Here is a 54,889-nt window from a genome sequence, read left to right as displayed (position 1 = left end):
GCGACGGGCCGCCGCGGCGAGGGACTGGTGGGCCGACATGGATGCCTCCCGGGGATCCTGGGGCGAGCGGGCATAGTTAGGTAGACCTAACCGGCTCTCTCCCTCCATGTGACCACGCCCGGCACCGCCGGCGCAACATCTTGCCGACGGCTTGTCGGAAACTACGGAGGGCGGCCGAACGGGAAGCCCTGTCCCCCGGAAGGCGCGGCGGCCTCCTTTGCGCGGGCCCTGCCGGACGCCTCGGAGTGCCCCGCGGCCCGCTCCGCCGTGCCGCGCGGTCCCTCGAAGGTCCTCGCGGCCCCGCCAGGCGTTCCTCAGAGCTCCTGCCCTCAGGGCTCCTGCAGCGTGCTCAGGTCGCAGCCCGCCCAGCGCTCGCCGACGCCCGTGACCGTCACCTCGCGTACGTCGTCCTCGTCGTCCGCCGCGGCGTCCGCGCCCACCGCGCGGGCGATCGTGACGTGCAGCCGGTCCTCGGACAGCTCCTCGACCTTGCCCTCGCCCCACTCCACGACGATCACGGACTCCGGCAGCGAGACGTCCAGGTCCAGGTCCTCCATCTCCTCCAGGCCGCCGCCGAGCCGGTAGGCGTCGACGTGCACCAGGGGCGGGCCCGAGTGCAGCGAGGGATGGACCCGGGCGATGACGAAGGTCGGCGAGGTGACGGCGCCGCGTACGCCCAGGCCCTCGCCCAGGCCGCGGGTCAGCGTCGTCTTGCCCGCGCCGAGCTCCCCGCTCAGCAGCACCAGATCGCCCGGGCGCAGCAGGCCGGCGAGCCTGCGGCCCAACTCCTGCATCCGGTCCGGAGACTTGACGGTTACCTGCGTGATGGCGTCGGTGGTGCTCATGCCGCCGATGGTACGAGGCCGGGCACCCGGCGTGCGCCACGGCGGCAGCGCCCCCCTTTCGTGTGACCGGCCCCGCCCCGCGTGCACGGCCGCCCACCCCTGGGTAACCCCCGAGGTGGGGGGATGCGGAGCTGCACCAGTAGGCGCCGCGCACCCCGCCTCCCCGAAGGCCGCCCCCGACGCGGCCGAAGCCTCCCCCCGGCACGCGCCCGAAGCCCCGGCCCCGCACGCGGCGGAAGCCCCCGGGCCGGGTACACGGCCGAAGCCCTCGGGCCAACGGCCGGAGCCCTCGGGCACACCGCCGGAGCCCCCGAGGTCTCGTCGAAGGCCCCGCGCACGCGACGAAGCCCCCGGCACGCGCCGCAGCCCGCGCCGTGCGCCTTCGGCCGCCCCCGCGCGCACCACAAGCCCGCGTCGGCGGCCCGCCCCGTATTCGCAGCCCGCCTCGGCGGCCCGCCCTCACGCTCGGAGCCCGGCCGGCCCCTCGGCCCCCGTCTGCCCCTTAAGCCCGTGCCGGGCGCCAGGAGCGGGATTCCGTTGCCGCGCGTTCGACCAGTGACGTCAGGCGGTCGTTGACCAGGTCGGGGTGTTCCAGCATGACCAGGTGGCCGCCGTCCGGGACGCAGACCAGTTCGGCGGCCGGGAGCAGTTCGCCGATCGTGCGGCTGTGGTCCGGCGGGGTGATCAGGTCGCGGTCGCCGGCCAGGACCAGGGCCGGTACGCCGTCGTACGCGGCCAGCGCTGCCGTCTTGTCGTGGACGGCGAAGGCCGGGAAGAACTCCGCGACGACGTCGATGGGCGTCGACTCGATGAGGCGTTCGGCGAACCGCGCGACACCCGGGTCGACGTCCTTCGGCTCGCCGAAGGAGTACCGCTTGACCAGGCCGGCGAAGAGGTCGGCGGTCGCCCGCCGGCCCTTCTCGACCAGCTCGCTCTGCGCGCCCAGCGCCTTGAGGACCCCGGGTGCGAAGCGGTGGAAGGCCTTCACGCCCAGCGACGGCAGCCCGAAGGCGACCTCGCTCAGCCGCCCGGCCGACGTGCCGATCAGGCCGACGCCCACCACGCGCTCGGCGACGAAGTCCGGGAACTGGTCGGCGAGGGCCATCACCGTCATGCCGCCCATGGAGTGCCCCACCAGCACGATCGGCCCCTCGGGGACCGCCGCGTCCAGTACCGCCTTCAGGTCCCGGCCCAGCATGTCGATGGTGACCGGGTCGCTGCCGTCGATCTGCGCGTGGCCGCGGGCCGAGCGGCCGTGGCTGCGCTGGTCCCAGTGGACCGTGCGGACGCTGCCGCGCAGCGCGGCCCGCTGGAAGTGCCAGGCGTCCTGGTTGAGGCAGTAACCGTGGCAGAAGACGACCGTGGGGGCCGCGGAGCGTCGCCCCAGGGCCCCCGGAAGGCGCGGGCGGCGGGGCTTCTGTGCCTCGCCGCCGGGCCGCTCCTGCGGTTCGTCGATCTCGTAGTACAGCTCGGTGCCGTCGTCGGCGTACGCCGTGCCCGGTGTGCCGCGCAGCGTGCCGTACGGGCCCGCCGCGTCCAGCGCCATCCGCGCCCTGCGGCGCATGCCGCGGCCGACCGTCAGCCGCTCCAGCGCCACTCCGGCGGCGGCACCCGCGGCGACCACGCCGATCGCGGCGCCGGCGACGCTCGCGTGCCGGCCGGCGCGGGCCCAGCTGCCGACCGTCTCAGCGGCCCCGGCGGCCGCTCCGGCCGCGCCCGCCACGTCCGGCACGCCGTGTGTGACCTCACTCATGTCCCTTCCCCCGTTCCGTCGCGCTCCGGGACATTGCCGTGCTCGGAGACATAGACGCGTGGTACCCGGCTTCCGATCCTTGTGACGATCTCGTAGCCGATGGTTCCGGTGGCCTGCGCCCAGTCCTCGGCGGTCGGCTCGCCGCGGTCGCCGGGGCCGAAGAGCACCGCCTCGTCCCCCACGGAGGCGGATTCCCCGCCGAGGTCGACGACGAACTGGTCCATGGCGACCCGCCCGGCGATCGTCCGCCGCTTGCCGGCGATCAGTACCGGGCCGGTGCCCGAGGCATGCCGCGGGATGCCGTCGGCGTAGCCGAGCGGGACGAGCGCGAGGGTGGTGTCCCCGGGGGTCGTGTAGTGGTGGCCGTACGAGACGCCGTGGCCGCCGGGCACGTGCTTGACCGAGGCGAGGGAGGCGGAGAGCGTCATGACCGGGCGCAGCCCGAGGTCGGCGGGCGTGCCGATCTCGGGGCTCGGCGAGACGCCGTAGATGCCGATGCCGGCGCGTACCAGGTCGAAGTGGGCCTCGGGGAGGGTGAGCAGGCCCGGGGTGTTGCAGATGTGCCGGACCTCGGGCCGCAGGCCGGCGGCCTCGGCGGTGGCCAGCGCGTCGCGGAAGACGGCGATCTGGGCGGCGATGGAGGGGTGGCCTGGCTCGTCGGCGCAGGCGAAGTGCGACCAGACGCCGGTGACCTGTATCAGGCCCTCGGTCTCGGCGGCGCGGGCAGCGGCGGTCAGCTCCGCCCATTCGGCGGGCTGGCAGCCGTTGCGGCCGAGGCCGGTGTCGATCTTGAGCTGGACGCGTGCGGGGCGGCCGGCGGCGTGCGCCGCGTGGCTGACCTCGTGCAGCGCCCAGAGGCCGCTGACCGAGACGTCGATGTCGAGCGAGACGGCCTTGCGCCAGGGGCCGCCGGGCGTCCACAGCCAGGCCATGAGGCGGCCGGTGTCGCCCGCCTCGCGCAGTGCGAAGGCCTCCTCGGGGAGTGCCGTGCCCAGCCATTCGGCGCCGGCCTCGCGCGCCGCGGCGGCGCACTGGACGGCGCCGTGTCCGTAGGCGTCGGACTTGACCACGGCCATCAGGCGGGCGCCCGGAGCGTGCGCCTTCAGGGCACGCACGTTCGACCTCAGTGCGTCGAGGTCGATGGTGGCGCGGGCGCGCAATGCTCTCTCGTTCATCGTCATCAGTGTCTCAGGTGCGGTGCGCGTGGCCCGTCCGGCCGCCGTGACGGGCCCCGCACGGGCGCCTGACGGCAGGTCACTGGGCCGGTTTGCGGCCCCACACGAAGACGCTGTCGCCGTTGCGCAGGAGGTTCCACAGCTTGGCCGCGTGCGGCATCCGCATGTTCACGCAGCCGTACGAGCCGGGCGGGCTGTAGATGTTGCCGGAGATGCCGTGGAACGCCTGGCCGCCGTCGAAGAACTGCGAGTACGGCATCGGCGAGTGGTAGATCGTCGAGTAGTGGTGGCGGTTGCGCAGGTAGACCTTGTGCGTGCCGGGGCGGGTCGGGTAGCCGGCGCGGCCGCTGCGGATCGCCACGGGGCCGAAGATGACCTTGTCGTGGTTCTGCACCCACATGATCTGGCGCGGCAGGTCGACGCAGGCGACGCGGGGCGCCCAGTGCTCGCCCTTCTTGCGCATCCGGGGCACCGGGCAGCGCTTGGCCTTGTTGGGGTTGGCCTTGGCTTCCAGGAGGCGGATGGTGCCCCAGGTGGCCGGGCCGGCGAAGCCGTTGGCCGGGCTGATGTTCTCCCTCTTCTGCAGGGCGCTGATGGCCTTGCAGTCCTCGGGCGACTGCTTGCCGTCGACCGGCCGCTTCAGGTACCGCTCCACCTGCTTCTGGTAGGGGCCGGTGGCGGTGGTGCACTCCGGCGCCGCGGGCTTGCCCTGGGCGTTCTTCCGGGCGACCTCGGTACGCGGTACGTACTCCACGACCGGGGCGTTCTCGGCGCGGGAACCGCCGGGCTCGGCGGCCGCAGGCTTGCCGGGCCTGCCGGCCGCAGGCTTGCCGGGCTTGCCGGCCGTGGGCCTGCCGTTCTGCTTGCCGGGCTTGGCCGGGTGCCGGCCGGGTTTCTTGACGGGCTTCTTCCCGGCGGCCGTCGGCTTGGACTCGTACGTCTGGTCCGGCGTGTCCTTGGGCTGTGCGTCGTTGGGGACGCCGGGGACGAGCTCGGCCACGGTGTAGACGTGCGGCTTCTGTGGCCCGGGTTCGCCGGCGGCGGCCCCGGGCGCGACCGCGAGGCCCATCAGGGTGGCGGTGCCCGTGGCCGTGGCCAGCAGGGTGGAGAAGTAACGGTTCATGAGGGAGGTGTGCCGTGGCCGGGGCCGTACGCCCCGGAAAGCGGGACAGGTTCGCCCTGGCGGGCGGGAATTTCGGCCGGGCGGAGGCTCCCGCCGTGCGCGGCGGCGCCGGGCGGCTCCGGGGCCCGGCGGGTGAGACTGGGGGCATGAGGACTGCTTACAGCGTGGAGAAGGTGCGGTCGGCGGAGCGGGACCTGATGGCGCGGCTGCCGGCCGGGGCCCTGATGCAGCGGGCTGCGGCGGGCCTGGCGGTGGCCTGCGCGGACCTCCTGGGGCGGGTGTACGGGTCCCGGGTGGTGGTGCTGGTGGGCAGCGGCGACAACGGCGGTGACGCGCTGTACGCGGGCGCCCGGCTGGCCCGCCGGGGCGCCGGAGTACGCGCCGTACTGCTGTCGCCGGAGCGGGCGCACGGGGGCGGCCTGGCGGCCCTCCGGGCGGCGGGCGGCCGGGTGTCGTCCGATCCCCTGGCCGACATCGCCCGCGCCGACCTGGTCGTGGACGGCATCGTGGGCATCGGCGGCAAGGGCGGGCTGCGCCCGGAGGCGGCGGAGCTGGCCGAGGCGGCACGCGCCCGTACCGTCCTGGCGGTGGACCTGCCGAGCGGCGTGAACGCCGACACCGGAGAGGTCGACGGGACGGCCGTGCGGGCGGACGCGACGGTGACGTTCGGCGCGTACAAGCCGGGGCTGCTGATCGACCCGGCGCGCGAGTACGTGGGCGCGCTGCGGCTGGTGGACATCGGGCTGGAGCTGCCGGAGCCGGACGTCGAGGCGCTGCAGCACGCGGACGTGGCGGCGCTGCTGCCGGTGCCGGCGGCGGACAGCGACAAGTACCGGCGCGGGGTGGTCGGCGTCGTGGCGGGCTCGGCGCGCTATCCGGGCGCCGCGGTGCTGGCGGTGTCGGGCGCGCTGCGCGGCGGCGCGGGCGCGGTGCGGTACGTGGGCCCGGGCGCGGACGCGGTGATCGCGGCGCACCCGGAGACACTGGTGCACGCGGGGCCGCCGGCCAAGGCGGGGCGGGTGCAGGCGTGGGTGATCGGCCCGGGGCTGGGCGACAACGAGGAGGCCATGGCGGACGTCCTCGGCTCCGACGTGCCGGTGCTGGTGGACGCCGACGGACTGCACGGCCTGGACCCGGCGCGGCTGCGGGCCCGCCCGGCGCCGACGCTGCTCACGCCGCACGCGGGCGAGGCGGCCGCGCTGCTGGGCGCGGCTCGCGAGGAGGTGGAGTCGGCGCGGCTGCACGCGGTACGGGAGCTGGCCTCCCGGTACGGCGCGACGGTGCTGCTCAAGGGCTCCTCGACACTGATCGCCGCCCCCGAGGGCGGGGCCGTACGGGTCAATCCGACCGGTACCGGCTGGCTGGCCACGGCGGGCAGCGGCGATGTGCTCTCGGGGCTGACCGGTTCGCTGCTGGCCACCGGCCTGACGCCACTGGACGCGGCGTCGGCGGGCGCGTACCTGCATGGCCTGGCGGCCCGCCAGGCAGCGTCCACGGGCACGCCACTGACCGCGTGCGACGTGGCGGCGGCGCTGCCGGAGACATGGCTGTCCGTGGCCGACTAGGCGCGCCCCTCAGGGGCGCGGGGCGGTGTCGACATGCGGCTCCGCCGCGCGGGCGCGACCGGCCACGACGCGCCCGCGCGCGGCCACCGGGGCGCACCCTGCGGCGTCCCCTCAGCGGAGGGGTGGCTCACCCCTCCGCGATCACCACCGCCGACGCCACCCCCGCGTCGTGGCTGAGCGAGACGTGCCAGGACCGCACCCCGCGCTCCTGTGCGGCCGCCGCCACCGTGCCGGACACCCGGAGCCGGGGCTGTCCGCTGTCCTCGACGTACACCTCGGCGTCCGTCCAGTGCAGGCCGCGCGGCGCGCCCAGCGCCTTGGCCAGCGCCTCCTTCGCGGCGAACCGGGCCGCGAGGGAGGCGACGCCGCGCGGTTCGCCGCCGGGCAGGTAGCGCTCGCTGTCGACGAAGAGCCGGTCCAGCATCTGGGGCGTGCGCTCCAGCGCGGCGGCGAACCGGTCGATCTCGGCGACGTCGATGCCGACCCCGATGATCATTCGACGGTCACCGACTTGGCGAGGTTGCGGGGCTGGTCGACCTCGTTGCCGCGGGCCGTGGCCAGCTCGCAGGCGAAGACCTGGAGCGGGACGGTGGCCACCAGCGGCTGGAGCAGGGTCGGCGTCGCGGGGATGCGGACCAGGTGGTCGGCGTACGGCACGACCGCCTCGTCGCCCTCCTCGGCGATGACGATGGTGCGGGCGCCGCGGGCCCGGATCTCCTGGATGTTGGAGACGATCTTGTCGTGCAGGACGGAGCGCCCGCGCGGCGACGGCACGATCACCACCACCGGCAGGTCCTCCTCGATCAGCGCGATCGGGCCGTGCTTCAGCTCGCCGGCCGCGAAGCCCTCGGCGTGCATGTACGCCAGCTCCTTGAGCTTCAGCGCGCCCTCCAGGGCCACGGGGTGGCCCACGTGGCGGCCGAGGAAGAGCACGGTGTTCTTCTCCGCCAGGCCGCGGGCCAGCTCGCGCACCGGCTCCATCGTGCCGAGCACTTCCTCGACCTGGGTGCCGATCTCGGCCAGCTCCTTGACCACGGCCTGGATCTCGTCGCCCCACTTCGTGCCGCGCACCTGGGCCAGGTACAGCGCGACCAGGTAGCAGGCGACCAGCTGGGTGAGGAACGCCTTGGTGGAGGCGACGGCCACCTCGGGCCCCGCGTGCGTGTAGAGCACCGCGTCGGACTCGCGGGGGATGGTCGAGCCGTTGGTGTTGCAGATGGCGAGCACCTTCGCGCCCTGCTCGCGGGCGTGCCGCAGCGCCATCAGGGTGTCCATGGTCTCGCCGGACTGGGAGATCGCGACGACCAGCGTGCGGTGGTCCAGGATCGGGTCGCGGTAGCGGAACTCGCTGGCCAGCTCCACCTCGCACGGGATGCGCGTCCAGTGCTCGATGGCGTACTTGGCGATCAGGCCGGCGTGGAAGGCCGTGCCGCACGCCACGATCACGACCTTCTGCGCCTCCCGCAGCACCGCGTCCGGGATGCGCACCTCGTCCAGCGAGAGCCGCCCGTCCGCGCCGATCCGCCCGAGGAGGGTGTCCGCGACGGCCTTGGGCTGCTCGGCGATCTCCTTGAGCATGAAGTAGTCGTAGCCGCCCTTCTCGGCGGCCGAGGCGTCCCAGTCGACGTGGTACGGGCGCACCTCGGCCGGCCGGCCCTCGAAGTCGGTGACCTGGACGCCGTCCCTGCGCACCTCCACGACCTGGTCCTGGCCGAGCTCCACGGCCTCGCGGGTGTGCGCGATGAAGGCGGCCACGTCGGAGGCGAGGAACGCCTCGTCCTCGCCGAGGCCGACCACCAGCGGGGAGTTGCGGCGGGCGCCGACGACCACGTCCGGCGCGTCGGCGTGCACGGCCACGAGGGTGAAGGCGCCCTCCAGCCGGCGGCACACCTGCCGCATCGACTCGGCGAGGTCGCCGCACGAGGAGAAGGACTCGGCCAGCAGGTGGGCGACCACCTCGGTGTCCGTCTCGGAGGCCAGTTCGTGGCCGCGGTCGGTCAGTTCGGCGCGCAGCGCGGCGAAGTTCTCGATGATGCCGTTGTGCACCACCGAGACCCGCCCGGAGTTGTCCAGGTGGGGGTGGGCGTTGGCGTCGGTGGGGCCGCCGTGCGTGGCCCACCGGGTGTGGCCGATGCCCGTGCTGCCGGCCGGCAGCGGGCGCACGGCCAGCTCCTTCTCCAGGTTGGCGAGCTTGCCGGCCTTCTTCGCCGCCGCCAGGCCGCCGTCGGCCAGGACGGCCACGCCCGCCGAGTCGTAGCCGCGGTATTCCAGCCGCTTCAGTCCGGCCAGTACGACGTCAAGGGCCGACTGCCCGCCCACGTATCCCACGATTCCGCACATGGAGGCAGCCTACGGCGCGCGGAGATCATTCCGAGCGTGGCGTACGGGTCATTGACCGGGGCATGTACGGGTCATTGCCCGCTCTCGATCCGGTCGATGGCCTCCCGGACCAGTTCCAGGAATTCCACCTCCTCGCAGCGCGGCTTGCTGCCCATTTCGTAGAGGTCCAGACAGTCCGTCAGCTCCTCCCCCAGGTCCTCGTCGGGCAGTTCGGCGGCCAGTTCGCTCTGGACGAGGCCGGCGTGTCCGCCCTGCGCCGGGACCGTGAACCGGTCGGCACCGGCTCGTCTCTGCCGCTGCCGTACGTAATCGAGCAGGCGTGTCACCGTGCCCACCCCCCATTTCTCGCGACGGAAAAATTGGCGCGTTCCCCCGCTGTCGGACGCTACCGGGGAATACCTGATTGGTATAGACATGCGGTATACCGCCACCCCCCGGGATGAGCGGCGGCGCCTGGCTGCGGACAATGGGCGACGTGCCCATGACGACAGAGCAGCCGCAGCAAAGACGCCGCGCCGACGCCACGCCGTACGTCGACATGACCCGCGCGGAGTGGAGCGCCCTGCGCGAGAAGACCCCGCTCCCGCTGAGCGCCGAAGAGGTCGAGCGGCTGCGCGGCCTGGGCGACGTCATCGACCTGGACGAGGTCCGCGACGTCTACCTGCCGCTCTCCCGGCTCCTGAACCTCTACTTCGGGGCCACCAGCAACCTCCGCGGCGCCCTGAACACCTTCCTCGGGGACCGCGAGGGGCACGGGGCGCAGGAGGGCACGCCGTTCGTGATCGGCGTGGCCGGCAGCGTCGCGGTCGGCAAGTCCACCACGGCCCGCCTCCTCCAGGCGCTGCTCGCCCGCTGGCCCGACCACCCGCGGGTGGAGCTGGTCACCACCGACGGCTTCCTGCTGCCCAACGCCGAGCTGCACCGCCGCGGCCTGATGTCCCGGAAGGGCTTCCCCGAGTCCTACGACCGGCGCGCCCTGACCCGCTTCGTGGCGAACGTGAAGTCCGGCAAGGCCGAGGTCACCGCGCCGGTCTACTCGCACCTGATCTACGACATCGTCCCCGGCGAGCGGCTGACCGTGCACCGCCCCGACATCCTCATCGTCGAGGGCCTGAACGTGCTGCAGCCCGCGCTGCCCGGCAAGGACGGCCGCACCCGGCTCGGCCTCGCCGACTTCTTCGACTTCTCGGTGTACGTGGACGCCCGCACCGAGGACATCGAGCAGTGGTACTACAGCCGCTTCCGGAAGCTGCGGGAGACCGCCTTCCAGAACCCGTTCTCCTTCTTCCGCAAGTACGCCCAGGTGCCGGAGGAGGAGGCGATGGAGTACGCGCGGAAGAACTGGCGGAACATCAACCAGCCGAACCTGGAGCAGAATGTGGCCCCCACCCGCGGGCGCGCCAACCTCGTGCTCCGGAAGGGCCCCGACCACAAGGTGCAGCGGCTGTCGCTGCGCAAACTCTGACGACGCCGAGGACCGCCCCCGTGCTGCACCTGCGCCTGATCGTGCCCGCCGACCGTACGGAAGAGATCGCCGGCCTGCTCGGCCGCACGGTCGGCACCACGCACCTGGTGGTGCTGGCCGGCGCCGCCCGCGAACCGGCCGGTGACGTCATCACCTGCGACGTCGCCCGGGAGGCCGGGGACGGGCTGCTGCGCGAGCTGCGTGCCCTGGGCATCGACGACTGCGGGTCCATCGCGGTCGAGGACATCGGCCTGTCGCTGTCGAAGCGGGCCGTGCAGGCCGAGGAGGACGCGCCGGGCGAGGGCGCCGACGCGGTGCTGTGGGAGCAGCTCAGCGACGCCACGCACGAGGAATCGACGCTGTCCGTCACCTACCTCGCGTTCCTGACGCTGGCGACGATGATCGCGGCCTGCGGTGTGGTGCTCGACAACGCGATCCTCATCGTGGGCGCGATGGCGGTGGGCCCGGAGTTCGGACCGCTCGCGGGCATCTGCACGGCCCTGGTGCGGCGCGCCCCGCGGCTCGCCTGGCGCGCGCTGACGGCGCTGATCGTCGGCTTCGCCGTCGCGATGGTGCTGACCGTGGGGTTCAGCTACCTGATGGACGCGATGGACCTCTTCACCTACGACAAGTTCGAGGCGGACCGGCCCAACACGTCCTTCATCTGGCAGCCGGACCTGATGTCCTTCGTGGTGGCGCTTCTCGCCGGCATCGCGGGCACCCTGTCCCTGACCTCGGCCAAGTCCGGCGCCCTGGTCGGCGTCGCGATCTCCGTGACGACCGTTCCGGCCGCCTCCAACGCCGCCGTCGCCTTCCTTTACGGCGACTACTCGCAGACGGTGGGCTCCACCGGCCAGCTCCTGCTGAACCTGGCGGGCATCATCGTCGCCGGCACGCTCACGCTGGTCACCCAGAAGTACCTCTGGGCGCGCCATCGTGAGCGCGCCGCCGTGCGCAAGGGCTGATCAGCCCAGCGCGGACTTCACCACGTCGGCCAGCCGGCCGGCCACCGCGCGCGCCTGCTCCAGGTCAGCGGCCTCGACCATGACCCGCACCAGCGGCTCCGTACCGGAGGAGCGCAGCAGCACCCGCCCGGTCGCGCCCAGCTCCCGCTCCGCGTCGGTCACCGCGGCCGACAGCTCGGCCGAGGTCGTCACCCGGGACTTGTCCACGTCCGGGACGTTGATCAGCACCTGCGGCAGCCGCTCCATCACGCCCGCCAGCTCGGCCAGCGGACGGCCGGTAGCCGCGACCCGCGCGGCCAGCATCAGGCCGGTCAGCGTGCCGTCCCCGGTGGTGGCGTGGTCCAGCACGATGACGTGCCCGGACTGCTCGCCGCCCAGCGCGAAGCCGCGTGCCTTCATCTCCTCCAGGACGTACCGGTCGCCGACCGCGGTCTGCACCAGCTGGATGCCCTCGCGCTCCAGCGCCAGCTTGAAGCCGAGGTTGGACATGACCGTGGCGACCACGGTGTTCTGCCGCAGCGTGCCGGCGTCGCGCATGCCGAGCGCGAGGACGGCGAGGATCTGGTCGCCGTCGACCTCGTTGCCCTCGTGGTCCACGGCCAGGCAGCGGTCCGCGTCGCCGTCGTGCGCGACGCCCAGGTCGGCGCCGTGCTCCACGACAGCGGCCCGCAGCTTCTCCAGGTGGGTGGAGCCGCAGCCGTCGTTGATGTTCAGCCCGTCGGGGTCGGTGCCGATGGTCACGACCTCGGCGCCCGCCCGCGCGAACGCCTCCGGCGAGACCCGGGCCGCCGCGCCGTGCGCCCCGTCGATGACGATCTTCAGGCCGTCCAGCCGGTTCGGCAGCACGCCGACCAGGTGCGCGACGTAGTTGTCGAAGCCCTCGCCGTAGTCCCTGACCCGGCCCACGCCCGCGCCGGTCGGCCGGTCCCACGGCTCACCGGAGGCGTGGCCGCGGTACATGCTCTCGATCCGGTCCTCCAGCTCGTCGGCGAGCTTGTGCCCGCCGCGCGCGAAGAACTTGATGCCGTTGTCGGGCATCGGGTTGTGGCTGGCGGAGAGCATCACGCCCAGGTCGGCGCCGAGCGCGCCGGTGAGGTACGCCACCGCCGGGGTCGGCAGCACGCCCACCCGCAGCACGTCCACGCCCGCGCTGGCCAGACCCGCCACCACGGCGGACTCCAGGAACTCCCCCGACGCCCGCGGATCGCGCCCGACCACGGCCACCGGCCGGTGATCGTCAAAGGTGCCCGCTTCCGCGAGCACATGCGCCGCAGCGACCGACAGCCCGAGCGCCAGCTCCGCCGTCAGGTCCGCATTGGCGACACCGCGCACCCCGTCCGTGCCGAAGAGTCGTCCCACTGGTGTCCTCCGAGTCATGTCGCTTGGACCAGATCGTTATGGCCGTTCTGTACAGGTATACGCCTGTCTGGTCCGGGATAGCCGAACGCCCCGGCGGCACGAGAAGTGCCACCGGGGCGTTCCAAGCGGCTGCGCATCGCAGCAAGCGGCAATTAGCGCTTGCTGTACTGCGGCGCCTTGCGGGCCTTCTTGAGACCGGCCTTCTTGCGCTCGACCGCACGGTCGTCGCGCTTGAGGAAGCCGGCCTTCTTCAGCGGGCCGCGGTTGTTCTCGACGTCCGCCTCGTTCAGCGCACGGGCCACGCCCAGGCGCAGCGCGCCGGCCTGGCCGGAGATGCCGCCACCGGAGATGCGGGCGACGACGTCGTAGCGGTTGTCCAGCTCGAGCACCTTGAAGGGCTCGTTGACTTCCTGCTGGTGCACCTTGTTCGGGAAGTAACCCTCGAGGGTGCGGCCGTTGATCTTCCACTGGCCGGTGCCGGGGATGATCCGCACGCGCGCGATGGCGTTCTTGCGGCGGCCCAGGCCGGCGGCCGGCTGCGGGTCACCGAAACGGGAGGCGAGGGACTCGGAGGTGTACTCACCCTCCAGCGGCGCCTCGGACTCGGTGGTGTACTGCTCGACCTCGTCCAGCGGGGTCTCGGCGGTGGTCTCAGCCACGATGCTCCTCAGATTCTCTTCGTCTTAGGGGGTGGCCGGACTTACTGCGCGACCTGGGTGATCTCGAACGGGACCGGCTGCTGGGCAGCGTGCGGGTGCTCGGCGCCCGCGTAGACCTTCAGCTTCGAGAGCATCTGGCGGCCCAGGGTGTTCTTCGGGAGCATGCCCTTGACGGCCTTCTCGACGGCCTTCTCGGGGTTCTTGTCGAGCAGCTCGTCGTAACGGACGGAGCGCAGACCACCCGGGAAGCCGGAGTGGCGGTACGCCATCTTCTGCGAGCGCTTGTTGCCGGACAGGTGCACCTTGTCGGCGTTGATGATGATGACGAAGTCACCGGTGTCAACGTGAGGGGCGTAGACCGGCTTGTGCTTGCCCCGCAGGAGGGACGCGGCCTGAGATGCCAGACGGCCCAGGACAACGTCCTGCGCGTCAATGATGTGCCACTGGCGCTGGACGTCGCCGGGCTTGGGGCTGAACGTACGCACGTTTTAGCCTTCGCTTCTTCAGTCGTGGGTCGCCCCGGCCCCAGACGGGTCCGAGGAGACGGGTCCTTGTACAAGGCCACCACGGTCGACAGGCCGGCACTGACGCTTCACGGGTGACGCAACCCGGAGCACGCCGCCGGCCATCGGCCCGGTGGACCGGCGTAAGGGCCCCTCACGTGAGATAGAGCAGACCAATACGCATAACGAACTGGCAGAATACCGGGCCTCCCCCAGGCGGGTCAAAACGCCCCCGGCGCAGGTGACCGGTCCCCGGCCGCGGCGGACGAGCGGCGCAGGCAGGCGCAGCCGACCACCGCCGCCAGCGTCCACAGCATCACCGCGTCCTTGAAGGCCCGCCGCCGCACGTCCTCCAGGTACGGCCAGTCCAGCCCGGCGACCTGCGGCACGAGAGCGGCCCAGAACCACACCGTACGGGGCACCGAGCCGGGCACGACGACGGAGGCCAGCAGCGGCCCGAGCACGACCAGCAGGTAGTGGTCGAAGGACGGCCGGGACACCAGGAAGGCCGCGAGCAGCAGCATCGCCGCGGTCTCCACCAGGCGCAGCGGCCCGTCGTCGGCGCGCCGCCAGCGCAGGTACGCGCAGGCCACGCCGGTGGCGGCCGCCACCGCCGCCAGCCCGAAGGCGAGGACAGGGGGTACCCCGAGCCGGGCCAGCACCGCCCCCAGCGACGCGTCGTACGGCCGGGCGAAGGCGTCCTGGCCGCGGAGCAGGAACGGCAGGGTACGGGTGAGGAACATGCCGGGCCGCGGCATGAGCAGGGCCGCCGCAAGCGACCCGGCCAGCGGCACGGCGACCGCGACGGCCAGCGCCGCCCACCGGCGGGCGAAGACGAACAGCAGCAGCACCGGCAGCAGCATCGGCTTGACCGCCAGCGCGCAGCCGAGCACCGCGCCCGCCGCCACCCAGCGCGCGCTGCGGGCCAGCAGCAGCGCGAGCGGCAGCGCCACGACCGAGGCCAGCGTCCAGTTGCCCAGCGTGACGAGGTTGCGGAAGGGCTGGAAGAACGGCAGCGCGGCCACCGCCAGCGCCGCGAGCCGGCTGCCGGCCCGGATGCCGAAGATCCGCAGGCTGAGGTACCAGCCCAGCAGCACGAGGCCGACCCCGGCGGCCGGCACCAGCCAGGGCAGCCAGCGCGCGGGCAGCAGCGCCTCGGGCACCGCGGCGAGCACCGCGCCCGGCAGGTAGAGGAACCGCTTGTCGGCGTAGGGGGCGCCGCCGTCCAGCAGCGCCCTGGCCGCCTGCACCGCGAAGGCGTTGTCCATGCCGAGGTGGCCGCCGCGCCGCACGGTCGCCCAGACCACCACGGCCATCAGCCCGCAGGCGACGGCCCGCAGCGGCCAGGGGGCGGGCCGCAGCAGCCACGCCACCCGGAGTGACCGCACCTTTTGCCCCGCTGTGTCCGCTGCCATGCGGTCACCCTAGGAGCCCGCGGTCACCGCGCCCGCTCGACCCTCCGCTCGTCCCACACCGGCTCCGCCGTTTCCCGTACCCGGCCGTCCGAGCCGAAGACCAGGTACCGGTCGAAGGAGCGCGCGAACCAGCGGTCGTGCGTCACCGCCAGCACCGTCCCCTCATACGCCTCCAGCCCCTCCTGCAGCGCCTCCGCGCTCTCCAGGTCGAGGTTGTCCGTCGGCTCGTCCAGCAGCAGCGCCGTACTGCCCGCCAGCTCCAGCAGCAGGATCTGGAAGCGGGCCTGCTGGCCGCCGGAGAGCCGGTCGAAGGGCTGCTCGGCCTGGCGCTCCAGCTCGTACCGGCGCAGCGCGCTCATCGCCTTGCCGCGGTCCTTGGCGTGCTCGGTCCAGAGGATGTCGAGAAGGGTCCGGCCCTGCAGCTCCGGATGCGCGTGGGTCTGCGCGAAGTGGCCGGGGACGACGCGGGCGCCCAGCTTCCAGGTGCCGGTGTGCGCCACGTCGTCACCGGCGAGGAGCCGCAGGAAGTGCGACTTGCCCGAGCCGTTCGAGCCGAGGACCGCGACCCGCTCGCCGTAGAAGACCTCCAGCGAGAAGGGCTTCATGAGCCCGGTGAGCTCCAGGTTCTCGCAGGTCACGGCCCGGACGCCGGTACGGCCGCCGTGCAGCCGCATCGTGATGTCCTGCTCCCGCGGCGGCTCCGGCGGCGGCCCCGCCTCCTCGAACTTGCGCAGCCTGGTCTGGGCCGCGTGGTACCGCGAGGCCATCTCGTGGCTGTTCTCCGCGGCCTGCCGGAGGTTCCGCACCAGCTTCTTCAGCTGCTCGTGCTTCTCGTCCCAGCGCCGCCGCAGCTCCTCGAAGCGCGCGAACCGCTCCTTGCGCGCCTGGTGGTACGTGCCGAAGCCGCCGCCGTGCACCCACACGTCCGAGCCGGCCGGGCCCGGTTCCACGCTGACGATCTTCTCGGCGGAGCGGGCCAGCAGCTCCCGGTCGTGGCTGACGAACAGCACCGTCTTCTTGGTCTCGCGCAGCCGCTCCTCCAGCCAGCGCTTGCCGGGCACGTCCAGGTAGTTGTCCGGCTCGTCCAGCAGCAGCACCTCGTCCGGGCCGCGCAGCAGCGACTCCAGCACCAGCCGCTTCTGCTCACCGCCGGAGAGGGTGCGCACCTGCCGCCACTGCGCCTTCTCGTACGGGACGCCCAGCGCGGCCATGGTGCACATGTCCCAGACCGTCTCGGCCTCGTACCCGCGCGCCTCCGCCCAGTCGCTGAGCGCCTGCGCGTACGCCATCTGCGCGGCCTCGTCGTCGACCGTCATCACCGCGTACTCGGCGTCGTCCACGGCCTTCGCTGCGGTCCGCAGCCGCTGCGGGGCCACCGAGACCAGCAGGTCGCGCACGGTCCGCTCGTCCCGCACCGAGCCCACGAACTGCGGCATCACGCCCAGCCCGCCGCTGACCGTCACCGCGCCCCCGTGCGGCTTCAGCTCCCCAGCGATCAGCTTCAGCAGGGTGGTCTTGCCCGCGCCGTTCGCGCCGACCAGCGCGACCGTGGCGCCTTCCCCCACCCGGAAGGACACGTCGCCCAGCAGCACCCGCCCGTCCGGCAGGTAGTACTCCAGATGTCCGGCCTCCACATGTCCCATACGGGGAATTCTCGGCCGCGAGCACCGTGCGGAACAAACGGGTTTCCGCGGGCACCGCACGGCCCGGCGGCCGAAGTCCTTCTGTGACCTGTGCGCATTAGGATGCGCGCCATGAGCTTTGGGGAAGGGGGGCCGTTCGGCCCCGGGGGATCCGGTCCGTCGTCCACTCCGGACTGGGCGGCTCTGGCGGAACAGAGCGAGGCGCGGGGCAGGCGCAGGCGCTGGCTCCTGATCGGCGGCGGCGCGCTGGCCACCCTCGCGGTGGCCGGCATCGTCGCCACCGCCGTGATCACCAGCGACGGCGGCGGCAAGCCCTCCTCGCTCCCCTCGCCGCAGAAGCTGCCCGACGAGCCGGACGACCCCAAGCCCACCTTCTCCGACGTCTCGGTCCCGCCGCCGCCGGACCCGATGGACTACATCACCGACGCCAAGAAGGACACCGCGCCGCTCACCGCCGCCTCGCTCTTCCCCGACAAGCGGCTGACGGCCGGCGAGCGGGTCTACCCCAAGGCCACCACCAGCGCCACGGGAAGCTGCGCGAGCGTCGCCCAGGGCGGCCTCGGCCCGGTCCTGACCAAGCACGGCTGCGAGAAGCTGCTGCGCGCCACGTTCTCCCGGGACGGGGTGGCGGTGACCGTCGGCGTCGCCCGCTTCGACACCAAGGCGGCGGCCGCCGCGGTGAAGGACGAGTACAAGCCCAACCTGGCGGCCCTGTCCGGCGGCAAGGTCGCGCCGTTCTGCCAGGCCACCGCCTGCCGGACCTCGGTCAACGCGACCGGCCGGTACGCGTACTTCACGATCGCCGGCTACCTCAACGGCAAGCCCGTCACCACCAGCGAGAGCAAGGCCCTGCAGGCCAGCCGGGACGGCGCCGCTTACGCCTGGGGCCGGATCATGCAGCGCGGCCGCGACCAGGCCGACGCGGCGGCCAAGAAGCAGCTCAAGGACTGAGGCCGGCGGCGGGCGGGGCGCACGGCCCCGCCCCCGCGGCCCGGCCCGGCTCAGCAGCAGCCGGCGCCCGGCAGGGTCCGCTTGTTCCGCGCTTCCTTGTTGCGCGCCGCCAGCAGCTCGTCGGCCGGATAGCCGACCTCCTCCAGGGTCAGCCCGTGCGGCCGTACGACGTGCACCGCCGAGTCCCGCACCCCGGCCGCCAGCACCTTGCCCGGCCAGTCCACGGGCCGGTGCCCGTCCCCGACGAACAGCAGCGCGCCCACCAGCGAGCGCACCATGTTGTGGCAGAACGCGTCGGCGCGCACCGTCGCGGTGATGATCCCGTCGGCGCCCCGCTCCCAGCTCAGCTCCTGGAGCGTGCGGATGGTCGTCGCGCCCTCCCGCCGCTTGCAGTACGCGGCGAAGTCGTGCTCGCCCAGCAGCGGCTGCGACGCCTCGTTCATCGCCGCCACGTCCAGGTCCCAGTCGTGCCACAGCACGTGCCCGCGCAGCAGCGGGTCGACGCCGCCGGGGTGGTCGGTGACCCGGTACGCGTACCGGCGCCAGATCGCCGAGAAGCGCGCGTTGAACCCGGCGGGCGCCTCGCTCACGCGCCAGATCCGTACGTCCTTGGGGAGCCGCCCGGCCAGCCGCCGGCGCAGCTTGTCGCCGTGCTCGGCCCACAGCTCCTGCGGGAGGTCCACGTGGGCCACCTGGCCGCGCGCGTGCACGCCCGCGTCCGTCCGCCCCGCGACCGTCAGCTCGTACGTCTCGGAAGCGCGCATCACCGTGCGCAGGGCGTCCTCGATCTCCCCCTGGACCGTCCGCCGCTCCCGCTGCTTGGCCCAGCCGGAGAAGTCCTTCCCGTCGTAGGAGAGGTCCAGCCGCACCCGGACGTACCCGGGCTCCACTTCATCGCTCACGCGCTCATCCTCTCAAGCGGAACGGGCCCGCTCCCCGAGGGGAGCGGGCCCGTCCGACGGCCTTGATCAGGCTCAGGCGTCCTTGGACTCCTCGGCCGGGGCCTCGGCGGCCTCGTCCTTGGTGTCCTCCGCCTTGGCGGCCTCGTCGGCCTCCTTCACCGCGCGCTTCGTCGCGGCCTCGGCCTCGGCAACGGTGGCCTTCTTGGCGATCTCGCCCTCGACCAGCTCGATGACCGCCATCGGGGCGTTGTCGCCACGACGGTTGCCGATCTTGGTGATGCGGGTGTAGCCACCCGGACGCTCCGCGAAGCGCGGGGCGATCTCGGTGAAGAGCGTGTGGACGACGCTCTTGTCCCGGATGGTCTGGAGCACCAGACGGCGGTTGTGAAGGTCGCCCTTCTTCGCCTTGGTGACCAGCTTCTCCGCGACCGGGCGCAGGCGGCGGGCCTTGGCCTCGGTCGTGGTGATGCGGCCGTGCTCGAAGAGCGCGGTCGCGAGGTTCGCCAGCATCAGACGCTCGTGCGAAGCGCTGCCGCCCAGACGGGCTCCCTTGGCGGGACGCGGCATGGTGTTTCTCCTTCTGTCTGCACCGGCCGTGTCAGGTACCGGTGTCAGTTACCGACGAGCGGTCGCCCGCCGGAAGTCTTCGGCCGCCGGGGCGGGCTCGATTCAGGTCAGCCAAATCAAGCCCGTCCTGGGGGCACCTCCCAGCGGTAGCTGGGGGAGATTGAGGACAAAGCCTCGGCCCCGACGGCGGGGCGGCCGACCGCGTGGTCGGCAACCACCGCCGTACGGCGGCTCAGTACTGCTCGGTCTCCACGAAACCCGCGTCCGCGTCGTCGTCGGCGCCGAAGGCGTCAGCCGCGGCGGTCGGGTCGAAGCCGGGGGGCGAGTCCTTCAGGGCCAGGCCCATGCCGGCCAGCTTCGCCTTGACCTCGTCGATCGACTTCGCACCGAAGTTGCGGATGTCGAGCAGGTCGGCCTCGGAGCGGGCGACGAGCTCACCCACGGAGTGGATGCCCTCGCGCTTGAGGCAGTTGTAGGAGCGGACCGTGAGCTCCAGCTCCTCGATCGGCAGCGCCAGGTCGGCGGCCAGGGCGGCGTCCGTGGGGGACGGGCCCATGTCGATGCCCTCGGCGTCGATGTTGAGCTCGCGCGCCAGACCGAACAGCTCGACCAGGGTCTTGCCGGCCGACGCCATGGCGTCGCGCGGGCGCATGGCCTGCTTGGTCTCGACGTCGACGATCAGCTTGTCGAAGTCGGTGCGCTGCTCGACTCGGGTCGCCTCGACCTTGTAGGTGACCTTGAGCACGGGGCTGTAGATGGAGTCGACCGGGATACGGCCGATCTCCTGGCCCACCTGCTTGTTCTGCACCGCGGAGACGTAGCCGCGACCGCGCTCGACGGTCAGCTCCATCTCCAGCTTGCCCTTGCCGTTCAGGGTGGCGAGGACCAGGTCGGGGTTGTGCACCTCGACACCGGCCGGCGGGGCGATGTCCGCGGCGGTGACCAGGCCCGGGCCCTGCTTGCGCAGGTACATCACGACCGGCTCGTCGTGCTCCGAGGAGACGACCAGCTGCTTGATGTTGAGGATGAGGTCGGTGACGTCCTCCTTGACGCCCGGCACGGTGGTGAACTCGTGCAGGACACCGTCGATGCGGATGGACGTGACCGCCGCACCCGGGATCGAGGAGAGGAGCGTACGACGCAGGGAGTTGCCGAGGGTGTAGCCGAAGCCCGGCTCCAGCGGCTCGATGACGAACCGGGAGCGGTACTCGTCGACGACCTCTTCGGTCAACGAGGGACGCTGAGCGATCAGCATGTGTTCGTTCCTTCAGTTTGGGGCGCCCGCTATTTGACGCCCGCGGTACTGACAAGGGTACGGGCCGCACGACCACGATTCCCAGGAATCGCACGTCGTACGGCCCACAGCACCCTGGGCCGGGCCACGAGGGCCCGGCCGCGGCGAGCTCTTACTTGGAGTAGAGCTCGACGATCAGCTGCTCCTGCACCTGGGTGTCGATCACCTGGCGCTCGGGCAGCGAGTGCACGAGGATCCGCAGCTTCGAGGGGATCGCCTCCAGCCACGCCGGGACGGTCTTCTCGCCGGCCTCGGCCTGCGCCACCTGGAAGGGGGTCAGGTTCCGAGAGCCCTCGCGGACCTCGATGATGTCGTTCACGGCGACGCGGGCCGACGGGATGTCGGTCTTGCGGCCGTTCACGTTGATGTGGCCGTGACGGACCAGCTGACGGGCGTGGTCGCGGGACTTCGCGAAGCCCGCGCGGTAGACCACGTTGTCCAGACGGGTCTCAAGGATGCGCAGAAGGTTCTCACCGGTCTTGCCGGTCTTCTGGTTCGCCTCCTTGTAGTACCCGAGGAACTGCTTCTCCAGGACACCGTAGATACGGCTGCACTTCTGCTTCTCACGCAGCTGCAGCAGGTACTCGCTGTCCTTGGTGCGCCCGCGACCGTGCTCACCCGGGGGGTAAGGACGGATCTCGATCGGGCACTTTGCGCTCTCGCACTTGCTCCCCTTGAGGAAGAGCTTCTGCTTCTCCCGACGGCAACGCTTGCAGTCGGCCCCGGTGTAACGCGCCATTGTCTAGTTGTCTCCTACTTCAGCTGGTCAGACGCGGCGGCGCTTGGGCGGGCGGCAGCCGTTGTGCGGGGTCGGGGTGACGTCCTGGATCGAGCCGACCTCGAGGCCGGTGGCCTGGAGGGAGCGGATCGCGGTCTCACGGCCGGAGCCGGGACCCTTGACGAAGACGTCGACCTTGCGCATGCCGTGCTCCTGCGCGCGACGCGCGGCCGACTCGGCGGCCATCTGCGCGGCGAACGGGGTGGACTTGCGCGAACCCTTGAAGCCCACGTGACCGGCCGAAGCCCAGGAAATCACGTTGCCGGTGGGGTCGGTGATCGAAACGATCGTGTTGTTGAACGTGCTCTTGATGTGAGCGTGCCCGTGGGCGACGTTCTTCTTCTCCTTGCGGCGCACCTTCTTGGCGCCGGCCGTACGGCCCTTCGGAGGCATGAATTACTCCCGTGGAGGTGGTCGGTCCTACAGCGAAGACCGCTAACTGCTGCGAGCTCGCGGAGTCGCCCCCGCTCGTCCGCAGTGCGTCCGCTGAGGACTACTTCTTGCCCGGCTTCTTCTTGCCGGCGATCGCGCGACGCGGGCCCTTGCGGGTACGGGCGTTCGTGCTGGTGCGCTGGCCGTGGACAGGCAGGCCACGACGGTGGCGCAGGCCCTGGTAGCAGCCGATCTCGACCTTGCGGCGGATGTCGGCCTGGATCTCGCGACGGAGGTCACCCTCGGTCTGGAGGTTGGCGTCCACGTACTCGCGGATCTTGACCAGGTCCTCTTCGGGAAGGTCACGAACGCGGGTGTTGGGGTCGACACCGGCAGCGGCGAGGGTCTGCTTCGCCAGCGTGCGGCCGATGCCGAAGACGTAGGTGAGGGCGACCTCCACACGCTTTTCGCGCGGGATGTCAACACCTGAAACGCGTGCCATCGAATGGCTCCTGTGTTGAGTCGGGGGTCTTCCACAGAACCGCTCCGTGACCGCCGACCGCCCCTGGTGGAACGGTGGTACGGCCAGGTCCCCGGCCCCCGCCGGAGGTGTCGTCAGCCGTTGCCGGCCGGACGGGCTCTGCGTATGTACATGTTGCTCGCGTCGCGCGAAGAACTGCGGAAGTGCAGGTGGCGGCGTGCGTCAGCCCTGGCGCTGCTTGTGGCGCAGGTTGTCGCAGATGACCATGACCCGGCCGTGGCGGCGGATCACCTTGCACTTGTCGCAGATCTTCTTGACGCTCGGCTTGACCTTCATGGGGTGAGGTTCTCCGGGTCAGTGCCGTACGCCCCACGGGAGCGGGGCAGCGGCAAGATCTACTTGTAGCGGTAGACGATCCGCCCACGCGTCAGGTCGTACGGGGAAAGCTCCACGACGACCCTGTCATCCGGGAGGATACGGATGTAGTGCATCCGCATCTTTCCGCTGATGTGCGCGAGGACCTGGTGACCGTTCTGAAGCTCCACCTTGAACATCGCGTTCGGCAGGGACTCGATCACGGTGCCCTCGATCTCGATGGCACCTTGCTTCTTGGCCACGCTTCGCCCTTCGAATCGGCTACCTTGATCAACTCTCGTCATGATGACCCGAAACCGGCGTCCGGGGACGCAGGCATGCGGATGCACGAGAGCCGACGCGTCAGTCTACGTCAGTGCACACGAAAAGACGAATCCACGATTATTGCCCAGCCGCGGAGATCGTTACGCCCGGGGAGCGGGACCGGTCTCGATACCGGTGTCCTCTCCCGACGCCGGCCTCCGGCCCGCGGCACCCGGCTCACGCCAGGGGGTCGGGCGCGGTCTCGATGCCGTACTCGGCCAGCTTGGCCTTGCCGCCGTCCGGAGCCGTCAGGACCAGCGGTCCCTGCTCGGTCAGGGCCACCGAGTGCTCCCAGTGCGAGGACCAGCCGCCGTCGTTCGACTTCACGGTCCAGTCGTCCTCGAGGACGTGGGTCTTCGCCGTGCCCAGGTTGACCATCGGCTCGATGGCGATGCAGAAACCGGGGACCAGCTTGGGGCCGCGGCCGCGCTTGCGGTCGACGTAGTTCAGCAGGTGCGGGTCCATGTGCATCTGCGATCCGATGCCGTGGCCGCCGTAGTCCTCGACGATGCCGTACTTGCCGGACGAGGGGCGCGGCTGGCGCTTGATGTAGCCCTCGATGGCCTTGGAGATGTCGACCAGCCGGTTGCCCTTGCGGACCGCGGCGATGCCGGCCCACATGGACTCCTCGGTCACCCGGCTCAGCTCGATCAGCTCCGCAGAGTGACCGGAACCGACGAAGGCCGTGTACGCGGCGTCACCGTGCCAGCCGTCGACGATCGCGCCGCAGTCGATGGAGATGATGTCGCCATCCTGGAGCACGGTGTCGGCGGACGGGATGCCGTGCACGACCACGTCGTTCACCGAGGTGCAGATCGTCGCGGGGAAGCCGCCGTACCCGAGGAAGTTCGACTTCGCGCCGTGCTCGGCGAGCACCTTGCGCGCCGCGTCGTCCAGGTCCTTCGTGGTGGCTCCGGGCACCGCGACCTCGCGGGTGGCGGCGTGGATCGCGGCGACGACCAGCCCCGCCTCGCGCATCTTCGCGATCTGCTCCGGGGTCTTGATCTCCAGCATTGCGCTGACGCCTTCCTGAACCGACGACTCGAACGTTTCTTCAACCTTCAGCGGCCGCGAGGGCCGCGAAAGTCACCCGTACACGATACGGCCGCGGCACCCCTGCTGGGGACCGCGGCCGTATCGGACGGTGCACGTGCGCTTACGCGGCCTCGCGCTGCAGCGCCTCCATAGCGCGCTGGGTGACCTCCTGGACCTGGCCCATGGCCGAGATCGTGGTCACCAGGCCCTGCGCCCGGTAGTAGTCGATGATCGGCTCGGTCTGCGTGTGGTAGACCTCGAGCCGGTTGCGGACGGTGTCCTCGCGGTCGTCGTCGCGCTGGTACAGCTCCCCGCCGCAGATGTCGCAGACACCCTCCTGCTTCGGCGGGTTGTAGGTCACGTGGAAGACGTGACCGGAGTTCTTCCGGCAGATGCGGCGGCCGGCGATGCGCTTGACCACCTCGTCCTCGGGGACCTCCAGGTCCAGCACCGCGTCCAGCTTCACGCTGTCGTCCTTGAGCGCCTCGTCCAGCGCCTCGGCCTGCGAGACGTTGCGCGGGAAGCCGTCCAGGAGGAAGCCGCGCTCGGCGTCCGGCTGGTTCATCCGGTCGCGGGCCATCCCGATCGTGACCTCGTCCGGCACCAGGTTGCCCGCGTCCATGTAGGCCTTGGCCTGCTTGCCGAGCTCGGTGCCCTGGCTGATGTTGGCGCGGAACAGGTCGCCCGTGGAGATGTGCGGGATTGCGAGGTTCTCGGCGAGGTACGCAGCCTGCGTACCCTTGCCTGCCCCGGGGGGACCGACGAGGACGATTCGCATCAGCGGAGGAACCCTTCGTAGTTACGCTGCTGAAGCTGGCTCTCGATCTGCTTCACGGTCTCCAGACCCACACCCACGATGATCAGGATGCTCGTCCCGCCGAACGGGAAGTTCTGGTTCGCGTTGAAGAGCACCAACGCCACTGTTGGCACCAGCGCGATCAGACCCAGGTACAGCGAGCCCGGCCACGTGATCCGGTTGAGCACGTAGCTGAGGTACTCGGCCGTCGGGCGACCAGCCCGGATACCCGGGATGAAGCCACCATACTTCTTCATGTTGTCGGCAACTTCTTCGGGGTTGAAGGAGATGGCGACGTAGAAGAAGGCGAAAAAGACGATCAGCAGGAAGTACGTAACGATGTAAACCGGGCCATCTCCGCGCTGGAAATGTGTCTGAAGCCACGTGGCCCAGCCCGCCTTGGAGCCGCTGAACTGGGCGATCAGCGCGGGGATGTAGAGCAGCGACGACGCGAAAATGACAGGAATCACACCTGCCTGGTTCACCTTCAGCGGGATGTAGGTGGACGTACCGCCGTAGGAGCGACGGCCGATCATCCGCTTGGCGTACTGCACGGGGATACGGCGCTGGGCCTGCTCCACGAAGACCACCAGCGCGATCATCGCGAGCCCGATGGCGATGACGGAACCGAATTCGATCCAGCCGTCGGCGAGCTTGCCGGACACCTTGATCTGCCACAGCGCGGCCGGGAAGCCGGAGGCGATCGAGATGAACATCAGGATCGACATGCCGTTGCCGATGCCGCGGTCGGTGATGAGCTCACCGAGCCACATGACGACGCCGGTGCCGGCGGTCATGCAGATGACCATCGTGATGGTCGTGAAGATCGCGGGGTCCGGAATGATCTCGTTGCGCAGGGTGCAGGTGCTGAACAGCGCGCCGCTGCGGGCGGTGGCCACCAGGCCGGTGCCCTGCAGGATCGCGAGCGCCACGGTGAGGTACCGGGTGTACTGCGTGATCTTCGCCTGCCCGGACTGCCCCTCCTTCTTCAGGGCCTCCAGCCGTGGGATCACCACGGTGAGCAGCTGAAGGATGATGCTTGCCGTGATGTACGGCATGATCCCCAGCGCGAAGAGTGTGATCTTGAGCAGCGCACCGCCGCTGAACATGTTCACCAGGCCGAAAAGCCCACTACCGGAGCCGGCCTGCTTCATGCAGGCTTCGACGTTGGAGTAGTTCACTCCCGGAACCGGTACGTGCGCCCCGAGCCGATAGACCAGCACGATGCCCAGCGTGAACAGCAGCTTCTTGCGCAGGTCGGGCGTCTTGAACGCTCGGGCGAACGCGGTGAGCACGGTGCCTCCTGCGCCTCCCGCCTCATGGGCGGAAGGTGACGGTCTTGAGGATCTACGAATACTGAGCGGCCGAAAACCGCGCGGCCCCCGGCCACGCGGCGTATTCTCCGCGGTCCGTCGCATCAGTCCCCTGACGCGCCGGTCCCCGGCGAAAGTACAGCAATAGTGCACGCCACCTTACCGGCGACCATGCCCCCCTTGGAACGACCAACCGGGGATGCCCCAATTCGTGGGCATCCCCGGTCAGTTGATTCACTCGCCCGTGGGCGGCGTCAGAGCGGCGTCAGAGCAGCTCGGTGACGCTGCCGCCGGCAGCGGCGATCTTCTCCTTGGCGGAGCCGGAGACGGCGTCGACCGTCACCTGCAGCGCCACGGAGATCTCGCCCTGGCCCAGGACCTTGACGAGCTCGTTGTTGCGCACCGCGCCCTTGGCGACCAGGTCGGCCACCGTGACCTCGCCACCCTCGGGGTACAGCGCGGCCAGCTTCTCCAGGTTCACGACCTGGAACTGCTTGTGGGCGGGGTTCTTGAAGCCCTTCAGCTTCGGGAGACGCATGTGGAGGGGCATCTGCCCACCCTCGAAGCGCTCCGGAACCTGGTAACGGGCCTTGGTGCCCTTGGTACCACGACCAGCGGTCTTACCCTTGGACGCCTCACCACGACCGACACGGGTCTTGGCGGTCTTGGCGCCCGGGGCAGGACGGAGGTTGTGGACCTTCAGCGGGTTGTTCTCCGCCATGTCAGTCGACCTCCTCGACCGTCACGAGGTGACGCACGGTGTGCACCATGCCGACGACCTCGGGACGGGCCTCGCGCACGACGCTGTCGTTCAGCCGCTTGAGGCCGAGCGAACGCAGCGTGTCACGGTGGTTCTGCTTGCTGCCGATGTAGGACTTCGTCTGAGTGATCTTGATGCGCATCACGCGTTCACCCCGGCACGCGCCCGCAGCAGAGCGGCGGGAGCAACGTCCTCCAGCGGCAGACCACGACGGGCGGCGATCTCCTCGGGCCGCTTGAGACCCTGGAGCGCCTCCACCGTGGCGTGCACGATGTTGATCGGGTTCGACGAACCGAGCGACTTGCTCAGCACGTCGTGGATGCCGGCGCACTCGAGCACGGCACGCACCGGGCCACCGGCGATCACACCGGTACCGGGGGAAGCAGGCTTGAGCAGGACGACGCCCGCGGCCTTCTCGCCCTGGATCGGGTGCGGGATGGTGCCGGCGATACGGGGGACCTTGAAGAAGTGCTTCTTGGCCTCCTCAACGCCCTTGGCGATGGCGGCCGGCACCTCCTTGGCCTTGCCGTAACCGACACCCACGGTGCCGTCACCGTCGCCCACCACGACCAGCGCGGTGAAGCTGAAGCGACGACCACCCTTCACAACCTTGGCGACACGGTTGATGGCGACAACACGCTCGACGTAAGCGGTCTTCTCGGCAGCTGCGCCGCCGTCCCGCCGGTCCTTACGGTCCCGCCGCTCGCCGCCACCGGCGCCGCCACCGCGGCGCTGGGGTCCAGCCATTGGAATTACCTCTCTCTGTTACGTCCGCTAGCTACGGAACCAGGGCTCAGAACTTCAGCCCGGCTTCGCGGGCGGCGTCGGCCAGAGCGGCAATCCGCCCTGCGTACTGCTTGCCACCACGGTCGAACACGACGGCCTCGACACCGGCAGCCTTGGCACGCTCGGCAACCAGGGCGCCGACCTTCTTCGCCTGGGCGCTCTTGTCGCCCTCGCCACCACGGATCGACGCGTCCAGGGTCGACGCAGAGGCCAGGGTGTGGCCCTTGATGTCGTCGATGACCTGTGCGGTGATGCCGCGGTTGGACCGCGTCACGACCAGACGAGGACGCTCCGGGGTACCCGAAATCCGCTTACGGATGCGGATGTGGCGACGCTTAGCGGCGGCGCGCTTGTAGGCGTCACCCTTAGCGATCTTCACACCGTATGCCATGGCTTACTTACCAGCCTTTCCGACCTTGCGGCGGATGACCTCGCCGGCGTACTTGACGCCCTTGGCCTTGTACGGGTCGGGCTTGCGCAGCTTGCGGATGTTCGCGGCGACCTCGCCGACCTTCTGCTTGTCGATGCCCTCGACGCTGAGCTTGGTCGGGGACTCGACCTTGAACGAGATGCCCTCGGGCGCCTCGATCAGGATCGGGTGGCTGTAGCCCAGCGAGAACTCCAGGTTGGAGCCCTTCGCCTGGACGCGGTAACCCACACCGCTGATCTCGAGCGCCTTGCTGTAGCCCTGGGTCACGCCGGTGATCATGTTCGCCACCAGCGTGCGGGACAGGCCGTGCAGGGCCTTGTTCTGACGCTCGTCGTTCGGGCGGGTGACGCTGATGGCGCCGTCCTCACCCTTGGCGACCTCGATGGGCGCGGCGACGGTGTGCGAAAGGGAACCCTTGGGGCCCTTCACGGAGACCGTACGGCCATCGATGGTGACGTCCACACCAGCGGGAACCTGGATGGGCAGCTTGCCAATGCGCGACATTAGCTATTCCTCCGTTCCCTGGTTACCAGACGTAGGCGAGAACTTCTCCGCCTACACCCTTCTTGCTGGCCTGCTGACCGGTCAGGAGACCGTGGGACGTGGAGATGATCGCCACGCCCAGGCCGCCGAGGACCTTCGGCAGGTTGGTGGACTTTGCGTAGACCCGCAGGCCCGGCTTCGAAATCCGCTTGATGCCGGCGATCGAGCGCTCGCGGTTCGGGCCGAACTTCAGCTCGAGGACGAGGTTCTTGCCGACCTCGGCGTCCTCGACCTTCCAGCCGGTGATGTAACCCTCCTGCTGGAGGATTTCCGCGATGTGCGACTTGATCTTGCTGTGCGGCATCGACACGGTGTCGTGGTATGCCGAGTTCGCGTTACGCAGACGGGTCAGCATGTCTGCGATGGGGTCAGTCATGGTCATGAATTGGCCTTCGGCCTCTCTCGCCGGGGTTTCCTATATGCGCCATCCCTCTCCCCACTCCTTGGCGGGACGGGTGCGGCACGGGGACCTACGGCGTAGTAAGCGACTTTGAGCGGGCACGGTGGCCCGCGGTCGGTCTCGGGCGGCGGGCGCCCAACCCTTCCACTCTAGGTGATAGGGGTGGGGCGCCACGCCACTCGAATGCTTACCGAGAGCCTCCGGTAACCACCAAGTAGGTGATTACCAGGAGCTCTTGGTCACGCCCGGCAGCTCGCCACGGTGAGCCATCTCACGGAGGCACACGCGGCAGAGGCCGAACTTGCGGTAGACGGAGTGCGGACGACCGCAGCGCTGGCAGCGGGTGTACGCGCGCACGCCGAACTTGGGCTTGCGAGCAGCCTTCGCGATGAGAGCCTTCTTCGCCATCTCGCTCACGCCTCCTTGAACGGGAAGCCGAGGTGACGGAGGAGGGCGCGGCCCTCGTCGTCGTTGGTCGCCGTGGTGACCACGGTGATGTCCATACCCCGGGTACGGTCGATCTTGTCCTGGTCGATCTCGTGGAACATGACCTGCTCCGTGAGACCGAAGGTGTAGTTGCCCCGGCCGTCGAACTGCTTCGGCGACAGACCGCGGAAGTCGCGGATGCGCGGCAGCGCCAGCGACAGCAGGCGGTCCAGGAACTCCCACATGCGGTCACCGCGGAGGGTGACGTGGGCACCGATCGGCTGGCCCTCACGCAGCTTGAACTGCGCGATGGACTTACGGGCCTTGGTCACGGCCGGCTTCTGGCCGGTGATCGTGGTGAGGTCGCGGATGGCGCCCTCGATCAGCTTGGAGTCGCGGGCGGCGTCGCCCACACCCATGTTGACCACGATCTTGGTCAGGCCGGGGATCTGCATGACGTTCTCGTACGAGAACTCGTCCTTCAGCTTCCCGGCGATCTCTTCGCGGTAGCGCTGCTTGAGGCGCGGTGCGTTGGTGGTGGCAGTCATCAGATGTCCTCACCGGTCCGCTTGGCAACGCGGATCTTGTTGCCCTCGTCGTCGAAGCGGTACCCGACGCGGGTGACGACCTTCTGGCCGTCCTTCTCCACGACCAGCTGAACGTTGCTGACGTGGATGGGGGCCTCGGTGGTCACGATGCCGCCGGTCTTCGAACCACGAGCGGTCTGGCCGGCCTTGGTGTGCTTCTTGACCCGGTTGACACCCTCGACCAGGACGCGGTCCTCGCGGGGGAAGGCCTGGATGACCTTGCCCTGCTTGCCCTTGTCCTTACCGGTGATGACCTGGACCAGGTCGCCCTTCTTGATCTTCATCGGTTACAGCACCTCCGGCGCGAGCGAGATGATCTTCATGAACTTCTTCTCGCGCAGCTCACGGCCCACGGGGCCGAAGATGCGGGTGCCGCGGGGGTCGCCATCGTTCTTGAGGATGACGGCCGCGTTCTCGTCGAAGCGGATGTACGAACCGTCGGGACGGCGGCGCTCCTTCACGGTGCGCACGATGACCGCCTTGACGACGTCACCCTTCTTCACGTTGCCACCGGGGATCGCATCCTTCACGGTGGCGACGATGACGTCACCGATGCCCGCGTAGCGTCGGCCCGAGCCACCGAGAACACGGATGGTGAGGATTTCCTTCGCACCCGTGTTGTCGGCGACGCGAAGCCGAGACTCCTGCTGGATCACGTCTATCTCCTGATCGTCTGCCGGTTCCCCGCAGGGGCTGCTGGGCAGCCCCTGCGGAGCCTGGCGGAACTATTCCGAGGGAATCCCCCTCGGGGGGATGTGCTTGCCTTCGTAAATCCCCGTAAGGGAATTACTTGGCCTTCTCGAGGATCTCGACGACGCGCCAGCGCTTCGTCGCGGACTGCGGCCGGGTCTCCATGAGGAGGACGCGGTCGCCGACACCCGCGGCGTTCTGCTCGTCGTGCGCCTTGAGCTTGTTGGTACGACGGATGACCTTGCCGTACAGCGCGTGCTTGACGCGGTCCTCGACGGCGACGACGACGGTCTTGTCCATCTTGTCGCTGACGACCAGACCCTCACGGGTCTTGCGGAAGCCGCGCTCCTGCTTCTTCTCAGTCACATTCGTCTCGCTCATCAGGCGCTCTCCACCGTCTCGATGCCGAGCTCGCGCTCGCGCATCAGGGTGTAGATCCGGGCGATGTCCTTGCGGACGGCCTTCAGCCGGCCGTGGTTTTCGAGCTGTCCGGTCGCCGCCTGGAAGCGGAGGTTGAACAGCTCCTCCTTGGCCTCACGAAGCTTGGCAACGAGGTCCTCGTTGTTCAGCTCGCGCAGCTCGGTCGCCTTGGTACCGGCCGCCATCACGACTCACCTGCCTCGCGCCGCACGATGCGGCACTTCATCGGAAGCTTGTGGGCGGCGCGGGTCAGCGCCTCCTTGGCAACCTTTTCGTTCGGGAAGGACAGCTCGAACATCACCCGGCCGGGCTTGACGTTCGCGACCCACCACTCCGGAGAACCCTTACCGGAACCCATGCGGGTCTCGGCCGGCTTCTTCGTCAGCGGACGGTCGGGGTAGATGTTGATCCACACCTTGCCGCCACGCTTGATGTGACGGGTCATGGCGATACGAGCGGACTCGATCTGCCGGTTCGTCACGTAGGCCCCGGTCAGAGCCTGGATACCGTACTCACCGAAAGCGAGCTCGGTACCACCCTTGGCCAGGCCGTGGCGCTTGGGGTGGTGCTGCTTGCGGTGCTTGACCCTGCGAGGGATCAGCATGGGTCAGCTCTCCTTTCCGGCAGCGCTGGGCTCAGCGGCGGCACCGGCCGGAGCCTCGGCCTTGGCGGCCTCGGCAGCGGGAGCCTGCTGCTGCGGCTTGCGGCCGCGGCCACCGCGCTCGCCACCGCGACGCGGGCGGTCGTTGCCACCGCGGGCCGGGCGGTTACCCGCACGGGCAGCGGCGTTCTCGGCGCGAACCTCGGCGATGTTCTTGACGTCGCCCTTGTAGATCCAGACCTTCACGCCGATGCGGCCGAAGGTCGTACGGGCCTCGAAGAAGCCGTAGTCGACGTTCGCACGGAGCGTGTGCAGGGGCACGCGGCCCTCGCGGTAGAACTCCGAGCGGGACATCTCGGCGCCGCCGAGACGGCCACCGCACTGGATCTTGATGCCCTTGGCGCCGGCCTTCATCGTCGACTGCATGCTCTTGCGCATGGCACGACGGAAGGAGACGCGCGAGGAGAGCTGCTCCGCGACGGCCTGCGCGACCAGCTGGGCATCGGTCTCGGGGTTCTTGACCTCGAGGATGTTCAGCTGGACCTGCTTGCCGGTGAGCTTCTCCAGCTCACCGCGGATGCGGTCGGCCTCGGCGCCGCGGCGGCCGATGACGATGCCGGGGCGAGCGGTGTGGATGTCAACGCGGACGCGCTCACGGGTGCGCTCGATCTCCACCTTGGAGATACCAGCGCGCTCCATGCCCTTCGTCATCATGCGACGAATGGCGACGTCTTCCTTGACGTAGTCCTTGTAGAGCTTGTCGGCGTACCAGCGGGACTTGAAGTCGGTGGTGACGCCGAGCCGGAACCCGTGCGGGTTTACCTTCTGGCCCATTACCGGGTTCCTTCCTTGCTGCTGACGACCACGGTGATGTGGCTGGTCCGCTTGCGGATCCGGTAGGCACGGCCCTGGGCGCGCGGACGGAACCGCTTCAGGGTCGGGCCCTCGTCGACGTACGCCTCGCTGATGTACAGCGACGAGGCGTCCGTGTGGTCGTAGTTGTGCGCGGCGTTGGCAATGGCGCTGTCCAGCACCTTGCCCACCGGCACGCTCGCGGCCTGCGGGGCGAAACGCAGGACCGCCTGAGCCTCCGTGGCATCCATGCCACGGACAAGGTCCACCACGCGGCGGGCCTTCATGGGCGTGACGCGCACGTAGCGCGCCTGGGCCCTGGCTTCCATGGTTGTCCCTTCGGTGTCAGTCATTGGTCTTCGCTCTCCGCAGATCAGCGACGACGCGACTTGCGGTCGTCCTTCTCATGGCCGCGGAAGGTGCGGGTCGGCGCAAACTCGCCGAGCTTGTGGCCGACCATCGACTCGGTGACGAACACCGGGACGTGGGTCTTGCCGTTGTGCACCGCCAGCGTGTGGCCGAGCATGGCCGGCACGATCATGGAGCGACGGGACCAGGTCTTGATGACGTTCTTGGTGCCGGCTTCGTTCTGTGCGTCCACCTTCTTGATCAGGTGGTCGTCGACGAAGGGCCCCTTCTTGAGACTGCGCGGCATCTAAACCCGCTCCTAGCGCTTCTTGTTCGTCTTGCGGCGGCGGACGATGTACTTGTTCGAAGCCTTCTTCGGCGAACGCGTACGACCCTCCTTCTGACCCCACGGCGAGACCGGGTGGCGACCACCGGAGGTCTTGCCCTCACCACCACCGTGCGGGTGGTCGACGGGGTTCATCACGACACCACGCACGGTCGGGCGGACGCCCTTCCAGCGCATACGGCCGGCCTTGCCCCAGTTGATGTTCGACTGCTCGGCGTTGCCGACCTCGCCGATGGTGGCGCGGCAGCGGACGTCGACCAGGCGGATCTCACCGGACGGCATACGAAGGTGGGCCATGGTGCCCTCCTTCGCCAGCAGCTGCACGGAGGCACCCGCGGAGCGGGCGAACTTCGCGCCGCCGCCGGGCCGCAGCTCGATGGCGTGGATCGTCGTACCCACCGGGATGTTGCGCAGCGCCAGGTTGTTGCCCGGCTTGATGTCCGCGCCCGGGCCGTTCTCGACCCGGTCACCCTGCGACAGACCGCGGGGGGCGATGATGTAGCGCTTCTCGCCGTCCGCGTAGTGCAGGAGCGCGATGCGCGCGGTGCGGTTGGGGTCGTACTCGATGTGCGCGACCTTGGCCGGCACGCCGTCCTTGTCGTGACGACGGAAGTCGATCACGCGGTAGGCGCGCTTGTGGCCACCACCCTGGTGGCGAACGGTCACACGACCGGCGTTGTTACGGCCGCCCTTGCTGTGCAGCGGGCGAACCAGCGACTTCTCCGGCGTGGACCGCGTGATCTCGACAAAGTCGGCGACGCTGGAGCCACGACGGCCCGGGGTCGTCGGCTTGTACTTGCGGATACCCATTTCTCAGTCCTCGTCCGATTCCGGACGATCCAGACCGCCGTTAGGCGGTCGGACCGCCGAAGATGTCGATACGGTCGCCCTCGGCGAGGGTCACGATGGCGCGCTTGGTGTCAGCGCGCTTGCCGAAACCGGTGCGGGTGCGCTTGCGCTTGCCCTGCCGGTTGATCGTGTTCACCCCGGTGACCTTGACCGAGAAGACCGCCTCGACGGCCTGCTTGATCTGGGTCTTGTTGGCACGCGGGTCGACGATGAACGTGTACTTGTTCTCGTCCAGCAGCGCGTAGCTCTTCTCGGACACGACGGGCTTCACGAGCACGTCACGGGGGTCCGTGAAGGTCTTGCTGGTAACGGTCGCCTCAGCCATCAGGCGTCGCTCCCTTCGGTCTCAACGGCCTTGGGGCCAGACACGAAGGACTCGAAGGCGGCCTTGGTGAAGACCACGTCGTCGGAGACGAGCACGTCGTACGTGTTCAGCTGGCCCGGCTCCAGGATGTGGACCTGGGGCAGGTTGCGGGCGGACAGCCACGCGGCCTCGTCGGAACGCTCGGCGACCAGGAGCACGTTCTTGCGCTCCGAGATCTTGCCGAACAGCGTCTTGGCGGCCTTGGTGGAGATCGCGCCGTCGACCACGCCGGAAACGACGTGGACGCGGTCGTGGCGGGCCCGGTCCGAGAGGGCACCGCGCAGGGCGGCGGCCTTCATCTTCTTCGGGGTCCGCTGCGCGTAGTCACGCGGCACGGGGCCGTGGACGGTGCCACCGCCGGCGAACTGCGGCGCACGGGTCGAACCCTGGCGCGCGCGGCCGGTGCCCTTCTGGCGGTACGGCTTCTTGCCACCGCCGCGGACCTCACCACGGGTCTTGGTCTTGTGCGTGCCCTGACGGGCAGCGGCCAGCTGCGCGACGACGACCTGGTGGATCAGCGGAACGCTGACCTTCGCGTCGAAGATCTCCGCGGGGAGCTCGACGGTACCGGCCTTGTCGCCTGCCGGCGAAAGGATGTCAATGGTGCTCATCGGTTACCTCAGGCCCCCTTGGCCGCGGTACGGACCAGGACGAGGCCGCCGTTCGGACCAGGAACTGCGCCCTTGATGAGCAGCAGACCCTTCTCCGCGTCAACGGCGTGGACGGTCAGGTTCTGGGTGGTGACCCGCTCATTGCCCATACGGCCGGCCATCCGCATGCCCTTGAACACGCGGCCCGGGGTGGCGCAGCCACCGATGGAGCCCGGCTTCCGGTGGATGCGGTGCGCACCGTGCGAAGCCTTGCCACCGGCGAAGCCGTGGCGCTTCATGACACCGGCGGTGCCCTTGCCCTTGGTCTTGCCGGTCACGTCGACCTTGATGCCGGCGTCGAAGACGTCGGCGCTCAGCTCCTGGCCGAGGGTGTACTCGCCGGCGTCGGCGGTACGGACCTCGACGAGGTGGCGGCGGGGGGTGACGTCGGCCTTGGCGAAGTGGCCCTTGAGGGGCTTGTTCACCTTGCGCGGGTCGATCTCGCCGAAGGCGATCTGGACGGAGTCGTAACCGTCCTGGTCTGCGGTGCGCACCTGGGTGACGACACAGGGACCGGCCTTGACCACGGTGACCGGGACGACGCGGTTGTTCTCGTCCCAGACCTGGGTCATGCCGAGCTTCTCGCCCAGGAGGCCCTTGATCTGCTTAGCCATTCTCAGATCACCCGCCTCAGAGCTTGATCTCGATGTCGACACCGGCCGGAAGGTCGAGTCGCATCAGGGAGTCAACGGTCTTCGGCGTCGGGTCGAGAATGTCGATCAGGCGCTTGTGCGTGCGCATCTCGAAGTGCTCGCGCGAGTCCTTGTACTTGTGCGGCGACTTGATGACGCAGTACACGTTCTTTTCAGTGGGCAGCGGCACCGGGCCCGCGACCGACGCACCAGTGCGGGTCACCGTCTCGACGATCTTCTTCGCCGAGCTGTCGATGACCTCGTGGTCGTAGGCCTTGAGCCGGATGCGGATCTTCTGTCCCGCCATGGCTACTTCGTAGTCCTGTCTCTCGTAACGCTCTGGGACCCGGTGCGCTTGCGTCTTTCGGAGACACGCGCCCACGGCTCACATCCTGACTCCCCGCCGACCCACGCGGTCGGGCGTGTCGCTTCCCTTCCCGCACATCTCCGCAGGGGAGATCCTTCGAGAAGGAGGACGTGGGGTCGTGGACACCCACCGGGTGCCTGGCTGAGGCACCCCGCTGACGCTTCCCGGAAGATTCCCGTACTTCCACCCCTGACAAGGGATGACGAATACCTGGGACTCGCTTCCGGTCCTCCCGGCGGGAGGCGCGCAGCATCGGCACTCAACCGAGCAACTTGGCTAGTGTGCCATATGGGGCACAGGGCTGGCCAATCAAAGGGGAGAGAGTACCCCACGCCACACCGCCTGAACCCTCGGGCCCGCCGTTCACCCTCCACATCGCCACGGCGCCGGACGCCGGCTCACTCATGCCGGGTCATCGGCCCCGCACATAGAGTCACCGACCGGCGGCCGCCGTCCATGGCCCGCAGACCCGTGGAGCGGCAGGCCGCCTAGTACTCCTCGTGGAGGTTGACGCCGTCGGGAGCACGGAGGCAACCGGAAACGACGTTGACCAGGATGGCGGGGTTCTCCTCCTTCTTTCCGGACTCCCCCGTGACCCATAGATCGGCATTGACCGCGAACGGCTCGCTCTTCGAATCGGCGGTCATCCCGAGAGTCTTGGCCGCGTTTTTGGATCGACCGTACTGGACAACCTTCCAGCCATTTTCGGGAAGACTGCTCCTGAGCCTCTCAAAGCCTTCCTTCAGCTGCTCCTCGGAAACCCCGTACACGGACCAGGTGTGCCGCACCTTGTAGAGGTGATCGGGATCCTCATCGCAAAGGGAAACCCGAGGGCCGGGCCGAGTCACCTTGCCGCCCATCACACCGATCATGTCGTAGACCTGGCTGGAGATACTCTTGGCCTTGCCACGGGCCTCAGAAACGCCGAGCTTAGTGGGTGTGTATCCGAGGTCATCCACAGTATTGGAGCATCCTGTTGTCGCGAGCGGCAGGGTAATGACGGCTGCGATGACACCGATAACACTGCCTCGGTGCCGGGTACGGCCGTTGATGCGGATCACCAGCCTTCCTCCACCTTGTCGTACTGTCCAACGACGACCGTGGCCTGATTCTTGAGGCTCGTAGAACCACGGTCCCAATATCCGCTGTGCCCTTCGGTGTCCACCCTCATACGGTGGGCCCCGAACGCCCTGTCCGATGGCACGTTCTGCTCGTGCCCGGAATAAGGGGGCATGTCGTGTGCACGATCGATCGGCTGCTGCCCTCCGAGCCCGGCCATCTTCCCGCCGGCTGGCACGTTGTCGTTGCCGGCCGCCTCGGACCACACGTGGTCCCTGCCGACGTCGAGATCATCCGCTTCGGGCACGAGCATGCCGGGGCTACCCGCCACCACGATGTCATCGGCGGCCATGTCGCCCTGCTCGGACGCCGCGCCAACGACAGTGGACCCGTAACTGTGCCCGATGACGGTGATGTGACTCGCACCAGGGCCACCTTGTACGGTCTGCAGGCCGTAGAGGAAGTGATTCAGCTTCGGGGCCCCTTCGTGGGCCCAATGCCTCTCCATGGCCTCCGGGACGACGCTCTGCGGCGCGTCATATCCGATCCAGGTGACCGTGGAAACGTTCTCCCCTCCCGGCATACCCGAGGCTTCGCCCCACAAGTCGGTCATCCTCCTGATATCCCCCTCCGCCCCTGCCAGCTTCGATTCCGTACCCGGAACATAGACAGCGGTGTGTTCCGCGGAGTCCGGGTTCCCAGTGGCGACAATGGCGTGACCGTTGCCTTTTGTATCAAAACCAAGGAGATAAGCCTCGGGCAGCCCTTCGACACCTGTTTTGTCGAATCGCTGCTGAATGGCTTCCATGCCGCGGAGCGGTCCTTCAATCTCCTCTCTCTGCTCGTTCCACTTCTTCCACGCCAAAGTCTCTTCCCTCGTCACAGAGGCCAGAAGCCCGGTACGGGACTGGTAACGCGGCGGCTCCGGGTTCTTCGCGAGCCAGGCATTGACCTTCTCCTGTTCGGCCCCGTGTGCTTCTGAGAGCACCGTCCGGTTCGCCTGGTCACGTACAGTCGCGGGAAGCCCGTCCATGGCGCCGACCGAAGCCGGGTGAACAGCGATGTAGTCGGCCCGTTCTTCGTCGGAGAGCCCCTTCCACCACTCCGCATTCTCCTTCGGAGTGCCGTGCTCGGGAGGGTGCTTGATCGAGTCCAGGTAGTCCTGAGCGCCCTTGAGGACGCCGCGGTTGTCCTGCTTCACGTCGACCCAGTCGCGACCGGAGACAGTCAGGTCGTCGTCCGCTCTCAGGGCCTGCAGCTTCGGCGACCACTTCTCGTCGGCTTCCGTGGCCTCCTCGAGGGCAGCAGCGATGCGGTCGGCGTACTCCTGCGCGCGGCGGTAGTGCGGGTTGGGGTCGAAATTGGCGGCCTGCCGGTTGACGCTCTGGGCCGTCGGGTCCGTCACCCCCTTCGCCGTGCCGCCCTTGGGGTACTCGCCGTCGACCTTCTTCTCGCCCGCCGGGTAGGTGACGGAGCCGTCCTTCCCCACCGAGAAACCCTCGGCCTCCGCGTCCGCGATGGCCGCGTCGAGCTTCTTCTTGGCGGCCTCCATGTCGAACGAGAAGCCGTTCAGCGCCGTACTGACCAGGCCGCACTCGGCATGGACGTAGTGGAAGTTCTCCGACAACGCGCGCAGCTGCCTGAGGGCCGCGTCAGCGGCCACCCCTTCGACCGCCTCCCGCAGACCTGCGGCGACCTGCTTGTCGATGTGCTCCTTGGCGGCAGAGGCCATACGTGCCAGCGCGCGGTACCCGTCCGCTGCGTCCCCGTACTCCGAGGGCTTGAGGGCCTTGAGCGTCGAGTAGTCCATGGCCCGGGCTCACTTCCCCTTGCCGTGGCCGCCGACGCCGGGCGTGTCCGTGTATTGGTCGTCCAGCTTGTCGAACGCGCCTTTGGTGGCCTCGTCGTTCTTGTAGAAGTGATCTCCGGTCTTCTGCAGCACCTCTTGGAGAGCACTGCATCGCTTGCGCACGTCCCTGACGTAGCGCTCCCAGGATTCGTGCACATCCCGCTGTGCCGCCGCTGTCAGGCAGCCGGAGTCCTTACCCAGGCCCTTCCGGCCGCCCTCCAGCTCGGACAGCGCCTTGCCGATGCTCCCCTGCAGCGACCCGACGCCCTCCCCCGCTTTCGTCCATGCCGACTTGCTCGACTTCAGGCCGCCCTGGCCGCCCGCAGCGGGGGCAGCAGTACTGTCGAGCCGGACACCCGCCGCGGAGCCCCGCTTCAGCTGGGCCCATTCGTGATCGAACGACATCGCGCGCCACCCGTTCCCCCTCGTGTCACTCCGGACGCAGAACGTTATCGCTCCGGTCCGCGGGCGCGCATCCGTGCACCGGACCACGGGCGGCTGAGTATCCGTACTCACGAAGCGCGACAGCCGGCCACCTGGTGGGAGGCGGCCGCTGCCCGCCGGGCCGGCTCAGGCGGACGTTGCCGAGGCGCCGGCCCCTGCCACCGCCTGCGGACTCCGCCTCTGCCCGCTTCCCGGCACCGGAGCGCCGGCGTCGGCGCCCAGCGCGACGATCCGGTTGTCCGCGTCCACATGCACGACCCGCGGCTTCAGGGTCCGCGCCTCGGCGTCCTCGACCTGTCCGTAGCTGATGAGAATGACCAGGTCACCGGGGTGCACGAGGTGTGCGGCCGCGCCGTTGATCCCGATGACGCCGCTCCCCCGCTCGCCCTCGATCACGTACGTCTCCAGCCGGGCGCCGTTCGTGATGTCGACGATGTGGACCAGCTCGCCGGGCAGCAGATCGGCGGCCTCCATCAGCTCCGCGTCGACCGTCACGGACCCCACGTAGTGCAGGTCCGCCTGGGTCACGGTGGCCCGGTGGATCTTGGACTTGAACATGGTGCGCAGCATGGCGTCACTCCTGTGTGAGACAGGTCGCGCCCTCCCGCGAGGTGCGCGCCGACCCAGCCATGCTAGGCGCCCGGGCCCCGCCGGCGCGGAGTGATGTCCGCCTCACCGGCCCGTCGCGCCCCCGGTCGCGCATGGGGGCCGCGGCCGGGGGCGTGGTGGGCGGGGCTGTGCGGGGTGGACGTCAGCCGGACGTCGGGAGCTTCGCGGACCAGGCGGTCAGGTGCAGCGTCCCGTTGTCCACGTCGTCCTCCAGCGGCACGACGCTGTGGGAGTTGCTGCCCGTCGGGGAGACCTGGAGGTACTTGGCGGGCACCGCGTCGGCGCCGGTGTGCGTCCAGACCAGGTCCGCGTAGGCGACGCCGCCGGGCTTGAGGGTGACGGTGTGCGCGCCCGGGTCCTTGGCGAAGTACGTGTCACCGTGCTGCACGTCCGTTTTCAGCGCGGTGTGCCCCGCGCCCTCCAGCGCCAGGCCGGCGTACCCCTTGATCGCGCAGGTCTCGTCGCCGGTGTTCGTCACCTTCAGGTAGGTGCCGGCGTGGTTCATGCCCACCTGGCTCTGCCCGGCGTCGGTCGTCGTCACCTTCAGCGTCCCCGGCCGGCAGGCGCCCGCGCCGCCCGGCTCCGCGGCCACGGCGGCCCCCGCGATCCCGCCCGTAGCCAGCACGGCAACGGCGGCAGCGGCCCCGGCAATACGCAGACCACGCATGGTCATCAGCTCCTTCTCCCAGCGGCCCCGCCCAGCGACGCAGCCCCACTCACTCCTCAACTGGCATCCACCAGCCTGACGACCACCGCTGATGAACGGCTAATACCTCGCTAACAGCCCCCTGCCGACCCCTCACAGCCGCCGACCACCGATCGGGTTGGCATATGACAGAGGAACGTTCCGCCGCCCCCGGCCCACCCGTACGTTCGCGCTCGTGGTCGCTTCCTCGCACGACACGCCGGGATCGGTCCCCGAGCCTCGGACGTCCGACCGGCTGCCGCCTCGCGCCCTCCTGCTGGAGGCCATTGCGCATGCGCTGGGCTCGGGCCCGCACGTGCCCTCCGAACCCGTCGACCGGCCCGCCCGGCACCCGTAGCCGGGCTGCGCGGCTCCCCGCGCCCCCGCACACGACAAAGGGCCCCGCACACCAGAAGGTGTGCGGGGCCCTCGCTCGCTAGGAGCGCCGGGTCTCCCCGATCGTCAGTAAGAGGTCTTACTTGACGATCTTGGTGACCTGGCCGGCGCCGACGGTCCGGCCACCCTCACGGATGGCGAACTTCAGGCCCTCCTCCATGGCGACCGGCTGGATCAGCTGGACGGACATGGAGGTGTTGTCGCCCGGCATGACCATCTCGGTGCCCTCGGGGAGGGTCACGACGCCGGTCACGTCCGTGGTACGGAAGTAGAACTGCGGGCGGTAGTTGTTGAAGAACGGGGTGTGACGGCCACCCTCGTCCTTCGACAGGATGTAGGCCTGGGCCTCGAACTCGGTGTGCGGGGTGACCGAGCCCGGCTTGATGATGACCTGGCCGCGCTCGACGTCCTCGCGCTTGATGCCGCGGAGCAGCAGACCGACGTTCTCACCGGCCTGGCCCTCGTCGAGCAGCTTGCGGAACATCTCGATGCCGGTGACCGTGGTGGAGGTCTTCTCCGGCTTGATGCCGATGATGTCGACGTTCTCGTTGACCTTCAGGACACCGCGCTCGATACGGCCGGTGACGACCGTACCGCGACCGGTGATGGTGAAGACGTCCTCGATCGGCATCAGGAACGGCTTGTCGGTGTCGCGCTCCGGGGCCGGGATGGCCTCGTCGACGGCGTTCATCAGGTTCAGGACCGACTGGCCCCACTCCTTGTCGCCCTCGAGCGCCTTGAGCGCCGAGACCTTGACGACCGGAACGTCGTCGCCCGGGAACTCGTACTCGGAGAGGAGCTCACGGACCTCGAGCTCGACGAGCTCCAGGATCTCCTCGTCGTCCACCATGTCGGCCTTGTTCAGGGCGACAACGATGTAGGGAACGCCGACCTGGCGGGCCAGGAGCACGTGCTCCTTGGTCTGCGGCATCGGACCGTCGGTCGCGGCGACCACGAGGATCGCGCCGTCCATCTGGGCGGCACCGGTGATCATGTTCTTGATGTAGTCCGCGTGACCCGGGCAGTCGACGTGGGCGTAGTGACGGTTCTCCGTCTGGTACTCGACGTGCGCGATGGAGATGGTGATACCGCGCTGGCGCTCCTCGGGCGCCTTGTCGATCATGTCGAAGGCCGAGGCCTCGTTCAGGTCCGGGAACGCGTCGTGCAGCACCTTGGTGATCGCCGCGGTAAGGGTCGTCTTACCGTGGTCGATGTGACCGATGGTGCCGATGTTGACGTGCGGCTTAGTCCGCTCGAACTTCGCCTTCGCCACTGGGGTCCTCCTGTGGAGTGGTTCTGTACGCCTTACTCATCGGCGCCAGGTGATCTTTGCTGGGGTGCCGGCTGACGGGGGCAATCCTCACGGAAAGCGGGGATTGCCCCGTCAGTCGGTGTCAAGCCTAAAGCGTGTCGGGGTCCGACTCTGACGAGACGGGTCTTACTCGCCCTTGGCCTTCGCGATGATCTCCTCGGCGACGTTCCGCGGAACCTCGGCGTAGGAGTCGAACTGCATCGAGTAGCTCGCGCGACCCGACGTCTTGCTGCGGAGGTCTCCGACGTAGCCGAACATCTCCGAGAGCGGAACCAGGCCCGTGACGAGCTTGGCACCGTGGCGGTCCTCCATGGACTGGATCTGTCCACGGCGGGAGTTGATGTCGCCGATCACGTCGCCCATGTAGTCCTCGGGCGTGGTGACCTCGACCTTCATCATCGGCTCGAGCAGGGCCGGGGAGGCCTTGCGCGCGGCCTCCTTGAAGGCCATCGAACCGGCGATCTTGAAGGCCATCTCGGAGGAGTCGACCTCGTGGAACGCACCGTCGTGGAGCGTGACCCGGACGCCGGTCAGCGGGTAGCCGGCGAGAACACCGAACTCCATGGCCTCCTGGCAGCCCGCGTCCACGGACGGGATGTACTCCCGCGGGATGCGGCCACCGGTGACCTTGTTCTCGAACTCGTAGCCGTCGCCCTCGAGGGGCTCGACCGAGATCTGCACCTTCGCGAACTGGCCGGAACCACCAGTCTGCTTCTTGTGCGTGTAGTCGATCTTCTCGACGGTCTTGCGCAGCGTCTCGCGGTACGCGACCTGCGGCTTACCGACGTTGGCCTCGACCCGGAACTCACGCTTCATACGGTCGACCAGCACGTCGAGGTGCAGCTCGCCCATACCGGCGATGATGGTCTGGCCGGTCTCCTCGTCGGTGTGGACCTGGAAGCTCGGGTCCTCCTCGGCGAGGCGCTGGATGGCGACACCCAGCTTCTCCTGGTCGCCCTTGGACTTGGGCTCAATGGCGACCTGAATGACCGGAGCCGGGAACTCCATCGACTCCAGGATCACCTGGTTGGCGGAGTCACAGAGGGTCTCACCGGTGGTGGTCTGCTTCAGACCCATGACGGCGACGATGTCACCGGCACCCACCGACTCGATCTCCTCACGCTTGTTCGCGTGCATCCGGTAGATCTTGCCGATGCGCTCCTTCTTGCCCTTGACGGAGTTCAGCACCTGCGTGCCGGACTCCAGGCGACCCGAGTAGACCCGGATGAAGGTGAGCTTGCCGAGGTGCGGGTCGCTCGCGATCTTGAACGCCAGCGCGGCCAGCGGCTCGTCCTCGGAGGGACGGCGCTTGATGACCTCGTCGGGGTCGTTGACCGCGTGGCCCTCGATGGCCTCGACGTCCAGCGGCGACGGCAGGTAGCGCACGACCGCGTCCAGCAGCGGCTGGACACCCTTGTTCTTGAAGGCGGTGCCGCAGAACACGGGCGTGACGGTGGTGTTCTCCGCACGGCCGGAGCTGATGGTGATGCGGCGGATGGCCGCGTACAGCTGCTCCTCGGTGGGCTCCTGGCCCTCGAGGTACAGCTCCATGAGCTCCTCGTCGTTCTCGGCGACCGTCTCGAGGAGCTTGCCGCGCCATTCCTCGGCAGCCTCGATGTGGGTGTCCGGGATGTCGACGGTGTCGTACATCTCGCCCTTGGCGGCCTCGGCGGACCAGACCAGGGCCTTCATGCGGACCAGGTCGACGACGCCCTTGAAGTCCGCCTCGGTGCCGATCGGCAGCTGCATCACGATCGGGGTCGCGCCGAGGCGCTCCGAGATCATGTCGACGCAGCGGTGGAACTCGGCGCCGGTGCGGTCGAGCTTGTTGACGAAGCAGATGCGCGGCACGCCGTAGCGGTCCGCCTGACGCCACACCGTCTCGGACTGGGGCTCAACGCCGGCGACGCCGTCGAACACCGTCACCGCACCGTCGAGCACGCGCAGCGAGCGCTCCACCTCGACGGTGAAGTCGACGTGGCCCGGGGTGTCGATGATGTTGATGGTGTGGTCGACGTTCTCCAGCGGCCAGTGGCAGGTGGTGGCAGCAGAGGTGATCGTGATGCCACGCTCCTGCTCCTGCTCCATCCAGTCCATGGTGGCAGCGCCGTCGTGGACCTCACCGATCTTGTACGAGACACCGGTGTAGAACAGGATCCGCTCGGTGGTCGTCGTCTTGCCCGCGTCGATGTGGGCCATGATCCCGATATTGCGGACCTTGGCCAGGTCAAGTGAAGTGGTAGCCATAAGGCTTTCGTCTTCTCTCGGTCTCGATGTGGGTAGCGACTACCAGCGGTAGTGCGCGAAGGCCTTGTTGGACTCGGCCATCTTGTGCGTGTCCTCGCGCTTCTTGACGGAAGCGCCGAGGCCGTTCGAGGCGTCCAGCAGCTCGTTCATGAGGCGCTCGGTCATGGTCTTCTCGCGGCGGGCGCGCGAGTAGCCCACGAGCCAGCGGAGCGCCAGGGTCGACGCGCGACCCGGCTTGACCTCGACGGGGACCTGGTAGGTCGCGCCACCGACACGGCGGGACTTGACCTCGAGGGTCGGCTTGATGTTCTCCAGCGCGCGCTTCAGCGTGATGACCGGGTCGTTGCCGGTCTTCTCACGCAGGCCCTCCATGGCGCCGTAGACGATGCGCTCGGCGGTGGAGCGCTTGCCGTTCAGCAGCACCTTGTTGATGAGGGAGGTCACCAGAGGAGAGTTGTAGACCGGGTCGATGATGACCGGGCGCTTCGGGGCGGGGCCCTTACGAGGCATTCTTACTTCTCCTTCTTGGCGCCGTAGCGGCTGCGAGCCTGCTTGCGGTTCTTGACGCCCTGCGTGTCGAGGGAGCCGCGGATGATCTTGTACCGAACACCCGGCAGGTCCTTCACACGACCGCCACGCACGAGCACGATCGAGTGCTCCTGCAGGTTGTGGCCCTCACCCGGAATGTAAGCGGTGACCTCGATGCCGCTGGTCAGACGCACACGCGCGACCTTACGCAGGGCCGAGTTCGGCTTCTTCGGGGTGGTGGTGAAAACACGCGTGCAGACGCCGCGACGCTGAGGGGAACCCTCAAGTGCAGGCGTCTTGTTCTTCTCGACCTTGTCCTGCCGGCCCTTGCGGACCAGCTGCTGGATCGTAGGCACCGTTTCTCCGGTTTCTGTGTGCCAGTCTCGGTAAAGCTAACCTGGAACTTCGCCGACCCACGAGGTCGGGTGTGTCGAATACCGCAGAGTTCCTCGCTGGAACGAGGAGCGACGGATTACGGTGTCGAGACCCGGCTTCGTACGCACCGGCACCGCCCGCCCGGAGGCTTGAGGAGATGCGCGCACGGCAGGCCAGGGACACCCCAGGCACAAGGTCAGAGCGTACCTACCGCATGGGCTGCGGTCAAAACAAATGCACACGCGTAGGACACGCCGGACTCCTACGGCGCTGCCGCCACCGTAGTGGGGTCACGCGGCATACGGAAGAACGTCTCCGGCCCCGATCCGGCGGGCCCGGACGCACCCCGCGCCGCGCTCAGGTCTTCGGAAGCAGCGCCAGCAGCGTGACCAGCATCACCAGGCACCAGCCCCCGATGGCGAGCCAGCCCAGGACCACCCCGGTCAGCGCCATGCCGTCACCCCGCTCGCCGCTGCGCCGGATCTCCGTACGCGCCTTGTGCCCCAGGATCACTGCGGGGACCGCGGTGACGCCCCAGGTCAACGGGGTGAGCAGGCCGCAGATCATGGCCCCGGTCGCGGCCGGATTGGTGCGCTGCGGCTCGGGCAGCGGCAGGAAGGTCGGCGGCACCGCCGGCGGCGGCAGCACCATCGGCGGCTGCAGCGGGACCGGGCCCTGCGGCAGGTCCCCCACCAGTAACTGCAGATCGGTGTAGGTCACCGCACGATAGGCGCGCGCCACCCGCTGCTCGTACTCGTCCTGGGTGAGCCGCCCCTCGGCGAACCCCGCCTTCAGCACGTCAACGGCCCGCTCCCGGTCCGCGTGCGAGGCACGCATGGCGGGCACCTGAGGAGGCGGGTGAGCCGGCCGGCCACCCTGCCACGGTTCGAACGCCACCTCTGAGACCTCCCCCCGGCCGGAGCGCTGACCGCTCCATCATCCCCCAGAGACCGCAGGGCGGTCACCCTCACACGAGGATGACCGCCCTGCGGTTGCGTTTTACGTGGTGTCCCACGGGCCGGCCGCCGCCGGTACCCGCTTACTGGTTGTACGGACCGTAGTCGTAGTCCTCCAGCGGGACGGCCTGGCCGGAGCCGGTGCCGAACGGCGAGTAGTCGATGTCGTCGTAGCCGACGGCCGAGTACATCGCGGCCTTGGCCTCCTCGGTCGGCTCGACCCGGATGTTGCGGTAGCGGGACAGGCCCGTACCGGCCGGGATGAGCTTACCGATGATGACGTTCTCCTTGAGGCCGATCAGGGAGTCCGACTTGGCGTTGATCGCCGCGTCGGTCAGGACCCTGGTCGTCTCCTGGAAGGACGCCGCCGACAGCCACGACTCGGTCGCCAGCGAGGCCTTGGTGATACCCATCAGCTGCGGACGGCCGGAGGCGGGGTGACCGCCCTCGGCCACGACGCGGCGGTTCTCGCTCTCGAACTTCGAGCGCTCCACCAGCTCGCCCGGCAGCAGCTCGGCGTCGCCGGACTCGATGATCGTCACGCGGCGCAGCATCTGCCGGATGATGATCTCGATGTGCTTGTCGTGGATCGCCACGCCCTGGCTGTTGTAGACCTTCTGGACCTCGCCGACCAGGTGGACCTGGACCGCACGCTGGCCGAGGATGCGCAGCACGTCGTGCGGGTTGATCGCACCGACGGTCAGCGGCTGGCCGACCGTGACGTGGTCACCCTCGCTCACCAGCAGGCGGGCACGCTTGGAGACGCCGTAGGACGTCTCGTCGCTGCCGTCGTCCGGCGTGACGATGACCTTCTTGGTCTTCTCGGTCTCCTCGATCCGCACGCGGCCGGCGGCCTCGGAGATCGGGGCGACACCCTTGGGCGTACGGGCCTCGAAGAGCTCGACGACTCGCGGCAGACCCAGGGTGATGTCGTCACCCGCCACACCACCGGTGTGGAAGGTACGCATCGTCAGCTGGGTGCCGGGCTCACCGATGGACTGGGCGGCGATGATGCCGACCGCCTCACCGATGTCGACCAGCTTGCCGGTGGCCAGCGAGCGGCCGTAGCAGAAGGCGCAGGTGCCGACCGCGGACTCACAGGTCAGGACCGAGCGGGTCTTGACCTCCTCGACGCCGTGCGCGACCAGCTGGTCGATGAGCACGTCACCGAGGTCCACGTTGGCCGACGCGATGACCTTGCCGTCCACCACGACGTCCTCGGCGAGCATCCGCGCGTACACGGAGGACTCGACGTCGTCCGCCTTGCGCAGGACGCCGTCCGCACCCTTGCTCGCGATCCGCAGCTTGAGGCCGCGCTCGGTGCCGCAGTCCTCCTCGCGGATGATGACGTCCTGGGAGACGTCCACGAGACGACGGGTGAGGTAACCCGAGTCGGCGGTACGGAGGGCGGTGTCCGCGAGACCCTTACGGGCACCGTGCGTGGAGATGAAGTACTCCAGCACGGAGAGACCCTCACGGAACGACGCCTTAATGGGTCGCGGGATGGTCTCGTTCTTCGCGTTCGACACCAGACCACGCATACCGGCGATCTGCCGCATCTGCATCATGTTTCCTCGGGCACCCGAGTCAACCATCATGAAGATGGGGTTCGTCTTGGGGAAGTTGTCGTTCATCGCCTCGGCGACCTCGTTGGTCGCCTTGGTCCAGATGTTGATCAGTTCCTGAGTGCGCTCGTCCTTGGTGATCAGACCGCGCTCGTACTGCTTCTGGACCTTCTCGTCCTGAGCCTCGTAGCTCGCGACGATCTCCTTCTTGGCCTCCGGCACGACGATGTCGGAGACCGCGACGGTGACACCGGAGCGGGTGGCCCAGTGGAAACCGGCCGCCTTCAGGTTGTCCAGCGTCGCCGCGACGATGACCTTCGGGTACCGCTCGGCCAGGTCGTTGACGATCGCGGAGAGCTGCTTCTTGCCCACCGAGTAGTCGACGAACGGGTAGTCCTCGGGCAGCAGCTCGTTGAAGAGCGCGCGGCCCAGGGTCGTCCGCAGCCGGAAGCTGTCACCGGGCTGCCACTCGGGCTCGCCCTCCTCCGGAGCCGGCGGGGTCCAGCCGCGGGGCGGGACGGTGCCGATCGGGAAGCGGATGTCGACCTTCGCCTGGAGCGAGAGCTCCTTGGCGTCGAACGCCATGATCGCCTCGGCGACCGAACCGAAGGCCCGGCCCTCACCGATGACCTTGCGCTCCTCCTCGTCGGTGGTGAGGAAGAACAGGCCCAGCACCATGTCCTGGGTCGGCATGGTGACCGGACGGCCGTCGGCCGGCTTGAGGATGTTGTTCGAGGACAGCATCAGGATGCGGGCCTCGGCCTGCGCCTCCGCGGACAGCGGCAGGTGCACGGCCATCTGGTCACCGTCGAAGTCCGCGTTGAACGCGGTGCAGACGAGCGGGTGAATCTGAATGGCCTTGCCCTCGACCAGCTGCGGCTCGAAGGCCTGGATGCCGAGGCGGTGCAGGGTGGGCGCACGGTTCAGCAGAACCGGGTGCTCGGCGATGACCTCTTCGAGGACGTCGTACACGACCGTGCGGCCGCGCTCGACCATCCGCTTCGCCGACTTGATGTTCTGCGCGTGGTTCAGGTCGACCAGGCGCTTCATCACGAACGGCTTGAAGAGCTCCAGCGCCATGGCCTTCGGCAGACCGCACTGGTGCAGCTTCAGCTGCGGGCCGACGACGATGACGGAACGCGCGGAGTAGTCCACACGCTTACCGAGCAGGTTCTGACGGAACCGGCCCTGCTTGCCCTTCAGCATGTCGCTGAGGGACTTCAGCGGACGGTTGCCCGGGCCGGTGACCGGCCGGCCGCGGCGGCCGTTGTCGAACAGCGCGTCGACGGCCTCCTGCAGCATCCGCTTCTCGTTGTTCACGATGATCTCGGGGGCACCGAGGTCAAGGAGACGCTTGAGGCGGTTGTTGCGGTTGATCACACGGCGGTACAGGTCGTTCAGGTCGGAGGTCGCGAAGCGGCCACCGTCCAGCTGCACCATCGGACGCAGGTCCGGCGGGATGACCGGGATGCAGTCCAGCACCATGCCGTTGGGGCTGTTGCGGGTCTGCAGGAACGCGGAGACGACCTTCAGGCGCTTGAGCGCACGGGTCTTCTTCTGGCCCTTGCCGGTCCGGATGATCTCGCGGAGCTTCTCGGCCTCCTCGTCGAGGTCGAAGGACTCCAGGCGCTTCTGCAGCGCCGCGGCACCCATGCCGCCCATGAAGTACGTGCCGAAGCGGTCACGCAGCTCGCGGTAGAGCAGCTCGTCGCCCTCGAGGTCCTGGACCTTGAGGTTCTTGAAGCGGTTCCAGACCTCGTCCAGGCGGTCGATCTCGCGCTGCGCGCGGTCGCGCAGCTGCTTCATCTCGCGCTCGGCACCCTCGCGCACCTTGCGGCGCACGTCGGCCTTGGCGCCCTCGGCCTCCAGCTCGGCCAGGTCGGTCTCGAGCTTCTTGGCGCGGGCCTCGAGGTCGGCGTCGCGGCGCTGCTCGATCTGCTGGCGCTCGACGGAGACGTGGGCCTCCAGCGAGGGCAGGTCGCGCGTACGGCGCTCCTCGTCCACCCACGTGATCATGTAGGCGGCGAAGTAGATGACCTTCTCGAGGTCCTTCGGGGCGAGGTCCAGCAGGTAGCCCAGCCGGCTCGGAACGCCCTTGAAGTACCAGATGTGCGTGACGGGAGCGGCCAGCTCGATGTGGCCCATCCGCTCACGGCGCACCTTGGCGCGGGTGACCTCCACGCCGCAGCGCTCGCAGATGATGCCCTTGAAGCGGACGCGCTTGTACTTACCGCAGTAGCACTCCCAGTCCCGGGTGGGGCCGAAGATCTTCTCGCAGAAGAGGCCGTCCTTCTCGGGCTTGAGGGTGCGGTAGTTGATGGTCTCCGGCTTCTTGACCTCGCCGTGGGACCACTGACGGATGTCGTCAGCGGTGGCGAGGCCGATCCGCAGCTCGTCGAAGAAGTTGACGTCGAGCACTGTCGTCAATCCCTCTTTCAGGGTCGAGTCTCAATCATGGTCTGAGGGGTCCGGGTGGGCCGGGACCTCACGGGGAGGCCCCGGCCAGACCCGTCAGACCTCTTCGACGCTGCTCGGCTCGCGCCGGGACAGGTCGATACCGAGCTCCTCCGCCGCGCGGAAGACGTCCTCGTCGGTGTCGCGCATCTCGATGGACATGCCGTCCGAGGACAGCACCTCCACGTTCAGGCACAGCGACTGCATTTCCTTGATGAGCACCTTGAAGGACTCGGGAATGCCGGGCTCGGGGATGTTCTCGCCCTTGACGATGGCCTCGTAGACCTTCACGCGGCCGGTCACGTCGTCGGACTTGATCGTCAGCAGCTCCTGGAGGGCGTACGCGGCGCCGTAAGCCTCCAGCGCCCACACCTCCATCTCACCGAAGCGCTGGCCACCGAACTGGGCCTTACCGCCCAGCGGCTGCTGGGTGATCATCGAGTACGGACCGGTCGAGCGGGCGTGCAGCTTGTCGTCGACCAGGTGGTGGAGCTTGAGGATGTACATGTACCCGACCGAGATCGGGTCCGGGAACGGCTCGCCGGAGCGGCCGTCGAAGAGCTGGGCCTTGCCGGAGCTCTTCACCATCCGCTCGCCGTCGCGGTTCGGCAGCGTGGAGTCGAAGAGACCCTGCAGCTCGTCCTGGCGCGCACCGTCGAAGACCGGGGTCGCGACGTTCGTCCGGGGAGCGACGTCGTCGGCGCCGATGGCCTGCAGACGCTTCTGCCAGTCCTCGTCGCCCTCGACCTTCCAGCCCTGGCTGGCGAGCCAGCCGAGGTGGATCTCCAGGACCTGTCCCGGGTTCATTCGGGACGGGACACCCAGCGGGTTGAGGATGATGTCGACCGGGGTGCCGTCCTCCAGGAACGGCATGTCCTCGACCGGCAGGATCTTCGAGATGACGCCCTTGTTGCCGTGGCGGCCGGCGAGCTTGTCACCGTCGGTGATCTTGCGCTTCTGCGCCACGTAGACGCGGACCAGCTGGTTCACGCCCGGGGGCAGCTCGTCGCCCTCCTCGCGGTCGAAGACGCGCACGCCGATGACCTTGCCGGTCTCACCGTGCGGCACCTTCAGCGAGGTGTCACGGACCTCACGGGCCTTCTCACCGAAGATCGCGCGGAGCAGGCGCTCCTCCGGGGTCAGCTCGGTCTCACCCTTCGGGGTGACCTTGCCGACCAGGATGTCGCCGGCGACGACCTCGGCACCGATGCGGATGATGCCGCGCTCGTCGAGGTCGGCGAGGACCTCCTCGGAGACGTTCGGGATGTCCCGGGTGATCTCCTCGGGGCCCAGCTTGGTGTCACGGGCGTCGACCTCGTGCTCCTCGATGTGGATCGAGGAGAGGACGTCGTCCTGCACGAGGCGCTGCGACAGGATGATCGCGTCCTCGTAGTTGTGGCCCTCCCACGGCATGAACGCCACGAGCAGGTTCTTGCCGAGCGCCATCTCGCCCTGGTCCGTGGACGGACCGTCGGCGAGGACCTGGCCCTCGATGACCCGCGCGCCCTCGTCCACGACGACCTTCTGGTTGAAGGAGGTGCCCTGGTTGGAACGGGTGAACTTGGCGACCCGGTACGTGGTGTACGTGCCGTCGTCGTTGGCGACGGTGATGTAGTCCGCGGAGACCTCCTGGACCACACCGTCCTTCTCGGCCTTGATGACGTCACCGGCGTCGACCGCGCAGCGGTACTCCATGCCGGTGCCGACCAGCGGGGCCTCGGCCTTGATGAGCGGCACGGCCTGGCGCATCATGTTCGAGCCCATGAGCGCGCGGTTGGCGTCGTCGTGCTCGAGGAACGGGATCATGGCGGTCGCGGCCGACACCATCTGGCGCGGCGAGACGTCCATGAAGTCGACCTCTTCGGCGTTGACGAGGTCCGCCTCGCCGCCACGCCGGCGGACCAGGACACGCTGCTCGGCAAAGCGCATGTCCTCGGTCAGCGGGGCGTTCGCCTGGGCGATGATGAAGCGGTCTTCCTCATCGGCCGTGAGGTAGGCGACGTCGTCGGTGACCTGGCCGTCGACGACCTTGCGGTACGGCGTCTCGATGAAGCCGAAGACGTTCACCCGGCCGTACGACGCGAGCGAGCCGATCAGACCGATGTTCGGGCCTTCCGGCGTCTCGATCGGGCACATGCGGCCGTAGTGCGAGGGGTGCACGTCACGGACGTCCAGGCCGGCCCGCTCACGGGAGAGACCACCCGGGCCCAGCGCCGACAGACGGCGCTTGTGGGTCAGACCCGACAGCGGGTTGGTCTGGTCCATGAACTGGGACAGCTGGCTGGTGCCGAAGAACTCCTTGATGGAGGCGACGACCGGCCGGATGTTGATCAGGGTCTGCGGCGTGATCGCCTCGACGTCCTGGGTGGTCATGCGCTCGCGCACGACGCGCTCCATACGGGCGAGACCCGTACGGACCTGGTTCTGGATCAGCTCGCCGACGTTGCGCAGACGGCGGTTGCCGAAGTGGTCGATGTCGTCGGTCTCGACGACGATCTCCGTGCCGTTCTCGCCGATCGTCTCGGTCTCGCCCGCGTGGAGCTTCACCAGGTACTTGATCGTGGCGATGATGTCGTCGGTGGTCAGCACGCCGGCGTCGAGCGGCTCGTCGCCGCCGAGCTTCTTGTTGACCTTGTAGCGGCCGACCTTGGCGAGGTCGTAGCGCTTCGGGTTGAAGTAGAGGTTCTCCAGCAGCGTCTGCGCGGCCTCGCGCGTCGGCGGCTCGCCCGGACGCAGCTTGCGGTAGATGTCGAGGAGCGCGTCGTCCTGGCCCTGGGTGTGGTCCTTCTCCAGGGTGGCGCGCATCGACTCGTACTCGCCGAACTCCTCCAGGATCTGCTCGGTCGTCCAGCCGAGGGCCTTGAGGAGGACGGTCACCGACTGCTTGCGCTTGCGGTCGATGCGGACACCGACCATGTCGCGCTTGTCGATCTCCATCTCCAGCCAGGCACCCCGGGACGGGATGATCTTGGCGGAGAAGATGTCCTTGTCGGACGTCTTGTCGATCTGGCTGTCGAAGTAGACGCCCGGCGAGCGGACCAGCTGCGATACGACGACACGCTCGGTGCCGTTGATCACGAAGGTGCCCTTGTTGGTCATGAGCGGGAAGTCGCCCATGAAGACCGTCTGGGACTTGATCTCGCCGGTCTCGTTGTTGGTGAATTCAGCGGTGACGAACAGCGGAGCCGCGTACGTGAAGTCGCGCTCCTTGCACTCGTCGATGGAGTTCTTCGGGGGCTCGAAGCGGTGGTCGCGGAACGTCAGCGACATCGACCCGGAGAAGTCCTCGATCGGGGAGATCTCTTCGAAGATCTCCTCCAGACCGGACTTGGTGGGGACGTCCTGACCGGACTCCAGCGCAGCCTCGACGCGACCCTTCCATGCGGCGTTGCCGAGCAGCCAGTCGAAGCTTTCGGTCTGCAGCGCAAGGAGGTTCGGAACCCCGAGGGGCTCCGGGATCTTCGCAAAAGAGATGCGCAGCGGGGCGGTGCTGTCGCCGTTGTTCGTATTGGCAGTCGAGGCGTTGCGCGAGGCGGCCAAGAGGGGGTCCTTCCGAGGGCTCGGACTCACTACGCGCGTACCGGTCCCACACCGCACGATTGGCCTAGAAATCCCTGGTCAGGGAGGTCTGAACCGCAGTGCTGAAATGTGGGTATGCCCCTGGTGACGGGCAGGGAGCAGCTAACAGGCAGCGCAAAGGGTCAGTGTAGCCACTCGGCACACTGATGTCCAGCCCGGGTTTTCGGAGACCGGCTCTGCACCCAATCTCTCCTCCGGAAGGTGACTCCCTCTAAGAGGGATACCCCTCGTTGTAGTTCTTCACGCTCAGCGCCTGCTGCATACCGTGCGCCTCTGGACGCACATCGATACTGCCCTCTTCGTCGGCGATCCATGCCTCGGTCTCCGGATCGCTTCCGACGTCGCGTCCCGAGAATTGCGCGCCGCGTGCTGTTCGTCAAGGCCCCCCACCCCAGGGAGATCGTCACGGGGCGCACGGGCCGGACAACGAAGATCACCATACTCGCACGGCCGTGCGCGGCAACCCGGCAAGGACATCGGAACGCCGAAGGGCGACCACCCTGATGGGTGATCGCCCTTGGCACGAGACCCGGTACGGGCCCGGGTCCCGGAGGTGTTCAGTCAGCGACTGACAGAGGTCACTTGACCTCGACGGAGGCGCCGGCGCCCTCGAGGGCCTCCTTGGCCTTGTCGGCGGCGTCCTTGGCGACCTTCTCGAGGACCGGCTTCGGGGTGCCGTCCACGAGGTCCTTGGCCTCCTTCAGACCCAGGGAGGTCAGCTCACGCACGACCTTGATGACCTGGATCTTCTTGTCGCCCGCACCGGTGAGGATGACGTCGAACTCGTCCTGCTCCTCGGCGGC

General features: G+C 68.9%; 62 protein-coding genes (2 of these 62 only partly in view). 4 read left to right on the top strand and 58 right to left on the bottom strand.

The window, feature by feature from the left end; translation table 11 throughout:
• From C3486_RS07930 to C3486_RS07910, 5 genes are all read right to left on the bottom strand, one after another.
• On the bottom strand, positions 1–39 hold the 5' portion of the coding sequence (locus tag C3486_RS07930; RefSeq protein WP_103831860.1) for a hypothetical protein. The gene continues 222 nt to the left of window position 1, outside the view; 39 of the gene's 261 nt are visible here — the first part of the coding sequence; its start codon is at positions 37–39; its stop codon lies off the left edge, out of view.
• 290 nt (positions 40–329) lie between these two features.
• The gene (gene tsaE, locus C3486_RS07925; protein ID WP_103831859.1) at positions 330–845 is read right to left on the bottom strand and encodes a tRNA (adenosine(37)-N6)-threonylcarbamoyltransferase complex ATPase subunit type 1 TsaE; all 516 of its coding nucleotides are present in this window, start codon (positions 843–845) and stop codon (positions 330–332) included.
• A 502-nt stretch (positions 846–1,347) separates the two neighbouring features.
• Positions 1,348–2,598: an alpha/beta fold hydrolase gene (locus tag C3486_RS07920; protein WP_103831858.1), complete on the bottom strand. Its 1,251-nt coding sequence runs from the start codon at positions 2,596–2,598 to the stop codon at positions 1,348–1,350.
• On the bottom strand, positions 2,595–3,773 hold the full coding sequence (gene alr / locus C3486_RS07915; RefSeq protein ID WP_103831881.1) for an alanine racemase: 1,179 nt from the start codon (positions 3,771–3,773) through the stop codon (positions 2,595–2,597). The genes C3486_RS07920 and alr overlap by 4 nt, the downstream gene beginning before the upstream one ends.
• A gap of 79 nt (positions 3,774–3,852) precedes the next feature.
• The gene (locus tag C3486_RS07910) at positions 3,853–4,896 is read right to left on the bottom strand and encodes a L,D-transpeptidase family protein (RefSeq protein WP_258052656.1); all 1,044 of its coding nucleotides are present in this window, start codon (positions 4,894–4,896) and stop codon (positions 3,853–3,855) included.
• A gap of 146 nt (positions 4,897–5,042) precedes the next feature.
• Here C3486_RS07910 and C3486_RS07905 point away from each other — a divergent pair, with 146 nt between their 5' ends.
• Positions 5,043–6,461 (top strand): NAD(P)H-hydrate dehydratase, encoded by a 1,419-nt coding sequence (locus tag C3486_RS07905; protein WP_103831857.1) that lies wholly within the window; start codon positions 5,043–5,045, stop codon positions 6,459–6,461.
• Between the two features lie 127 nt (positions 6,462–6,588).
• Here the strand turns inward: C3486_RS07905 and C3486_RS07900 are convergent, their stop codons facing one another.
• The 3 genes from C3486_RS07900 to C3486_RS07890 form a co-directional block, all read right to left on the bottom strand.
• The gene (locus C3486_RS07900; RefSeq protein ID WP_103831856.1) at positions 6,589–6,957 is read right to left on the bottom strand and encodes a holo-ACP synthase; all 369 of its coding nucleotides are present in this window, start codon (positions 6,955–6,957) and stop codon (positions 6,589–6,591) included.
• Positions 6,954–8,801 (bottom strand): glutamine--fructose-6-phosphate transaminase (isomerizing), encoded by a 1,848-nt coding sequence (glmS, locus tag C3486_RS07895; protein WP_103831855.1) that lies wholly within the window; start codon positions 8,799–8,801, stop codon positions 6,954–6,956. The genes C3486_RS07900 and glmS overlap by 4 nt, the downstream gene beginning before the upstream one ends.
• Before the next feature lie 71 nt (positions 8,802–8,872).
• Positions 8,873–9,127 carry a hypothetical protein gene (locus C3486_RS07890; protein WP_146074973.1) on the bottom strand — a complete coding sequence of 85 codons (255 nt, stop codon included), beginning with the start codon at positions 9,125–9,127 and terminating at the stop codon, positions 8,873–8,875.
• Between the two features lie 149 nt (positions 9,128–9,276).
• Between C3486_RS07890 and coaA the strand changes: the two genes are divergently transcribed.
• Together coaA and C3486_RS07880 are read left to right on the top strand one after the other, a co-directional pair.
• On the top strand, positions 9,277–10,266 hold the full coding sequence (gene coaA, locus C3486_RS07885; protein WP_103831879.1) for a type I pantothenate kinase: 990 nt from the start codon (positions 9,277–9,279) through the stop codon (positions 10,264–10,266).
• Between the two features lie 20 nt (positions 10,267–10,286).
• Positions 10,287–11,231 (top strand): DUF389 domain-containing protein, encoded by a 945-nt coding sequence (locus tag C3486_RS07880; RefSeq protein WP_103831853.1) that lies wholly within the window; start codon positions 10,287–10,289, stop codon positions 11,229–11,231.
• On the opposite strand, the gene glmM is transcribed toward C3486_RS07880, so the two are convergent.
• From glmM to C3486_RS07855, 5 genes are all read right to left on the bottom strand, one after another.
• Positions 11,232–12,590 carry a phosphoglucosamine mutase gene (gene glmM / locus C3486_RS07875; protein ID WP_103831852.1) on the bottom strand — a complete coding sequence of 453 codons (1,359 nt, stop codon included), beginning with the start codon at positions 12,588–12,590 and terminating at the stop codon, positions 11,232–11,234.
• A gap of 152 nt (positions 12,591–12,742) precedes the next feature.
• Entirely contained in the window at positions 12,743–13,249 is a 507-nt protein-coding gene (gene rpsI, locus C3486_RS07870; protein WP_103831851.1) for a 30S ribosomal protein S9, read from the bottom strand.
• Between the two features lie 41 nt (positions 13,250–13,290).
• Positions 13,291–13,734 (bottom strand): 50S ribosomal protein L13, encoded by a 444-nt coding sequence (gene rplM / locus C3486_RS07865; RefSeq protein WP_103831850.1) that lies wholly within the window; start codon positions 13,732–13,734, stop codon positions 13,291–13,293.
• A gap of 239 nt (positions 13,735–13,973) precedes the next feature.
• Positions 13,974–15,167 carry a glycosyltransferase 87 family protein gene (locus C3486_RS07860; RefSeq protein ID WP_103831849.1) on the bottom strand — a complete coding sequence of 398 codons (1,194 nt, stop codon included), beginning with the start codon at positions 15,165–15,167 and terminating at the stop codon, positions 13,974–13,976.
• 23 nt (positions 15,168–15,190) lie between these two features.
• Positions 15,191–16,810: an ABC-F family ATP-binding cassette domain-containing protein gene (locus tag C3486_RS07855; RefSeq protein WP_103831848.1), complete on the bottom strand. Its 1,620-nt coding sequence runs from the start codon at positions 16,808–16,810 to the stop codon at positions 15,191–15,193.
• Positions 16,811–16,921: 111 nt separating this feature from the next.
• On the opposite strand from C3486_RS07855, the gene C3486_RS07850 reads away from it, so the two are divergent.
• The gene (locus C3486_RS07850) at positions 16,922–17,761 is read left to right on the top strand and encodes a hypothetical protein (RefSeq protein ID WP_181138472.1); all 840 of its coding nucleotides are present in this window, start codon (positions 16,922–16,924) and stop codon (positions 17,759–17,761) included.
• A 50-nt stretch (positions 17,762–17,811) separates the two neighbouring features.
• Here the strand turns inward: C3486_RS07850 and truA are convergent, their stop codons facing one another.
• The 45 genes from truA to rplL all read right to left on the bottom strand — a co-directional run.
• Positions 17,812–18,663: a tRNA pseudouridine(38-40) synthase TruA gene (truA, locus tag C3486_RS07845; RefSeq protein WP_103831846.1), complete on the bottom strand. Its 852-nt coding sequence runs from the start codon at positions 18,661–18,663 to the stop codon at positions 17,812–17,814.
• A gap of 72 nt (positions 18,664–18,735) precedes the next feature.
• Positions 18,736–19,230: a 50S ribosomal protein L17 gene (rplQ, locus tag C3486_RS07840; RefSeq protein WP_030619897.1), complete on the bottom strand. Its 495-nt coding sequence runs from the start codon at positions 19,228–19,230 to the stop codon at positions 18,736–18,738.
• 232 nt (positions 19,231–19,462) lie between these two features.
• The gene (locus C3486_RS07835; protein ID WP_003956430.1) at positions 19,463–20,485 is read right to left on the bottom strand and encodes a DNA-directed RNA polymerase subunit alpha; all 1,023 of its coding nucleotides are present in this window, start codon (positions 20,483–20,485) and stop codon (positions 19,463–19,465) included.
• Positions 20,486–20,636: 151 nt separating this feature from the next.
• Entirely contained in the window at positions 20,637–21,263 is a 627-nt protein-coding gene (rpsD, locus tag C3486_RS07830; protein WP_103831845.1) for a 30S ribosomal protein S4, read from the bottom strand.
• A gap of 27 nt (positions 21,264–21,290) precedes the next feature.
• Positions 21,291–21,695, bottom strand: coding sequence for a 30S ribosomal protein S11 (rpsK, locus tag C3486_RS07825; protein ID WP_004571845.1), 405 nt, complete (start codon positions 21,693–21,695; stop codon positions 21,291–21,293).
• A 100-nt stretch (positions 21,696–21,795) separates the two neighbouring features.
• Complete coding sequence (gene rpsM / locus C3486_RS07820) at positions 21,796–22,176, bottom strand: 30S ribosomal protein S13 (protein WP_030262856.1); 381 nt, start codon at positions 22,174–22,176, stop codon at positions 21,796–21,798.
• A 201-nt stretch (positions 22,177–22,377) separates the two neighbouring features.
• Positions 22,378–22,491 (bottom strand): 50S ribosomal protein L36, encoded by a 114-nt coding sequence (rpmJ, locus tag C3486_RS07815; RefSeq protein WP_003956441.1) that lies wholly within the window; start codon positions 22,489–22,491, stop codon positions 22,378–22,380.
• 59 nt (positions 22,492–22,550) lie between these two features.
• Positions 22,551–22,772, bottom strand: coding sequence for a translation initiation factor IF-1 (gene infA / locus C3486_RS07810; RefSeq protein WP_030262853.1), 222 nt, complete (start codon positions 22,770–22,772; stop codon positions 22,551–22,553).
• Positions 22,773–23,010: 238 nt separating this feature from the next.
• Positions 23,011–23,847, bottom strand: a complete 837-nt coding sequence (gene map / locus C3486_RS07805; protein WP_103831844.1) for a type I methionyl aminopeptidase — start codon at positions 23,845–23,847, stop codon at positions 23,011–23,013.
• A 142-nt stretch (positions 23,848–23,989) separates the two neighbouring features.
• Entirely contained in the window at positions 23,990–24,646 is a 657-nt protein-coding gene (locus tag C3486_RS07800; RefSeq protein WP_103831843.1) for an adenylate kinase, read from the bottom strand.
• The gene (gene secY / locus C3486_RS07795) at positions 24,646–25,959 is read right to left on the bottom strand and encodes a preprotein translocase subunit SecY (protein WP_103831842.1); all 1,314 of its coding nucleotides are present in this window, start codon (positions 25,957–25,959) and stop codon (positions 24,646–24,648) included. Before secY ends, C3486_RS07800 begins: the two co-directional genes overlap by 1 nt.
• A 283-nt stretch (positions 25,960–26,242) precedes the next feature.
• On the bottom strand, positions 26,243–26,698 hold the full coding sequence (gene rplO / locus C3486_RS07790; protein WP_052864759.1) for a 50S ribosomal protein L15: 456 nt from the start codon (positions 26,696–26,698) through the stop codon (positions 26,243–26,245).
• Between the two features lies 1 nt (position 26,699).
• Positions 26,700–26,882 carry a 50S ribosomal protein L30 gene (rpmD, locus tag C3486_RS07785; protein WP_031050958.1) on the bottom strand — a complete coding sequence of 61 codons (183 nt, stop codon included), beginning with the start codon at positions 26,880–26,882 and terminating at the stop codon, positions 26,700–26,702.
• On the bottom strand, positions 26,879–27,484 hold the full coding sequence (rpsE, locus tag C3486_RS07780) for a 30S ribosomal protein S5 (RefSeq protein WP_052864760.1): 606 nt from the start codon (positions 27,482–27,484) through the stop codon (positions 26,879–26,881). The genes rpmD and rpsE overlap by 4 nt, the downstream gene beginning before the upstream one ends.
• Positions 27,485–27,530: 46 nt before the next feature.
• A complete protein-coding gene (gene rplR, locus C3486_RS07775; protein ID WP_103831841.1) occupies positions 27,531–27,914 on the bottom strand; it encodes a 50S ribosomal protein L18 in 384 nt (127 codons plus the stop codon).
• Between the two features lie 3 nt (positions 27,915–27,917).
• On the bottom strand, positions 27,918–28,457 hold the full coding sequence (gene rplF / locus C3486_RS07770; RefSeq protein ID WP_103831840.1) for a 50S ribosomal protein L6: 540 nt from the start codon (positions 28,455–28,457) through the stop codon (positions 27,918–27,920).
• A gap of 22 nt (positions 28,458–28,479) precedes the next feature.
• Positions 28,480–28,878, bottom strand: a complete 399-nt coding sequence (rpsH, locus tag C3486_RS07765; protein ID WP_030262826.1) for a 30S ribosomal protein S8 — start codon at positions 28,876–28,878, stop codon at positions 28,480–28,482.
• A gap of 240 nt (positions 28,879–29,118) precedes the next feature.
• A complete protein-coding gene (locus C3486_RS07755) occupies positions 29,119–29,304 on the bottom strand; it encodes a type Z 30S ribosomal protein S14 (protein WP_003956452.1) in 186 nt (61 codons plus the stop codon).
• A 5-nt stretch (positions 29,305–29,309) separates the two neighbouring features.
• On the bottom strand, positions 29,310–29,870 hold the full coding sequence (gene rplE / locus C3486_RS07750; RefSeq protein ID WP_030262823.1) for a 50S ribosomal protein L5: 561 nt from the start codon (positions 29,868–29,870) through the stop codon (positions 29,310–29,312).
• Entirely contained in the window at positions 29,870–30,193 is a 324-nt protein-coding gene (gene rplX, locus C3486_RS07745) for a 50S ribosomal protein L24 (protein ID WP_030413017.1), read from the bottom strand. Before rplX ends, rplE begins: the two co-directional genes overlap by 1 nt.
• Positions 30,194–30,196: 3 nt before the next feature.
• The gene (rplN, locus tag C3486_RS07740) at positions 30,197–30,565 is read right to left on the bottom strand and encodes a 50S ribosomal protein L14 (RefSeq protein ID WP_003974257.1); all 369 of its coding nucleotides are present in this window, start codon (positions 30,563–30,565) and stop codon (positions 30,197–30,199) included.
• A gap of 130 nt (positions 30,566–30,695) precedes the next feature.
• Positions 30,696–30,980, bottom strand: a complete 285-nt coding sequence (gene rpsQ, locus C3486_RS07735; protein WP_030619920.1) for a 30S ribosomal protein S17 — start codon at positions 30,978–30,980, stop codon at positions 30,696–30,698.
• Positions 30,980–31,204, bottom strand: a complete 225-nt coding sequence (gene rpmC / locus C3486_RS07730) for a 50S ribosomal protein L29 (protein ID WP_004950453.1) — start codon at positions 31,202–31,204, stop codon at positions 30,980–30,982. Before rpmC ends, rpsQ begins: the two co-directional genes overlap by 1 nt.
• Positions 31,204–31,623 (bottom strand): 50S ribosomal protein L16, encoded by a 420-nt coding sequence (gene rplP / locus C3486_RS07725; protein WP_103831839.1) that lies wholly within the window; start codon positions 31,621–31,623, stop codon positions 31,204–31,206. The genes rpmC and rplP overlap by 1 nt, the downstream gene beginning before the upstream one ends.
• Positions 31,624–31,626: 3 nt before the next feature.
• Positions 31,627–32,454 (bottom strand): 30S ribosomal protein S3, encoded by an 828-nt coding sequence (rpsC, locus tag C3486_RS07720; protein WP_103831838.1) that lies wholly within the window; start codon positions 32,452–32,454, stop codon positions 31,627–31,629.
• Entirely contained in the window at positions 32,454–32,801 is a 348-nt protein-coding gene (rplV, locus tag C3486_RS07715; protein WP_103831837.1) for a 50S ribosomal protein L22, read from the bottom strand. Before rplV ends, rpsC begins: the two co-directional genes overlap by 1 nt.
• Before the next feature lie 44 nt (positions 32,802–32,845).
• Positions 32,846–33,127: a 30S ribosomal protein S19 gene (rpsS, locus tag C3486_RS07710; protein WP_030619927.1), complete on the bottom strand. Its 282-nt coding sequence runs from the start codon at positions 33,125–33,127 to the stop codon at positions 32,846–32,848.
• Positions 33,128–33,139: 12 nt separating this feature from the next.
• Entirely contained in the window at positions 33,140–33,976 is an 837-nt protein-coding gene (gene rplB, locus C3486_RS07705; RefSeq protein WP_030619929.1) for a 50S ribosomal protein L2, read from the bottom strand.
• 40 nt (positions 33,977–34,016) lie between these two features.
• A complete protein-coding gene (gene rplW / locus C3486_RS07700) occupies positions 34,017–34,340 on the bottom strand; it encodes a 50S ribosomal protein L23 (protein ID WP_103831836.1) in 324 nt (107 codons plus the stop codon).
• Positions 34,340–34,990 carry a 50S ribosomal protein L4 gene (gene rplD / locus C3486_RS07695; protein ID WP_103831835.1) on the bottom strand — a complete coding sequence of 217 codons (651 nt, stop codon included), beginning with the start codon at positions 34,988–34,990 and terminating at the stop codon, positions 34,340–34,342. The genes rplW and rplD overlap by 1 nt, the downstream gene beginning before the upstream one ends.
• A gap of 8 nt (positions 34,991–34,998) precedes the next feature.
• Entirely contained in the window at positions 34,999–35,643 is a 645-nt protein-coding gene (rplC, locus tag C3486_RS07690) for a 50S ribosomal protein L3 (RefSeq protein WP_103831834.1), read from the bottom strand.
• Between the two features lie 16 nt (positions 35,644–35,659).
• Positions 35,660–35,968 (bottom strand): 30S ribosomal protein S10, encoded by a 309-nt coding sequence (gene rpsJ, locus C3486_RS07685; protein ID WP_003948644.1) that lies wholly within the window; start codon positions 35,966–35,968, stop codon positions 35,660–35,662.
• 548 nt (positions 35,969–36,516) lie between these two features.
• On the bottom strand, positions 36,517–37,089 hold the full coding sequence (locus tag C3486_RS07680) for a hypothetical protein (RefSeq protein WP_146074972.1): 573 nt from the start codon (positions 37,087–37,089) through the stop codon (positions 36,517–36,519).
• Positions 37,086–38,897 (bottom strand): alpha/beta hydrolase, encoded by a 1,812-nt coding sequence (locus C3486_RS07675; protein WP_103831832.1) that lies wholly within the window; start codon positions 38,895–38,897, stop codon positions 37,086–37,088. Before C3486_RS07675 ends, C3486_RS07680 begins: the two co-directional genes overlap by 4 nt.
• A gap of 9 nt (positions 38,898–38,906) precedes the next feature.
• Positions 38,907–39,341 carry a hypothetical protein gene (locus tag C3486_RS07670; RefSeq protein WP_103831831.1) on the bottom strand — a complete coding sequence of 145 codons (435 nt, stop codon included), beginning with the start codon at positions 39,339–39,341 and terminating at the stop codon, positions 38,907–38,909.
• A 165-nt stretch (positions 39,342–39,506) separates the two neighbouring features.
• Positions 39,507–39,950: an aspartate 1-decarboxylase gene (panD, locus tag C3486_RS07665; protein ID WP_103831830.1), complete on the bottom strand. Its 444-nt coding sequence runs from the start codon at positions 39,948–39,950 to the stop codon at positions 39,507–39,509.
• Positions 39,951–40,131: 181 nt separating this feature from the next.
• Positions 40,132–40,662, bottom strand: a complete 531-nt coding sequence (locus tag C3486_RS07660; RefSeq protein WP_258052655.1) for a DUF4232 domain-containing protein — start codon at positions 40,660–40,662, stop codon at positions 40,132–40,134.
• Positions 40,663–41,149: 487 nt separating this feature from the next.
• On the bottom strand, positions 41,150–42,343 hold the full coding sequence (gene tuf / locus C3486_RS07655; protein WP_103831829.1) for an elongation factor Tu: 1,194 nt from the start codon (positions 42,341–42,343) through the stop codon (positions 41,150–41,152).
• A 165-nt stretch (positions 42,344–42,508) separates the two neighbouring features.
• Positions 42,509–44,629 carry an elongation factor G gene (fusA, locus tag C3486_RS07650; protein WP_103831828.1) on the bottom strand — a complete coding sequence of 707 codons (2,121 nt, stop codon included), beginning with the start codon at positions 44,627–44,629 and terminating at the stop codon, positions 42,509–42,511.
• Between the two features lie 39 nt (positions 44,630–44,668).
• Positions 44,669–45,139 carry a 30S ribosomal protein S7 gene (gene rpsG / locus C3486_RS07645; protein WP_030262788.1) on the bottom strand — a complete coding sequence of 157 codons (471 nt, stop codon included), beginning with the start codon at positions 45,137–45,139 and terminating at the stop codon, positions 44,669–44,671.
• A 2-nt stretch (positions 45,140–45,141) separates the two neighbouring features.
• A complete protein-coding gene (rpsL, locus tag C3486_RS07640) occupies positions 45,142–45,513 on the bottom strand; it encodes a 30S ribosomal protein S12 (RefSeq protein ID WP_003948652.1) in 372 nt (123 codons plus the stop codon).
• 376 nt (positions 45,514–45,889) lie between these two features.
• The gene (locus tag C3486_RS07635) at positions 45,890–46,369 is read right to left on the bottom strand and encodes a DUF1707 and DUF4190 domain-containing protein (RefSeq protein WP_103831827.1); all 480 of its coding nucleotides are present in this window, start codon (positions 46,367–46,369) and stop codon (positions 45,890–45,892) included.
• Positions 46,370–46,571: 202 nt separating this feature from the next.
• Positions 46,572–50,471, bottom strand: coding sequence for a DNA-directed RNA polymerase subunit beta' (locus C3486_RS07630; RefSeq protein WP_103831826.1), 3,900 nt, complete (start codon positions 50,469–50,471; stop codon positions 46,572–46,574).
• Positions 50,472–50,564: 93 nt separating this feature from the next.
• Positions 50,565–54,047 carry a DNA-directed RNA polymerase subunit beta gene (gene rpoB, locus C3486_RS07625; protein WP_103831825.1) on the bottom strand — a complete coding sequence of 1,161 codons (3,483 nt, stop codon included), beginning with the start codon at positions 54,045–54,047 and terminating at the stop codon, positions 50,565–50,567.
• A 617-nt stretch (positions 54,048–54,664) separates the two neighbouring features.
• Positions 54,665–54,889, bottom strand: partial view of a 50S ribosomal protein L7/L12 gene (gene rplL / locus C3486_RS07615; RefSeq protein ID WP_103831824.1) — the 3' portion only. Its footprint extends 165 nt past the window's final position; the window shows 225 of its 390 coding nt (coding positions 166–390); its start codon lies beyond the right edge, outside the window; the stop codon is at positions 54,665–54,667.

This window comes from Streptomyces sp. Ru73, assembly GCF_002920575.1.
Taxonomy (GTDB): Bacteria; Actinomycetota; Actinomycetes; order Streptomycetales; family Streptomycetaceae; genus Streptomyces.
This window is presented reverse-complemented; position numbering and strand designations above follow the sequence as displayed.

Excerpts from the sequence above, each read along its gene's own strand:
- tsaE (WP_103831859.1), bottom strand. The coding sequence starts at position 845 with ATGAGCACCACCGACGCCATCACGCAGGTAACCGTCAAGTCTCCGGAC.
- C3486_RS07920 (WP_103831858.1), bottom strand. The coding sequence starts at position 2,598 with ATGAGTGAGGTCACACACGGCGTGCCGGACGTGGCGGGCGCGGCCGGA.
- alr (WP_103831881.1), bottom strand. The coding sequence starts at position 3,773 with ATGAACGAGAGAGCATTGCGCGCCCGCGCCACCATCGACCTCGACGCA.
- C3486_RS07910 (WP_258052656.1), bottom strand. The coding sequence starts at position 4,896 with ATGAACCGTTACTTCTCCACCCTGCTGGCCACGGCCACGGGCACCGCC.
- C3486_RS07905 (WP_103831857.1), top strand. The coding sequence starts at position 5,043 with ATGAGGACTGCTTACAGCGTGGAGAAGGTGCGGTCGGCGGAGCGGGAC.
- C3486_RS07900 (WP_103831856.1), bottom strand. The coding sequence starts at position 6,957 with ATGATCATCGGGGTCGGCATCGACGTCGCCGAGATCGACCGGTTCGCC.
- glmS (WP_103831855.1), bottom strand. The coding sequence starts at position 8,801 with ATGTGCGGAATCGTGGGATACGTGGGCGGGCAGTCGGCCCTTGACGTC.
- C3486_RS07860 (WP_103831849.1), bottom strand. The coding sequence starts at position 15,167 with ATGGCAGCGGACACAGCGGGGCAAAAGGTGCGGTCACTCCGGGTGGCG.
- C3486_RS07855 (WP_103831848.1), bottom strand. The coding sequence starts at position 16,810 with ATGGGACATGTGGAGGCCGGACATCTGGAGTACTACCTGCCGGACGGG.
- C3486_RS07850 (WP_181138472.1), top strand. The coding sequence starts at position 16,922 with ATGAGCTTTGGGGAAGGGGGGCCGTTCGGCCCCGGGGGATCCGGTCCG.
- rplQ (WP_030619897.1), bottom strand. The coding sequence starts at position 19,230 with ATGCCGCGTCCCGCCAAGGGAGCCCGTCTGGGCGGCAGCGCTTCGCAC.
- C3486_RS07835 (WP_003956430.1), bottom strand. The coding sequence starts at position 20,485 with ATGCTGATCGCTCAGCGTCCCTCGTTGACCGAAGAGGTCGTCGACGAG.
- rpsD (WP_103831845.1), bottom strand. The coding sequence starts at position 21,263 with ATGGCGCGTTACACCGGGGCCGACTGCAAGCGTTGCCGTCGGGAGAAG.
- rpsK (WP_004571845.1), bottom strand. The coding sequence starts at position 21,695 with ATGCCTCCGAAGGGCCGTACGGCCGGCGCCAAGAAGGTGCGCCGCAAG.
- rpsM (WP_030262856.1), bottom strand. The coding sequence starts at position 22,176 with ATGGCACGCGTTTCAGGTGTTGACATCCCGCGCGAAAAGCGTGTGGAG.
- rpmJ (WP_003956441.1), bottom strand. The coding sequence starts at position 22,491 with ATGAAGGTCAAGCCGAGCGTCAAGAAGATCTGCGACAAGTGCAAGGTG.
- map (WP_103831844.1), bottom strand. The coding sequence starts at position 23,847 with ATGCTGGAGATCAAGACCCCGGAGCAGATCGCGAAGATGCGCGAGGCG.
- C3486_RS07800 (WP_103831843.1), bottom strand. The coding sequence starts at position 24,646 with ATGCGAATCGTCCTCGTCGGTCCCCCCGGGGCAGGCAAGGGTACGCAG.
- rplO (WP_052864759.1), bottom strand. The coding sequence starts at position 26,698 with ATGGCGGAGAACAACCCGCTGAAGGTCCACAACCTCCGTCCTGCCCCG.
- rpsE (WP_052864760.1), bottom strand. The coding sequence starts at position 27,484 with ATGGCTGGACCCCAGCGCCGCGGTGGCGGCGCCGGTGGCGGCGAGCGG.
- rplR (WP_103831841.1), bottom strand. The coding sequence starts at position 27,914 with ATGGCATACGGTGTGAAGATCGCTAAGGGTGACGCCTACAAGCGCGCC.
- rplF (WP_103831840.1), bottom strand. The coding sequence starts at position 28,457 with ATGTCGCGCATTGGCAAGCTGCCCATCCAGGTTCCCGCTGGTGTGGAC.
- rpsH (WP_030262826.1), bottom strand. The coding sequence starts at position 28,878 with ATGACCATGACTGACCCCATCGCAGACATGCTGACCCGTCTGCGTAAC.
- C3486_RS07755 (WP_003956452.1), bottom strand. The coding sequence starts at position 29,304 with ATGGCGAAGAAGGCTCTCATCGCGAAGGCTGCTCGCAAGCCCAAGTTC.
- rplE (WP_030262823.1), bottom strand. The coding sequence starts at position 29,870 with ATGACTGCCACCACCAACGCACCGCGCCTCAAGCAGCGCTACCGCGAA.
- rplX (WP_030413017.1), bottom strand. The coding sequence starts at position 30,193 with ATGAAGATCAAGAAGGGCGACCTGGTCCAGGTCATCACCGGTAAGGAC.
- rpsQ (WP_030619920.1), bottom strand. The coding sequence starts at position 30,980 with ATGAGCGAGACGAATGTGACTGAGAAGAAGCAGGAGCGCGGCTTCCGC.
- rpmC (WP_004950453.1), bottom strand. The coding sequence starts at position 31,204 with ATGGCGGCCGGTACCAAGGCGACCGAGCTGCGCGAGCTGAACAACGAG.
- rplP (WP_103831839.1), bottom strand. The coding sequence starts at position 31,623 with ATGCTGATCCCTCGCAGGGTCAAGCACCGCAAGCAGCACCACCCCAAG.
- rpsC (WP_103831838.1), bottom strand. The coding sequence starts at position 32,454 with ATGGGCCAGAAGGTAAACCCGCACGGGTTCCGGCTCGGCGTCACCACC.
- rplV (WP_103831837.1), bottom strand. The coding sequence starts at position 32,801 with ATGGAAGCCAGGGCCCAGGCGCGCTACGTGCGCGTCACGCCCATGAAG.
- rpsS (WP_030619927.1), bottom strand. The coding sequence starts at position 33,127 with ATGCCGCGCAGTCTCAAGAAGGGGCCCTTCGTCGACGACCACCTGATC.
- rplB (WP_030619929.1), bottom strand. The coding sequence starts at position 33,976 with ATGGGTATCCGCAAGTACAAGCCGACGACCCCGGGCCGTCGTGGCTCC.
- rplW (WP_103831836.1), bottom strand. The coding sequence starts at position 34,340 with ATGGCTGAGGCGACCGTTACCAGCAAGACCTTCACGGACCCCCGTGAC.
- rplD (WP_103831835.1), bottom strand. The coding sequence starts at position 34,990 with ATGAGCACCATTGACATCCTTTCGCCGGCAGGCGACAAGGCCGGTACC.
- rplC (WP_103831834.1), bottom strand. The coding sequence starts at position 35,643 with ATGGCTAAGCAGATCAAGGGCCTCCTGGGCGAGAAGCTCGGCATGACC.
- rpsJ (WP_003948644.1), bottom strand. The coding sequence starts at position 35,968 with ATGGCGGGACAGAAGATCCGCATCCGGCTCAAGGCCTACGACCACGAG.
- C3486_RS07675 (WP_103831832.1), bottom strand. The coding sequence starts at position 38,897 with ATGGACTACTCGACGCTCAAGGCCCTCAAGCCCTCGGAGTACGGGGAC.
- C3486_RS07670 (WP_103831831.1), bottom strand. The coding sequence starts at position 39,341 with ATGTCGTTCGATCACGAATGGGCCCAGCTGAAGCGGGGCTCCGCGGCG.
- panD (WP_103831830.1), bottom strand. The coding sequence starts at position 39,950 with ATGCTGCGCACCATGTTCAAGTCCAAGATCCACCGGGCCACCGTGACC.
- C3486_RS07660 (WP_258052655.1), bottom strand. The coding sequence starts at position 40,662 with ATGACCATGCGTGGTCTGCGTATTGCCGGGGCCGCTGCCGCCGTTGCC.
- fusA (WP_103831828.1), bottom strand. The coding sequence starts at position 44,629 with ATGGCTACCACTTCACTTGACCTGGCCAAGGTCCGCAATATCGGGATC.
- rpsG (WP_030262788.1), bottom strand. The coding sequence starts at position 45,139 with ATGCCTCGTAAGGGCCCCGCCCCGAAGCGCCCGGTCATCATCGACCCG.
- C3486_RS07635 (WP_103831827.1), bottom strand. The coding sequence starts at position 46,369 with ATGCGTGCCTCGCACGCGGACCGGGAGCGGGCCGTTGACGTGCTGAAG.